The organism is Pseudomonas sp. HP_08, from assembly GCF_055284095.1.
The window spans coordinates 54,467-111,735 of the sequence record NZ_JBTOQC010000015.1 but is presented as its reverse complement, the minus strand read 5'-3'; the positions used below and the strand labels follow the sequence as shown (position 1 = coordinate 111,735).

Sequence of the window (57,269 nt, the reverse complement as noted above, 5' to 3'; positions counted from 1 at the left end):
GCTGCACTGGGAGTTCATGTACACCCGCTCGATGTTCCAGACCGAAGACATGATCGAGCAGCACAACCTGCTTGGCCGCGTCGCCCAACTGATCGATGCCGGCACGCTGAAAACCACCTTCGGCGAGCACTTCGGCAGCATCAACGCCGACAACCTGCGCCGTGCCCATGCCTTGCTGGAGAGCAACAAGGCAAAAGGCAAGATCGTTCTGGAAGGCTTTTAAGCAGCGGCTTTCTGCGCCTCGCGCCGGGCAACCTGGCGCCCGGTGTAGATCGACACCGTGACCGCCAGCGCCGCACACAGGCTGATCACCAGGGTCATCGGTGTCGCGGTGCCGTCGTGCAACACGCCCACCAGGCTCGACGCCCCGGCCGCCACGCTGAATTGCAGGCAACCAAGCAAAGCCGAGGCGCTGCCGGCGCGACGGCCCTGGCCGTTCATGGCGCACGCCGAGGCATTGGGGATGATGCAACCCAGGCTGGCCAGGCACACAAACAGCGGCACCAGCAACGGCCACAACTGTTCGGTGCGCAGCAGGCTGATGCCCAGCACGGTCAACGCCGCCGCCAGATACACCAGAATGCCGCGCGACAGCAAAAAGGCCGGCCCGAAGCGCCGCAGCAGGCGTGCATTGACCTGCGCCACCAGAATGAAGCCCGCCGCGTTCATGCCGAACAGCCAGCCGTAATGCTCGGCCGGCACGCCATACAGCTTGATGAACACAAACGGTGAGCCGGCAATGTAGGAAAACATCCCGGCCATGGCGATGCCGCCGCTCAAGGCATAGCCGATGAACACCCGATCGCCGAGCAGATTGAAGTATTGCCTGAGCGCACCGCTCAACGGTGCGCGCCGATCAACGCTCAGGCTTTCCGGCAAACCGCGCGTGACCGCGATCAGGCAAGCGCCGCTGAACAAGGTCAGGGCCAGGAAGATCGACTGCCAGCCGTAGGCATTGACCATCACCCCGCCCAGCATCGGCGCCAGAATCGGTGCCAGCCCCATGACTAGCATCAATTGCGAAAAAACCTTGGCAGAACCAATGGCATCGCATTTGTCGCTGACAATGGCCCGCGCGACCACCATGCCCGCACAGCCGCCCAGCGCCTGGACAAAGCGCGCAGCGATCAGCCACTCCAGATTCGGTGCGAATGCACAGGCCAGCGACGCCAGGGAAAACAGGGTCACGCCCACCAGCAGCGGCTTGCGCCGGCCAAAGCGGTCGGCGGCCGGGCCATAGATCAGTTGCCCGATCGACAGCCCGAGAAAGTAGGACGCCAGGGTCAACTGCACGTGTTTTTCGTCGGTGCCGAACGCAAGGGCCATGGCCGGGAAGCCCGGCAGATAGAAATCGATGGCCAGCGGGCCGAAGGCGCTCAGGGCACCGAGAATGAGAATAATGCGAGGGTTCATCGACTATCCGTAAGCAAGCTAAGCATCGCGTCAGTCTACCCGGCTTGCCGACAGATAACTGCCGAAGCAGCGAAAAATTACGACTGCCTCGCCAGGATGAAGCGGCTTTCAGGGCTGGACCTGATAGCCCTCTTCAGTGATCAACTCGATGATTCGCTGCGCCGCCAGCGTACTGTCGACCTTCACCTGCTTGCCTGGCAGATCGACTTCGACCCGCGCCTGTGGGTCTTCGCCTTGAATCACGTGGGTGACCGCGCGGACGCAATGGCCGCAGGTCATGCCTTGAACCTGGAATACGTGCATATCGATGACCTCCTTGAGTGAGATGCGCCATTCTCAACCTTGCCATCGGGGCAAGGTCAAGTTTCGCCTGCATCTGCCGGGCTGGCATTCGCGCCGTCAGTGGGCCAAGCTTGGCCATCATCGTTTTCCACAGGAGTACCCGCGATGCGTTGGTCAGCTTTGAGCCTCTTCGGCATTCTCGGTCTTCTGGCGGCAGCCCCCGGCGTCCAGGCCGAGCAGGAATACGGCGTCCTGATCATTTCCCGCGAGCGCCTTGAAGTCGGCAGTGCCTGCGAAATCGGCATCTACGTTCAGGACCAGTTGGCGGGCCGCGTGTTTCAGGAACAATCGGTGTCGTTCAACCTGCCGCCCGGTGATGTGAATGTGCGCCTGACCCGCCTGCCCGGCGCCGTCGGCGGCTGCGCGGCGGGCATGGAAGCGCAAAGCAGTACACGCATCACGATACGCGCCGGCGATATCCTCAAGTACCGCATTGCAGCCAACCTCAATGGCCTGTACCTCACGCGCGCCGGCCTGAATTATTGATTGCCTTGACCTTGCCCTTGGGTCAAGGTTGATCCTTGCAGGCATTGAGCCTTCAGGGAGTGAACACAATGCAAGAACCTATCGTCTTCGACCTGCCGATTGGCGGCATGACCTGCGCCAGTTGCGCAGGCAGGGTCGAGCGAGCCCTGGCCAAAGTGCCAGGCGTCGACAGTGTGACGGTCAACCTGGCCAACGAACGCGCGCATATCCAGGGCCGTCCCGACCTCGATCCGCAAACCCTCATCGCCGCTGTCAGCCGCGCCGGTTATGAAGCCAGCCTGTCGGCACCCGGTTCTGAAACCCGGCAGCGTGAAACCCGCGCACGCCAGAGCAACCACGAGCGCTGGACGGTGCTGCTGGCCCTGGCACTGGCCTTGCCGCTGGTGATCCCGATGCTGCTCGCCCCGCTGGGCATCCACGCCATGCTGCCGGCCTGGGTGCAGTTCGCCCTTGCGACACCGGTGCAGTTCATTCTGGGCGCGCGCTTTTATGTCGCCGCCTGGAAAGCCGTGCGCGCAGGCGCCGGCAACATGGACCTGCTGGTCGCACTCGGCACCAGCGCCGGCTATGGGCTGAGTGTCTATGCCTGGATCAGCGCGGCCCCCGGCAGCACACCGCACCTGTATTTCGAAGCCTCGGCCATGGTCATTGCCCTGGTGCTGCTGGGCAAACACCTTGAAAGCCGCGCCAAACGCCAGACCGCCAGTGCCTTGCGCGGCCTTGAGGCGCTGCGCCCGGAGCGCGCCTGGCAGGTCATCGACGGCCAGGAGCGCGAAGTGGCAATCGACGCCCTGCGCCTCGACGACGTGGTGCTGGTCCGGCCCGGCGAGCGCTTTCCGGTCGATGGCCAGGTCATCGAAGGCCAAAGCCATGCCGACGAAGCCCTGATCAGCGGCGAAAGCCTGCCGGTGCCCAAGCACACCGGCGATCACGTGGTCGGCGGCGCCATCAACGGCGAAGGCCGCCTGCTGGTACGCGCCACCGCATTGGGTGCCGAGACGGTGCTGGCGCGCATCATTCGCCTGGTCGAGGACGCCCAGGCCGGCAAGGCGCCGATCCAGCGTCTGGTGGATAAAGTCAGCCAGGTATTCGTGCCCGCCGTGCTGGTCATCGCCCTGCTGACCCTGGCCGGCTGGATGTATTACGGCGCCGGCCTTGAAGCGGCGCTGCTCAATGCCGTCGCGGTGCTGGTCATCGCCTGCCCTTGCGCACTGGGCCTGGCCACGCCGGCGGCGATCATGGCCGGTACCGGCGTGGCCGCCCGCCACGGCATCCTGATCAAGGATGCCGAAGCCCTGGAGCGCGCCCATCAGATTGAGGTGGTGGTCTTCGACAAGACCGGCACCTTGACCAGCGGCACCCCGCGCATCACCAACATGAGCGCCGCCCGGGTCAACGAAGAACAACTGCTGCAATGGGCCGGCACCTTGCAGCGCGGCAGTGAACACCCGCTGGCCAAGGCGGTGCTGGATGTGTGCGCGCAATGGCAGTTGCCGCTGCAAGTGCCCGAACACAGCCACGCCCTGCCCGGTCGCGGCATCGCCGCCACCGTACAAGGCCGGCAACTGGCGCTGGGCAATCGTCGCCTGCTGGACGAAAACAACCTGGCCATGGCCGAGCTGGCAGAGTCTGCGCAAACCTGGGAAGCCGAAGGCCGTACCATCTCCTGGCTGGTCGAACTGGCACCGCAACCGAGCGTGATCGGCCTGTTCGCCTTTGGCGACACGCTCAAGCCCGGCGCCCTCGAAGCGGTGCAACAGCTGACCCAGCGCGGTATCACCAGCCACCTGCTGACCGGCGACAACCAGGGCAGCGCGCAGGCGGTGGCCAAGGCGCTGGGCATCTTCGATGTACACGCGCAGGTGTTGCCGGCCGACAAAGCCGCGATTGTCAGCGGCCTCAAGCGCAACCGGGTGGTGGCGATGGTCGGCGACGGCCTCAACGATGCGCCGGCGCTGGCCGCCGCCGATGTCGGCATCGCCATGGGCGGCGGCACCGACGTGGCCATGCAGGCGGCCGGCATTACCCTGATGCGCGGCGACCCGCGCCTGGTGCCCGCCGCCCTGGAAATCAGCCGCAAGACCTACGCGAAAATCCGCCAGAACCTGTTCTGGGCCTTCGTCTATAACCTCATCGGTCTGCCGCTGGCAGCGCTGGGCTACCTCAATCCGGTACTGGCCGGTGCGGCCATGGCCCTGTCGAGCGTCAGCGTGGTCAGCAATGCCTTGTTGCTCAAGGCCTGGAGACCGAAAACCCCGGTGGACAACACGCCATGAATATCGGTGAAGCGGCGCAGCGCAGCGGCCTGAGCGCCAAGATGATCCGCTACTACGAGTCCATCGGCCTGCTGCAACCGGCGCACCGCAGCGACAGCGGTTACCGCCGCTACAGCGCGCAGGACCTGCACACCCTGAGCTTTATCAAGCGCTCGCGCGATCTGGGCTTTTCGCTGGAGGAAGCCGGCAAACTGCTGACCCTCTGGCAGGACCGCGGCCGCGCCAGCGCCGACGTCAAGGCGCTGGCCCAGCGACATGTAGAGGAACTGGAACGCAAGATCATCGAGATGGCCAGCCTGCGCGACACCCTGAGCGACCTGATCGATCACTGCCAGGGCGACCATCGCCCCGACTGCCCGATCCTCAAGGACTTGGCATCGGGCGCCGGTTAAAGCGGCTCGACACCCACCTGCCGCTCTCGCACCACCATCTGCTGCGCCGGCACCCGCGCGTGCCATTTCACGACGCCGCGGGCCTGCATCCGGTACTGGCTGCGAAACGCCTGGCCGTCCAGCGTGGTTTCGATCTGCAGCAGAAAATGATCGCCATTGAGCAGCAGGCCTTCGCTCAGCCGGGCGAATGCGTCGTCGTCCATCGCGCCCATGACGCTGCGCAGGTCGCTGGCGTCCTTATAGCCGCCGGGCGGGCGGCCGGTGATCAGGCGGGTGAGTTGCGCGCGCGGGATCTCGCCTTCGTACAGGGCTTCGAGCAGCGGCAAGTGATCCAGGCTCAAGGCATTGGCGTTGAGCTGCCAGCCTTCGTTCTCGGGCAAGGCGCACAGCGCTTGCGCGACGCGGGGCGTCACCTGCGCCAGCAGGTTGATTTCGCTGATATCGACCATCGGCTGGTTGGCAGCCAGGCGCGCCGGTGACTGGCGCAGATAATCGGGGTTTTCTGCGCCATGCAGGCGCGCCTGATGGTTGGCGTCCAGCCAGTCGATCAGCTTGTCGGCCAGGCGCTCGGCGGCCATATCGTCGCCCAGCAGGTGCAGCAACTGGTTGCGGGCCCGATCGGCTTGCGGGCCGATCAGGCTGTTGACGTTGAAACAGGTGTGCAGGTCGACGATGCGGATGCTCGATTGGCCGCCGGCAAACTCATAGCTCAGCGGCTGGCCGCGCAGGGCCTGCCAGAACATCGGGCTGGCGCGCCACAGCGGGTCTTGCAGCGCCTGTCCGGTGAACGCCAGCGCGGCCTTTTCCACCGCGCGCGCCTGAATGCGCTGCTGCACCAGGCGCACGCCATCGACTTGCTGGCGGCCCTGCGCCGTCAGCCACGTCAGGCCACCGGCGAGCATCGCCAGGGCCACCAGCACCATCAGTAATGCGGCCCCTCGTTGTTGACGTCGGCCCATGACCCCCACCTGTTTTTCATCCAGAGGCCGACAGTCAACACCGGTAATGTTGCAGCCGGGTAACAGGCTCATGAAAACCACGCAAAAACGTCACAGCGCCGTCACATGTGCTCGGCAAGATGCGTGTTCGTTTTTCAAATCAATGACCTGGAGTGCTTTTTCATGGGTGGTATCGGAATCTGGCAACTGCTGATCGTGCTGGTCCTGGTGTTTCTGCTGTTCGGCACCAAGCGCCTGCGTACGCTGGGCTCGGACCTGGGTGAAACCATCAAGGGCTTTCGCACCTCGATGGGCACCGACGAGCCGAAGGCCGACGATCATCTGGCGCATAAAACCGGCCTGAACGACGCCAGCCACGCCGCCCAGCCACACACCGAAAGCAAGCACTGATGTTCGAGATCGGCTTTACCGAATTGCTGCTGGTCGGCACCGTCGCTCTGCTGGTGCTGGGCCCGGAGCGCTTGCCCAAGGCTGCGGCCACCGCCGGGCGCTGGATGGGCCAGACCAAACGCGCGCTCAGCGGCATCAAGCAGCAGATGGAGCGCGAGCTGGATGCCGAACAGTTGCGCAAAGAGCTTGATCAGCAGCCACTGCTGAAACTGGAGCAGGAGCTGCGCGCCGGCATCCAGCTCGACAAGCCGGCAACTACATCCCCCGTCAGCACAGCATCGACCAGCCACGGACAAACCGCCCCATGAATGCCCTGGAACACCACGCGCCCGTCGCCGTTGTCGGCCATCTGCGGCAACTGCGCAACCGCCTGCTGCGCTGCATGCTGGCCATGGTCGTGCTGTTTGTCGGCCTGTTTCCGTTTGCCCAGCCGCTGTACACCGCCATCTCCGCACCGCTGCGCGCATTCTTGCCAGCCGGTGCGAGCATGATCGCCACCAGCGTGACGTCACCGTTCATGGCCCCCATCAAGCTGACCCTGATGCTGGCGCTGTTCGTGGCCATGCCGCTGATCCTGCATCAGGTCTGGGGCATGGTGGCTCCTGCGGTGTATCGCACTGAACGGCGCGTCGCCATCGCGCTACTGATCGCTAGCGTGACACTGTTTTACGCGGGCATGGCCTTCGCGTTCTTTCTGGTGTTCCCGATGATGTTCGGTTTCTTCGCCAGCGTGACGCCCGAGGGCGTGGAGATGATGACCGACATCGCGCTGTACCTGGACTTCATCCTGGCGCTGTTTCTGGCGTTCGGCCTGGCGTTCCAGATTCCGGTGGCGACGTTTCTGGTGGTCTGGGCCGGCATGATCGATGTGCAAACCCTGAGCAAGAGCCGCTCGTACGTGATCGTCGGCTGCTTTGTGGTCGGCATGATCCTGACCCCGCCGGATGTGTTCTCACAGACCATGCTGGCGGTGCCGATGTGGCTGCTGTTCGAGGTGGGGCTGGTCGCCAGCCGGATGGTGACCCGGCAACGACCGTAACGCGGGTTATTCGGTTTTCGCCAGCTCGCCGATCTTCTCCAGCCGCGCGCGCACGATATTGCGGCTGATGCCCAGCAGGCGGCCGGTCTGCAACTGGTTGCCGTGGCAAAAGCGGTAGGCGGTACGAAACAGCGTCTCTTCGATGTGCTCGTACAGGTCCGGGACATTCTTCTCGAACAGACCGATCAGCGCGCTTTCGAGGTTGGCCGGCGGCGCCAGCGGACGCGCTGCGGCCTGCACCGCTTCTTCCTGACGAATCCCCGACGAGCGCATGTCGACCAGGTGCAGGTCGGCCGGCTGCACTACCTCGTTGCGGCACACCAGCAAGGCATGGTGAATGGCGTTTTCCAGCTCGCGAATGTTGCCCGGCCAGCTGTGTTGCAACAGCTTGCGCTCGCTCTCGAGGCTCAGTGAGGCGCGGTTGTAGCCCAGTCGCTGGCAGTGCTCGCCGATGAAAAACTCCGCCAGCGGCAGAATGTCTCCTGGCCGCTCGCGCAACGGCGGCAGGCGGATGGTCGCCACGTGCAGGCGATAGAACAGGTCTTCACGAAAATGCCCGGCCACCACGGCATCGGCCAGGTTGACGTTGGTCGCTGCCACCAGCCGCACATTGATCGGAATCGGCGTACGTGAACCCAGGCGCACCACTTCGCGCTCTTGCAACACGCGCAGCAGCTTGACCTGCATGTTCAGCGGCAAATCGCCGATTTCATCGAGAAACAGCGTGCCGCCATTGGCCGCCTCGAACCAGCCGGCCTTGCTGTTGGTCGCGCCGGTAAACGCGCCCTTCTCGTGCCCGAACAGCTCGCTTTCAACCAGCGATTCGGCAAACGCGCCACAGTTGACCGCCACGAAAGCCTCGCGCCCGCGACGGCTCAGGTGATGGATATGCCGGGCCACCAGTTCCTTGCCCGTACCGGTTTCGCCGACGATCAAAGTGTTGGCTTCGCTGGGCGCCAAGCGCTCGATGCGGCTGAGCAGTTCCTGCGAGCGTGGGTCTTTGAACACCAGCACGGTGGCGCGCACGGACTTGGTCAGTTCTCGGGCGTGAGGATGGGTCAGCAGCGACATGGTGCATACCTGGCAGTGGAAGCGCGACGCCATCTTTACATGAAAACCAATAGTCCAATTAATTGTTAATTGGCATTTGTTTATTCCCAAAATGAATATGTAGAAATCAGACACAGTGCGTTGCTGCTCCAGCAGCAACCGGTCAGCAGCGATTGCTCTGAGGTCAGCATCGGGCTGCGTCCCAGGCAACACCTGCGCGCCTGGCCGTTTTATCCAGAGCCGCGTCGCACAAGGGCTGCAGGGCGATTTTCCTGGCATGGCATGCAACCTGCTCTGCTGCCCACAAGCCGGTGTCGTCCGGCACCCGTTCGCGAATCCGTCGCACAAGGAAAACCCGATGAAGTTGTCCACCACCCTCAAGCACTCGTTCGCGGCCCTGGCCGTGGCGATCTCGATGAATGCCCTGGCCGACGGCGTGCATGCGCCCAAGCCGGACCCGTTGCAAGGCGACGGCCGGGTCTCGGCGTTCTACACCTGGGAAGACGTGATTCCGGCCACGCCCGGCAAATTGCTGCGCAGCGAGCCGCTGGACGCGACCCTGAGCCTGCCGGGCGCGGCGTCCCAGCAACGGATTCTCTACAGCTCGCTGAGCGGCATCGACGGCAAGACGCCGATCGTGGTCTCCGGCGCGCTGTTCATTCCCAAGGGCACGCCACCGGCCGGCGGCTGGCCGGTGGTCAGCTGGGGCCATGGCACCGTGGGCGTGGCGGACATCTGCGCGCCGTCCTGGAGTGGCCGCTCGTACCGCGACGTGCAGTACCTGGCGCGCTGGCTGAGTGAAGGTTTCGCCATCGTCGCCACTGACTATCAGGGCCTGGGCGTACCCGGCGGGCATCCGCTGCTGAACGCGCGCACCGCCGCCTACGGCATTCTCGACGCCGCCCGTGCGGTGACTAAATCGGTGCCGGGCCTGGCCAACAAGGTGCTGATCGTCGGCCAGTCGCAAGGCGGCGCCGGTGCCTTTGCCGCAGGCGCCTATGCCGCCACTTACGCGCCGGACCTGGGCGTGAAAGGCAGCGTCGGCACCGGCGTGATCTACACCGTGGGCACCAGGAGTGTTGGCAATCAGGACCAGACCAAGGTCGACGCCGCGCTGACCTACGGCTTCTACACCTTGCTCGCCGCGCAGCAATACGACCCGAGCATCGACCCTAAAGACCACTACACCGACCGCGCCCTGCCGCTGTTCGAGCAGGCGCGCACCAGTTGCCTGGCCTCGTTGACCAGCGATGTGCTGGCGCTGGGCCTGACACCGGCGCAGGCGCGCAAGGACAACGACGGCGCCAAGCTCAAGCCCTGGCAGGACCAGATCGCCTACCCGACCCTCAAGCTGGCGCAACCGATCTTCATCGGCACCGGTGCCGAGGACAAGACCCCGGCCGCCGAGACCCAGCTCAAGCTGATGAAGGACGCCTGCAACGCCGGCTCCGTGGTCGAAGGCCACCTGTACAAGGGCCTGGGTCACAGCGAAACGGTGAATGCCTCGCTGAAGGACTCGATTCCGTTCGCGAAAAAAGTGATCGCCGACCAGCCGATCACACCGATCTGCGCACCCACCGCAGGCTGACCGTGGGCGCTGGCTAACGGTCGTAGGACCGACTTTAGTCGGGAAGCAGGCGACACCATTTCGCGTCGTAACCTTCGCGGCTAAAGCCGCTCCTACGGGTTCATCATTCATTTCGGGAACACCATCATGAGCATTGAATTCTTCAGCCGCCTGCCGCTGCATGGCGAAACCCAATACCTGCCGGGCGACCCGCGTAACCGTGGCGACTGGGGCCCGAGCGATGGCAACGGCGCCGTGTCGGACTTCGCGGTCGGTGACCCGTTCACCTACATCGATTACCTGGGCCAGATCGCCCGCGCCAACGAGATCAACACATTCGGCGGCGTGCTGATGGTCAACGCACCCAGCGGCGAAGAGCCGTGGACAGTGTGTTCGCTGCTGGCGCGTGAAACCCGCACGCTGAAGTTCGTCACCGCCTTCCAGCCCTACCACTACACCCCGTGGGTCGCTGTGCAGCAGTCGGCGACCTACCAGCGCGCCACCGGCAACCGTCTGGTGTGGAACATCATCAACGGCGGCTCGGACGCGCTGCAACGCCAGGTCGGCGATTTCAGCAGCCACGATGAGCGTTATGACCGCGCCACCGAATTCCTCGATGTGGTCAAAGGCTATTGGCACAACGAGAACTTCCACTATCAGGGCAAGTACTACAGCGCCGAAGGCGGTGGCCTGCGTCATCCGCTGAACAAGGCCGAGCTGCCGGTGATCTGCACCGCCGGCTCCTCGATTGCCGCACGTGAATTCGCCGCCAAACACGCCGACTACTACCTGATGCGCGCCGAACACCCCGAGCAGATCGCCGCACTGATCAGCGATGTGCGTGAGCGTGCGCTCAAGCACGGCCGCCATGACATCCGCTTCGGCCTGTCGATCGATGTCATCACCCGCGAGACCGAAGAGGCCGCCCACGCCGAGGCCAAGCGCTTCTTCGACGACGGCATCCAGCGCGGCGCCGCCAAGGCCGTGGCCGCCCACGCCGGCCTGCGCACCGCGCGCAAGCTCAGCTACGAAGAAGCGTTCGGCCAGCGCGAAGACATCAAGCAGTACGACGATTTCTTCATCTACCCCAACGTCTGGGCCGGCTTCGGCTACATCGGCGTACCGCCGGGCTGTGCGCTGGTGGGCAGCTACGACAACGTCGTGGCGCGCATTCGCGAATACAACGCGCTGGGCCTGGAGCTGTTCTTCCTCGCCGGTTACCCGCACCTGGAAGAGGCCTATCGGCTGGGCCAGCACATCCTGCCGCACTTCAAGAACGAGCGGGCGGCGCTGGTGAAAAGCTCGGCCAGCGTGGCGCCCTTGCACGCGGTCAGCAGCGCCAACTGAAGCCAGCATTTTAAGGAAGAACAGGCATGGACCATCCGATCAGCCGCCGACGTTTGCTCAACAACTCCGCCCTTCTCGGCGCGGGCCTGATGCTGGGAAGCAGTGGCTTGCTCAGCGGCTGTGACGCAGGGTCCCAGGCCAAGACCGGCACTCAAGCCGGCACTCAAGGCAACGCCCAGCCACAGTACGGCGGCCGCTTGCGCCTGGGTATTCTGGACGGCAACCAGAGCGGCAACCTCGATGCCCACAAGCCGGTCGGCAGTGGCGTGGTGCGCGGCTTTGCGCTGTACAGCAAGCTCTGGGAGTGGGATGAAAACATGCAGCCGCGCCTGGCGCTGGCCGAAGAAACCGAGGTCAGCCCGGACGCGAAGACCTGGACCCTGCGCCTGCGCCAGGACCTGGAATTCCACCACGGCAAGACCATCGATGCCGACGACCTGATCTTCTCGGTGCGCCGCCTCACCGACCCGGAACTGGCTTCGCCCTACGCGGCATTGCTGCACTGGGTCGACCGCGACAACCTGGTCAAGCTCGACAAACGCACCATCCGCCTGAGCTTTCGCGACGGGCGCAGTTACTTTCCGCTGGCCGAAACCTGGGTCAACTTTGGCGGCATCGTGCCGGTCGATTACCACCCGGTGACCAACCCGGTCGGTGCCGGCCCTTACAAGCTCAAGAGTTTTACCCCCGGCCAGCGCTCGGTGTTCACCCGCTTCGAGAACTATTTCAAGCACGGCAAACCGTACGCCGACGAGCTGGAAATCATCGATTTCAAGGACCAGATTTCACGCCTGGCCGCCCTGCGCGCCGGGCAGATCGACATGGCCAACGGCATGCCCAGCGAGCAGCTCGATGTGCTGCGCCGCGACCCGCGCATCAAGCTGGTGACTTCGGTCACCGGCAACTGGCTGTCGTTCGACATGAACACCGCCAAGCCACCGTTCGACGACCCGCGCGTGCGCCAGGCGTTTCGCTTGCTGGCCAACCGCGACAACCTGGTCAAGCGTGCGCTCAACGGTCAGGGCCGGGTCGCCAACGACCTGTACTCGCCCAGCGATCCGACCTTCGATCACAGCATCCCGGCGCGTCCGTTCGACATTGAATCGGCGCGCCGGCTGCTCAAGGAAGCGGGTCACGAACACCTCGACGTCGAACTGGTGACCACACCCGGCAGCGGTTTGTCGGCCGCCCTGGTGCTGGCCGAACAGGCGCGCGAAGCCGGGGTCACGCTGAAGGTCAAGCAGGTCGACCTGCCGACCTTTCAGGGTCCGCAGAAAACCGAATGGCCGCTGAGCACCGGCGGCAGCATCGGCGCGCCGTTTCTGGCCAGCGCCATTCATACCGACGCGCCGTTTGCCGTGTCGAACAAGACCAACTTTCAGGACCCGGAATTCGGCCGCTTGTTTCACCAGGCCATGGCCCAGCCGGACCTGGCCAAACGCACGGCGCTGGTTCACCAGTTGCAACGCATCCAGTACGAGCGCGGCGGCATGCTGATCTGGGGCTACACCGACCAGCTCGACGGCTTTACCAGCCAGGTCGGCGGCGCCGGCCCCGAACACACCCAGTTCAGCACCTGGCGCTTCGACAACCTGTGGCTGAACGCCAAAACCTGAACCCCACTGCACACCGCCCCCGTAGGAGCGCGCTTGCCCGCGACTGAGTGCGAAGCGCTCATAAAAATCTGCGAAACGCTGAAAATTTACGACTGCTAACGCAGCCGGTCGCGGGCAAGCGCGCTCCTACAGGACACGGAGAATCTCAATGTCTGCAATTGCCTTATCCCCCCGCAATGTTCTGTCGGTTGTGGTGCTCGCGCAACTGTCGTCCCTGGCCTGGGCCGACACCGAACAAAGCAGCACGCCGACCCTGAACGTGGTCACCGTCGAAGCTGAAAAAAAGGCCGATCCCGACACCGCCATCGTCCCGGTGCGCCCGCCCACCTCGGTGTATGGCGGCTTGCAGGCCAGCGTGCTGGACACCCCGCGCTCGGTCAGCCAGGTCAATGCCGAACAACTGGCCAGGGACCCGATCCGCAGCAGCGACGACCTGGTCAAATACGCACCGGGCATCACCCGTGGCGGCGGCCAGAACTCGGGGCTGGCGCCGCAGTTTCGCGGTCAGGGTTCGGAGGTCTTCCACGACGGCCAGCGCGGCTATGCCGTGCGTCACCCGGCCAACTTCAACGGCATCGAAGGCGCCGACATCGTCGCCGGTCCCTCGTCGGTGACCTACGGCTCGGTGACCGGCAGCGGCGGCTATGTGAACTACCTGAGCAAAAAACCCGACTTCGACGAACAGCGCACCCGCCTCAGCGCCGAACTGGGCGGCTGGAACCCCGGCGCGACCTCACGCGGTTCAGGCAAATACAGCGTCGACACCACCGGTCCCCTGTCCGACAGCGTGGCCTATCGCTTCAGTGTGACCCAGCAGCGCAACCAGGATTACTACGACAACGTCGACAACAACTTCAACGCTTTCTACGGCGCCTTCGCCTGGCGCGGCGACGGTGTACGGGTCAACTGGAACGCCAGCTACGACGACTATTACGACTACAACATCACCCACGGCTGGAACCGCGCCACGCAGGAACTGGTGGACCACGGCAAGTACTACGCCGGCCGCGCCACACCGATCATCCAGAACGGCAACACGCTGTGGTCGCCGGTGCTGCAATCGGGCGCCGCCAACGCGCCCGTCACCGGCTGGGTGCAGCGCCAGCGCAACGCCCAGGGCCAGTACAACGTGGTCAACAACAGCTTCCAGAGCGCATCGCCCAACACCCAGGCCAGCCCCGGCAGCGTGCGTGGCTGGGTCTATGACCCGAACCTTGCCGGCAACGGCCTGACCTCGCTGTCGTCGCAAACCAGCCAGCGCGCCGAAGACGAAAGCAGCTCGCGGCGCTTCATCACCCAGTTGCGCGCCGAATGGGACCTGACGCCGGACATCACCCTGGCCAACAGCACCTTCTATGAACGCTCCAGCGATGTCACCGATGCGGTGGGCTCGTTCAACGTGCAGTCCAAAGACAACATCTTCGACAACCGCTTCGAGTTTCGCTGGCGCAACGAGGGCGAGCTGTTCGGCATCAAGGTGGTCGACGACAGCAACAGCGGGCTGATCTACCGCCGCGAGTTCAACCAGTCGATTGCCGCCAACAACAGCTTTGGCGGCAATATCTACGCCTATGACCTGACTCAGAACCCGGCGACCAAGAACCCCGGCGACCTGCTCGGCCTGACCGGCAGCAACCCGGCCGGCGGCGAAGGCGCCTGGATCGGCCAGCCCGGCGTGGCGCAATTTTCCGACTATTACGGCTACCTGAACCTGCCGCCCATGTACCCGGCAGGCCACGGCCTGTACGCCGAGTCGGTGGCGCCCTATACCGCCGACAGCGTGTGGACCACCAAGACCCTGTTCAGCCAGCATAACCTGCGTTTCAACGACCGCGTGGGCCTGAACATCGGTGCCAGCCGCAGCTGGATCGATGCGCGCATCGAAAACCCGTTCGCCCTGCCCGGCGCCAGCCAGCGCAAGGACGGCGACAACTATCGATTGTTTTCAGTACAGGTCAGCCCGTACATCAAGCCCACCGACAACAGCACGCTGTACTACACCTTCGACCGCTCGCTGGCGGTCAACACCGGCTTCTTTTCCAACGGCATCGGCTGGGGCAGCGGCGCGGGCGCCAACCTGCTCAACCCGCTGCAGTTCAAGAGCCTCTCGGTGCTGCATGAAGTCGGCCTGAAAGTCGATGCGATTCCCGACACGCTGTTCTTCTCGCTGGCCGGCTTCAAGCAGGAACGCGACCAGGCGCCGGACAGCAATAACAACATCGCCCGACTGATCATCAAGGGCGTCGAATCGACCGTTCGCTACCAGCCCACCGACCACCTGCGCACCGGCGTCAACCTGTCGAAGCTCAAGGCCTACAACGAGTTCACCTCGCAGGCAGGCTTTGCCTCGGCAGGTTTCGTGCCCGACAACGGCACGGTGTTCGGCGACAACAACGCGCTCAACCAGCGCCCGTCGGGCAAGTTCGATGCCGTGCAGATTCCCGAGTACACCGCCTCGGGTTTTGTCGACTACCGCTTCGACAACGGCTTTGGCGCCGAGCTGTCCGGCTGGTGGACCAGCCAGTGGTACCTGAACCTCAGCAAGACCGTGCAGATCCCCGACGAATACAACCTGGACCTGGCCATTTACTACCGCCAGCCAACCTGGAGCACCACGTTGCGGGTGCTCAACCTCACCGACGAGCTGAATTTCGTCAGCGGCCTGGCCGGCTCGACCAACACTTTCCTGCAACCGATGCAGGGCCGCACCGTGCTGGCCCAGGTCGATTACCAGTTCTGATTTTTCCAAGGAGCCCAGCATGTCGATCGAATTCGTCGGGATGATTTTCCCGCGCCAATGGTCCGAAACCCACGGCCAGCGCACCGCAGGTTTTGACCTGCCGTTTATCAGCCACCACGCCCGTGCCCACGAACAGGCAGGCTTTGACCGGGTGCTGATCGCCAGCGCGCCGGGCAGTGCCGACAGCCTGCAAGTGGCCGCCTACGCCGCCTCGCAGACCGAACGGCTGGGCTTCATGATCGCCCACCGTCCGGGCCTGACCGCGCCGACCGTGGCCGCCCGCGCCTTTGCCACGCTGGACCACACCACCGGCGGCGGACGTCTGCGCCTGCATGCCATTACCGGCATCACCGCCGAGCCGCAGGAAGGCGACTTTCTGGCCGACAAGACCGAACGCTACAAGCGCGCCGACGAATACCTCGAAATCGTCCGCCGCCTGTGGACCGAAGAACAGCCGTTCGATTTCGACGGCCAGTACTTCAAGCTCCAGGGCGCGTTCTCGCCGGTCAAGCCTGTGCAACAGCCGCATATCCCGATCTCGTTTGGCGGCTCATCCGAGATCGCCTACCAGATCGCCGTCAGGCACGCCGACCTGTATGCGCTGTGGGGTGAGCCACTGAGCGGTGTGGCCGAACAGATCGCCAAACTGCGCGCCGCCGCCAGCGCAGCCGGCAAGCCCGCGCCACGGGTCAGCCTGTCGGTACGGTTGATTCTGGGCGCCACCGAAGAGCTGGCGTGGCAACGCGCCGAGCAGATCCTGGCGCAGATCAAGGCCAACCCGCAGTTCGCCGAAGGCAGCCCGTGGCGCAACCGCACCAAAGGCACCGGCAGCGAACGCCTGCTCGCCGCCGCTGCCGCCGGCGACCGCCACGACCGCGCCCTGTGGATGCCCACCGCCAGCGCAGTTGGCGCCTACGGCGACACCACCGCCCTGGTCGGCACGCCAGAAACCGTCGCCGAAGCGCTGCTCGATTATGTCGACCTTGGGGTGACGACATTCCTGAACAGAGGGTACGACCCGCTGTACGACACCGTGGATTACGGTCGCTGGATCATTCCGGCAGTGAGGGAAGAAGCGCGGCGGCGAGCGTTGCAGCGGGCGTCATAAACCGGGAACCGCTCCTACGAGCGGTGCCCCAGATATTGGCTAAGCGCTTTGCGGGTCAGATCGTTCAGGGACACATTCTGCTGACTGGCGGCAATACTGGCCGCCAGGTGCAGGTCGTGCCCTACTCTGACGTTAAAAGACCCCTTGCACGAAACCTCCGGGGTTTGTCCAAGTGATGCGCACGTCTCGAGATAATCGTTCACGGCAGCTCTGAAAGACTCTGTCAGACCGGCGACTGTTTCACCCTCGTAGCTGACCAAAGCCCGAATGAACTGAAGCTTGCCGAACAGACAATTATCCTCAGGGCTGACCTCGATAGAGCCGTAGTAACCCCGGTGCTGTAATAGCGTGTTCATAGAATCAATCTCAAGCGATAACCGAACCCCTTGAGCAAGGTCACCCATTCAGGCCAGGTGAACCCACCGTGCAGGTTCAGCAGTTTGGCATGTATGGACATACGGCCCCTTTCCAGCAACTGGATTTAGTCGCAAGAATACAGCGAGGCAAACCCGGCTTCAGATCAGGCGCTTGAACCACAGGTTGTAGGACGCCTCTGAAAATCAGGCACCGCGCCCGGCCTTACAACAGCGTCGGCGAGTTGCTCACCAGTGTGCGGGTGTATTCATCCTGCGGCTGGTCCAGCACTTGTTCCACCGTCCCTTGCTCCAGAATCCGTCCGGATTTGAGCACCACCACCCGATCGGCGATCGCTCGTACCACGCCCAAGTCGTGGGTGACGAACAGCAGGGTCAGGCCATCGCGTTGCAGGTCGCGCAGCAGGGCGAGGATCGAGGCTTGTACCGAGACGTCGAGCGCCGAGGTCACTTCGTCACAGATCAATAGCTCCGGCTCGCAGATCAGGGCGCGGGCAATCGCCACGCGCTGACGTTCGCCGCCCGACAAACTGTGCGGGTACGACTGCGCAGTGGTGGCGGGCAACGATACGCGCTTGAGCACTGCCTCGACCCGCTCACGCGCCGCTGCGCCCTTGACGCCGAAGAAGTGCGCCAGCGGCGCGCTGAGGCATTCGCCCACGGTTTGCCGCGGGTTCAGGGCGCGGTACGGGTTCTGGAAGATGTACTGAATACGGTGGCGCAAATCCGGTGTGCGCTGGCGCGCCGCCAGGCTCAGCGGCTGGCCGGCATAGCGCAATTCGCCTTGGGCGTTTTCACCCAGCCCTGCCAGCGTGCGGGCCAGGCTGGTCTTGCCCGAGCCGGACTCGCCGACCAGCGCCAGGCATTCGCCGGCCTTGATGCTCAGCGAGATATCGAACAGCACTTGCCGGTCATAGGCGACGTCGAGGTTGGCCACTTCGAGCAACTGGCGCTCATCGGCGTCGCTGATCTCGGCGGCCAGCGGTGCCTGGGTGACCAGCGCCAGCGCTTCACGGTGCGGGTGCAGGCAGGCCACGCGCTGTTGGTTATTGAGTTCATCGAGCAACGGCTCGCCCTGGCCGCAGGCGCTCGTGCTGCGCGGGCAGCGTGGGGCGAAGGCGCAGCCTTGTGGGCGATGGCCGGGCGCCGGGGCGTGGCCGGAAATCGCGTTGATTTCACGGCGCTCGGCCACATCCGGGATCGCCGCCAGCAGGCCACGGGTATACGGGTGCGCGGGATGGCTGAACAGCGCTTCGCGGCTGGCGGTCTCGACCAGCCGGCCGGCGTACATGACCATCACCCGGTCGACCAGGTCCTTGATCACCGCCAGGTCATGAGAGACATACACCGCCGCCACGCCCTGGCTTTTGCACAAGCGCCGCAGGGTCGCAAGAATGTGCGCCTGGGTGGTCACGTCCAGCGCGGTGGTCGGTTCATCGAGCACGATCAGGCGTGGGCGCAGCACAAAGGCCAGCGCCAGCAACACACGCTGTTGCTGGCCGCCCGACAGTTGATGGGCGAAGCGCTTGAGAAACAGCTCGTCATCCGGCAGCCCCACATCGCGCAGCGTGTCTTGCAGGCGCTGGCGTTGCTGGTCGCGGCTCAGGCTGGCGTCGTGGGCGGCCAGGGTTTCGCGCAGCAAGGTGCCAATGCGCAAGGCCGGGTTGAGCGCGGTGGCCGGGTCTTGCGGCACATAGCCGATCAGGCTGCCACGCGCCTGGCGCAGGGCTTCGCCGCCCAGTTGCAGCAGCGACTGGCCGGCGATGTCGACGCGCCCGGCAGCAATCCGTGCCCCGCGCCGGGCGTGAGCCAGCAGTGCGGTGGCCAGCGTGGTCTTGCCCGAGCCGGACTCGCCGACCAGGCCGACGATTTCCCCGGCCTGCAGGCTGAACGAGACATTGGCCAGCACATCGACCTGTTCGCTCAGCTCGACGCGCAAGCCCTCGACCCGCAACACCGGCGATTCACTGGGCAGGGGCACGCGAGCGGCAATCGCCGCACGTTGTTCAAGGCTCATTTCGGCGATCACGCTCATGGTTGTTTGTCCCCGATGCGGGCGGTGCTGCGGCCGATGCCTTCAGCGAGGATGTTGGTGCCGTAGGCGAAGATGCCGATCATCAGCGCCGGCACCAGCACCGGCCAGGGCTGGACCAGCAGGCCGGCCTGGTTTTCGTTGATCATCAGGCCCCAGTCGGCGGCCGGTGGTGCGACGCCGTAACCGAGAAAGCTCAGGCCCGAGAGAATGCCCACGCCCCAGGTCAGCATGTTGCCGAAGTGCACCAGCAGCGGTGTGAGAATGTTCGGCAGGATTTCCTTGAACAGGATGCGCCACGGCGAATAGCCCATCATCTGCGCGACCTCGACGAATTCCTGGCTGGCCACCGCCACGGTGCTGCCGCGTGCCAGGCGGATCACGCTGGGGATAAACGCAATCGACACGGTGAGCACGATCAGCCACGGCTGGCGGCCGAGCATCGAGACGATCAGCAGCACCAGAATCAGGTCGGGAAACGCCAGCGACACATCGGCGCCCCACATGATCGCCTGGTCCAGACGCCGCCGGGAAAAGCCCGCCGCCAGGCCCAGGCTGGTGCCGACCAGCAGTGCAATCAGGGCCGCGGCCATCGACATCCACAGCACCGACAGGCCGCCGGCCAACAGCCGCGACAGCACATCGTGGCCGAGAAAATCAAAGCCCAGCCAGGCCTGCGCCGTCGGTGCGCCGTACACCGGGCCGACCATATCGGTGGGCGCATGCGGCGCCAGCAGCGGGCCGAACACCGCCACCACGATCACCAGCACGGTAATGATCAGGCCACGTCGCACCTGGGGTTCGCGCCACAGCAGGCGCCAGCGGGCAGTCGGAGAAAAAGCGCTCATTACAGAATCCTCATCCGGCCTGGCGGGCCGGCGTGCGCCGCCACCACGGGCGGATACCACGGCGGTTGCGGTTGATCATGCGCACCTTGCGGGCGGTGCGCAGTTTCGGGGTCAGCAAGACAGTCAGCAGGTCAGCCAGCAGGTTGACCAGTACCACGCCCAGCGTGGTGACCAGCACGGCGGCCTGAATCAGTGGCAGGTCGCGCATCTGGATCGCCGAGTTCAGCGTGGTGCCGATGCCGGGATAACTGAAAATCACCTCGGCCAGCAGCGCACCGCCGATCAGCGTGCGCATCGTCAGCGCCACGCCCTGAATCGCCGGAATCAGCGCGTTGGGCAGCGTGTGCAGCCAGACAATCCGCCGCTCCGGCACACCCCGCAGGCGCGCGGCGATCACATAGTCCGACTCCAGCGCCTCGATCATCGAGGCGCGCACCATGCGCGTCAGGTACGGCAGTGCCGACAGCGACAGCGCCACGATCGGCAGCACCAGAAAACGCAGTTGTTCGAGCAGGCCCTTGTCCGGGTCGAGAATCGAAACCGCCGGCAGCCAGTCGATGTGCGGCATGGAAAACAGCAGCACCAGACCAATCGCCAGCAAAAAGCTCGGCGTGGCCTTGAGAAAGATCAGCAGCGACAGCGCCCAGCGATCAATGCGGCTGTCACGGCGCAACGCCAGGGCCACGCCCAGTGCCAGCGCCAGCGGCACGGCGGTCAGCAGCACGCCGAGGATCAGCGCCAGAGTATTGCCGAAACGGCCGAACAGAATGCTGCTGACCGCCGCGTTCGAGTCCAGCGAGGTGCCGAGGTCGCCACTCAGGGTCTTGAGCAGCCAGTGCCCGTATTGCAAGAGAATCGGCTGGTCCAAGCCCAGTTGCTGGCGCAGGGTCAGCACGCTTTCGAGCGGCGCGTCGGGGCCGAGAATCACCCGCGCCGGGTCCGAGGGCAGCGCCTGGGTGGCGATGAACACCACCAGGCTGATGACCCAGGCGGTCAGCAGGCCATAACCGAGCCGGCCGAAGAACCACGACAACCAGGCCGGGGCCTGAAAGCGGGAATGACGGTGTGCGTGTCTAGACATTGTTCAACCACAGGCTGTCGAAGCGCCACGAGGCGAAGGTGGTCTGCTCCGGGGTCAGGCCGCCGACCCTGGCCGTGGCGGCGTCGAGGATATCGGCGAAGCCCCAGATCAAAAGCGAGCCGCGCTCGTGCTGGATGCGCTGGGCTTCGTGGACCAGCACCTTGCGCTTTTCCAGGTCCGGCTGCGCCAGCGCTTCAAGAAACAGCGCATCGAAGCGCGGGTCGTGGAAGTTGCTGCGGTTGTAGATCGCGGTCGGCGCCTCGTTGTGCAGCGCGGTAGCAAGAAAGCCACGGGCCGGGGTCGAGGCCGGCGACATGACCCAGTTGTCGCGTTGCGGGCCGTTGAACACCGAGTTGTCGACCTGAGTGACCTTGATCTCGACCCCGGCTTTCTTGGCCTGCTGGGCAAACACCAGCGCCGCGTTGGCGGTGCCGCCGGGCGGCGTGGTGAATTCGACCTTGAGGTTCTCGTGGCCGGCTTCGCGCAGCAACGCCTTGGCGCGTTCCAGGTCGTAACCGCGCTGGGCGATGGCGTGGTTGAAAGTTGGGTCGTGCGGTGAATACAGGTCGTTACCGATGCGGCCAAAACCGTTGAGCGCACGCGCTACCAGTTCTTCGCGGTCAGCCAGCAGGCGGAAGGCTTCACGCACTTTCGGGTCGTCGAACGGGGCCTTGGCCACGTTGAGGTTGAAGCCGCTGAACGAGGTGGTCGGCGAGGCATACAGCTTCAGGCGCGAGTCGGCCTTGATGGTCGCGGTGTGCTCGGCAGTGACGCCGCTGGCGACATCGATCTGGCCGGCGCGCAGGGCCGCCAGACGCGACACCTGGTCCTTGAATTCGATGATTTCCAGCTCGTCGGCATACGGCTGGCCGGGTTTGTAGTAGTTCTCGAAACGGGTGTACAGCGAGCGCTGGCCGGGAATGAAGCTTTTCAGCTTGTAGGGGCCGGCGCCTACCACATTGCTGATCGGGTCGTAGTCGGTGGGCACGATGCCGCCGAAGCTGATCAGGGTTTCGTCCAGCGGGAAGAAGCTCTGGCCTTGCTTGAAGCGAATCTCGATCGTGCGGTCGTCGAGCTTGCGCAGCGCCTGACGGTCGATGGCGCCGACCAGCCCTGCGTACGGCGAAGCCAGCTTGGGATCGGTGAAACGCAGGATCGAGAACAGCATGTCCTCGGAGGTGATGGTCTTGCCGTGGTGAAATTCCAGGCCCTGTTTGAGGCGAATGGTCCAGGCGCTGGCGTCGGCATTCGGTTCGGCGAACTCGGCCAGGGCCAGGCGCGTGCTGACGTCCGGGTTCCATTCCCAGAATTTGCTGTACAGCGCCCAGCCACGAATGATCCCGCCGCCCACCGGCTTGTGCGCATCGAGGTTACCGGCCTGATCACCATCGATGATGCCGACCCGCAGACGACCGCCACGCACCGGCGTCAGTAACGCACCGGCCGCACTGGCACCGGCTTGCGCGGTGGCTTTGGCGCTGTTGTCGCAACCGCCCAGCAGGCCGCCCAATAGCAGGCCGCCACCGACCGCCAGACTGTTGCCGAGAAAGGTACGGCGGGGAAATTCGTGACTCATGCTGACTCCATCTTTTTTGCCTGGCACCACTCCCGCAGGAGCGAGCGCAGAGCTCGCGAATGCTGCGGCACAGACGCAACAGATATGCCGGTTTAACGGGCCCTTTCGCGAGCTTTACGCTCGCTCCTACGGGTTTTTTGTTTTTTCTCAGGCCGGGACCGGGGCCTCGGCGACACGCTTGGCAACGCCCAGCGACGGCACGTCGAAGCCGTGGTCCAGGTCCAGCAACGGCAGCAGCAGGTCGGCGACGCGGTGGGCTTCGTCGATCAGCGGAAAGCCGGAGAGGATGAACGCCGAGGTGCCCTGGCTTTCGTATTCGCGAATCCGCTCGGCGACCTGTTCGGCGCTGCCGACCAGATAGGTGCCGGCCGCCGGACCCAGAATGTTGAAGCCGAACAGGCTCGGGCCGACCCAGACGTTGGGGTAGATCTCCAGATCGCGGGCCTTGGGCAGTTTGCCGCTGCGCAGGGTCTCGATATTGCGCTGGATCTGCGGGTCGTCACTGTGGAAGGTTTCCAGGGTTTCGCCCGGCGGCAACTGCCGCTGCACGGCATTCAGTGCGGTTTGCAGCGAGGTGCGTTGCAGCAGTTTTTCGGCGTGCGCCCAGGCCTCCTCTTCGGTCTCGCGGACGATGATTTGCAGGCGCGTACCGAAGGTCAGCTCGCGGCCGATCTTCGCCGCTTCCGCCGCCACGCGACGGAATTTCTCGCCCAGTTTCGGCGGGGTGTTGGCAAAGCTCAGGTACACATCGAGCAACTGCACCGAATGCGCCACGCCAGGACCCGAGGTGCCGGCGCCCCACAGCGGGATGCCCGGCTTTTGCAACGGCGCATGCCAGCCGCCCAATGGATGACCAGCGGCGGCCGCCGGGCGCGGCGCGAGGTTGACGTACTTGCCGTCGTAGCCCTGGGTTTCGCCGGCATAAATGCTCTTGAACGCCTTCCAGTATTCGAGGCTGAAGTCATAACGCTCGTCGTGCGGGTAATGCACGCCCAGCGTCGCCAGGCCCGCGTCATTGCCGTTGACCACGTTGAACAGCAAGCGACCGTTGGAGAACTGATCGAAGGTCAGCGCCCACTTGGCCAACACCGCAGGCGACAGCTCGCCGGGGTGTTGCGCCACCAGAAAGCGCAGGCGCTTGGTGGCGTCGATCAGCGAGGCGGCAACCGCCAGGCTTTCGTTGGGGCTCGACCCCAGCAACGAGCCGTAGTAACCCAGGCGGTCGCTGGCCACGGCCAGTTGCTTGAGGTGTTCGAAATCGGTGTGCCAGCGCCCTTCGGGCTCCCACGGGTACGGCCCGTCGGGGGTGGTGAGGTACCAGAGAATTTTCACGGCCATGGTTGCAGTCCTTGTAATACGCGCAGTCGATCAGTCGCGGCGGTCGATGGCCGGTACCAGGTTCAGGGCAGTGGCTTGTTCGAACAGGCCGCTCATCTTCCATTGCTGGGTCAGCACGCCAGGACCGAAGGCACGCGAGCCGCCGATGGCTTCGGCGAGCAACTGGATCTGCGCGCCCTCTTCCAGCAACACGATGAATTCGGCCAGGTCGCGCAGGCCTTTCTTGCCCCACACGGTGGCGCCGCCGTTGGCTTCGAGGATCGCCGGGGTGAAGGGGTTTTTCGCAAGGCTGTCGATGATGAAGTCGACTTCCTGCTGGCGACGGTCGACGTACACCGGCAGTTCGCGCGCCAGCTGGAAGCGCTGCACCGGCACATAGTTGAACGGCAGGGTGCGCTGGGTTTGCGCCCAGGCGCCGAGGTACGGCGAGTGCACGTGAGAAATGGTGGTGACGTCGGCGTGTTGCTGGAACAGCTTGGTGTAGCGCCCCGGACCGCCGCGACCCTTGCCGTGAATCACGTTGCCGTCAAAGTCGGTGACCGTGGCGGTCAGCGGCTTGCGGTAGTTCCACGGGCCTGGGTAGTTGACCGACACCAGCAGCTCGGTGCCCGGAATGCGCTCGATAAAGCCCACCGTGCCATTAGCGGTGATGGTGTTGGTTTCGCGGAACACGGTGAACGCCTGCTCGGCTTCCAGGATCACGTTGTCGACGAAGGCGTGTTGTTCAGCGGTGAGGCTGCGTTCAGCGGTAGCAGTGGTCATGTGCAAATTCTCCGGAGTCAGGCGCGGCGCTTGGCCAACAGTTCATGGGCGGCGTTGAGAGGGGCGTGATCGACCCAGCCGGCAATGTCGAAGTCGCGTTCGAGAAAGCCGTGCAGGTGCAGGAATTTTTTCTGTACGTCGAGAAATGCCAGGCGCTGGGCCGAGAGGTCCGGCGCCAGGGTGGTGTGGAAGTCGCCGCGATAGGCTTGAGCCACACCGGCGCTGCCGGCCTTGGTTTCTTCTTCGAGAATGCGGTTGAGCGCCTCGCGGTTGCCGGCGGCCCATTCGGCGGCGCGCAGGGTTTGCGCCAGAAAGCGCACCACCACATCGAAGTGATTGTCGAGCAGGCTTTGATGCACGGTGATCGGCCGTGGCGTGCCGTTGTTGATGCGGTAGCGCGGATCGGTAATCTGGTCCAGGTCGATACCGACGACAAGGCCCAGACGCTGCGCGGCATCGGCCGCCGAGGCGCCTTTGACATACACCGCATCGACTTCGCCGCGCACCAGGTAATCCAGGCCCGACCACAGGCGTTGCAGGCCCAGTTGCGGGGTGGCGGCATCGCCTTGCGATTGCAGCGCGACCTCGACCAGCTCGACATCGTCGAAGCTCAAACCGGCCAGCGACAGCGCGCCCTTGTAGCCGTGCAGGCTCATGGCGCGGGCGATGCTGCCCGGACGGTTCTCGCCCCAGGCCGGCAAGGCCAGGCGCTTGCCTTTGAGGTCTTGCGCGCTGCGGATGCCGGAGTCGGGACGGACCAGAATGGTTTGCCACTCTTCGATCCAGGTCAGGCCGATCAGCCGGCTCGGCGCTCCGGCAGCGCGAGCCGCCAGAGCCGGGACGTTGCCGCCTTCGCGAAACAGGCCGGGCAGGTCGTGATCGTAGTGATGACGGCCCAGTTGTCTGGCTTCTTGCAGGGTCGAAACCGGCAGGCCATCGGCGGCGAATTCTTCGCCCAGCCAGCCAAGTTGGTACGCCAGCCCCGAGGCGGTCGGCACCGGGCAGCGGGTGAACCAGATTTGCTCCAGCGCGTCGGCCTGGCCGGGCGCCGTGTTGGGCAGCGTTGCAGCGTGAGTCATGGAAAGCTCCAGGTGTTCGGTCGGGGCCAGGATGGCTGGCCTATGACTGTGCTAACGCAACGCTCATGCCAAATATTCAAACCCTTGATTTATAAGGATAAAAACAAAAACGGTGCTTACAAGGCAGGGTGAATTGCTGATCTGCCAGCAACGCTGCAGCGCGACTGCTGGCAGATCAGCAATCGCTTGCCGCGGAGTGCTGCTCCAGCAACACCCCTCTTGCAGAAAACCTCACCCCCGCCCTGAAAGCCGCGAAACAGAAGGCTCGGCGCGCCGCACGGAACACTGGCGCAGAACTTGCTCAACCCCCTGCAGGACTGGCTTTAGCCGGGAACGGTTGCGCCGCCATTCGCGGCTAAAGCCGCTCCTACGGGCATTGCATTTAATAACCGGTACGACCGCAAACGGTTGCCGGGACATTCCAGAATCAGCAAGAAGGTGAAGTCATGAGTACGGCCCACAACAATCCGCCCATCGAACAATTGGCCCAGCGCCTGCACAGCGAAGCGCAGGCCATTGCTACTGCCAAAGAGGTCGCCGTGGAAATCGCCCGGCTGGCGGCGGACCCGGCCAATAACAACACCCTGCCGTGGCGTCAGGCCGAGCTGCTGTCGCAAAGCGGCCTGACCGCGATTGGCGTGCCGAAAGAGTTCGGCGGCCTGGGCGCGTCGGTGCAGACCATCGTTGAAACCGTGCGCCTGATTTCGGTGGCCGACGGCGGCGTCGGTCAGTTGTTGCAGATTCATAACGTGATGCTGCGCGGCATTTTCACCGGCTACAGCGAGGCGGTGCGCGACCGGCTGATCAGCGACGTATTGGCCGGCAAACGCTTTGGCAATGCGCTGGCGGAAGTCGGCGGCAAGAATAAGTTTGCTCTTAAAACCCGGGTCGAGCGCCGGGAAGACGGCAAGCTGGTGCTCAACGGCAGCAAGTTCTACTCCACCGGCTCTTACCTGGCCGAATGGATCTCGCTGACCGCCGCCAGCGACACCGGTGGCGCCGGCGTACTGCTCAACCGCAACACACCCGGCCTGACCCTGGTCGACGACTGGGAAGCGTTCGGCCAGAACAACTCGGTCAGCGGCACGGTGATCTTCGACAATATCGAGCTGGACGAAGACTACATTGCCCGCCGCGAAGGCCCGATGAAGCGCACCGGCCTGACCTTCCCGCAGATTCTGCACGCGGCCATCGACACCGGTATCGCCTCCGGTGCCCTGACGGCTGCCGTCGAGTACCTGAAACACAACGCCCGGCCGTGGGTGGAAAGCAACGTCGAGCGCGCCAATGAAGAGCCGCACATCATCAAGCAGATCGGCGAATACGCCGTGGCCCTGCGCGCCGCCGAGTCCTTGCTGCGCGAAGCGGCGCAGGTGTTCGACCGGCACAACCTCGACCCGGACAACAAGGAGCTGCAAGACGAACTGATTCTGTCGGTGGCCACGGCGCGGGCGCATTCGGACGGCGCGTCGCTGAAGATCTCGAGCGACATTTTCTCGTTGCTGGGCGCCAGCTCGACCTTGAGCAAATGGAACCTGGACCGCTTCTGGCGCAACGCGCGGGTGCACACCACCCACGACCCGATCCGCTGGCGCCTGCACCACGTGGGCAACTACTACCTGAACGGCATCGATCCAGGCGAATACACCGCCATCCTCAACGCCAAGCAGGCCGAAGGCGCCAGCCGCAAATCCTGAGCCAACCACCATACCTGTGGGAGGGGGCTCTGCCCGCGATGACTGAGGAACAGGCGCTGCAAATGTGCAGGTTTCAATGGCCCTGTCGCGGGCAGAGCCCCCTCCCACAATGATCGAGTTGTCTTGCCGATCGGTATGGCTCCTATGCGGCATCTGTTGCGCCATTTCCATCGAACACCTTGAGTTTTTCATGTGATCAACAAACACCCACTGCTGCGCAGCCTGGCCATCTACCGTGAAATGCCATGGCGTTTCGGGCTGACCGCTGCGTTGTTCATTTGCGTCAACATAGGCCTGGTCTGGCAGCAATGGCTGGTCGGCCATGCCATCAACGATGTCAACGCCGGGCGCGCCGTGGTGCACCTCGACGACGGCAGTTTCAACGATTCGCTGGCCTGGCACTGGCTGTGGCTGATCGTCGGTGTCGCGCTGGCGCGCGGTGTCGTGCAATACGCCGCCGGGGTGCTGGCGCTGGTGCTCAGCCAGGAACTGCTGACGCGCCTGCGCGAGCGCATTCTGGCCCAGGTGCAGAACCTGCACCTGGGCTATCACTGGCAGCACGGCATGGGCGAGATGATCACCCGTACCACGCGCGACGCCGACAAGGTTCGCGATGCGCTGATCAACTTCTGGCGGCAGGTGCTCGACACCCCGCTGGTGGTGCTGGCGGCGGTGGGCCTGCTGAGCTGGTACGACCCGCTGCTGGGCCTGGTGCCGTTGTTGCTGACGCTGGTGGGGCTGGGGATTTTCGTCTTGCAGACCGAACACCTGGTCAGCCTCGACCGCGCCGTGGGCGCCGCTTACGACCGGGTCAATCAGGACCTGAGCGAGGGCATCAGCGGCGTGCGGGTGATCAAGTCGTTTGCGCTGGAACAGCGGCGCATCGACAGCTTCGCCCATCAGGTCACCGCGTTTACCGTGCACGCGCGTCAGGCGCTGGCTTATGCCAGTTCGCGCATTCCGTTGCCGCAGGCGGTGGTCGCGCTCAGTCATGTGTGGATTCTGGTCTACGGCGCGCACCTGGTCAGCACCGGCCAGGTGAATGTCGGTGAGCTGGTCGCGGCCTTGTTGATCGTCACCACGCTGGTGTTTCGTATCGAAGGCATCGGCCGGGTGATGCAGACCTTCGCCGATGCCCGCTCCTCAGCCGAACGCATCTGGCAGTTGCTCGACGAGCAACCGGCGATCACCGGCGCCAGCGGTAGCCTGCCCGACAGCCCGCTGGGCCTGAAGCTTGAGCAGGTGGTGATCAAGGCGCCGGGCGGCGGGCGTTCAATCTTGCGCGACTGCTCGCTGACCCTGCACCCCGGCGAAATCGTCGCGCTGGTCGGCGCCACCGGCACTGGCAAGAGTTTGCTGGCCAGCCTGTTGCCGCGCCTGGTCGACGTCAATGAAGGCCGCGTGCTGGTCGGTTCCAGCGAAACCGGCTGGCAGGACGTGCGCGACCTGCAACTCGACCCGCTGCGCCAGCGGGTGCATGTGGTGCCGCAAGAGAGCTTTCTGTTTTCCGACACGCTGGCCGCCAACCTGCGCCTCGGCGCGCCGAACGCCAGCGACGACGAACTGCTGGAGGCGCTGCGCATGGCCTCGGCCGAGGATGTGCTGGAGCGCTTGCCGCAAGGCCTGCAAACCCCGCTGGGCGACAAGGGCGTGACGTTATCGGGCGGCCAGCGCCAGCGCCTGAACCTGGCCCGCGCCCTGCTCGCCCGCCCCGACATTCTGTGCCTGGACGATGCCACCAGCGCGCTGGACGCGATCAGCGAACGCCGCGTGCTGGACAACATCCGCCAGTTGCCGCACAGCCACGGGCGGGTCACGACGCTGCTGGTCATCTCCAGCAAGCTGTCGACCATTTTGCTGGCTGACCGGGTGTTGATGCTCGAAGGCGGACACATCGCCGACAGCGGCCGCCATGAAGAACTGCTGCACCGCAACCCGCATTACCGCGACCTGCTGGGGATCGAACATGGCTAAGCCATTGCGGGGCCAACAGGCCCTGAGCGACATCGAAATCGAAGAGTTGCTGGCCAAAAAAGCCCTGGACCGCAGCATGTTCAGCCGCCTGCTGCCGTTGCTGCGGCCAATCCGCACCTCGATCGCGCTGGTCATCGCCCTGGAGCTGTTGCTGGTGTTCACCGTGTTCCTGCGCCCGTGGTTCGTGCGTGAACTGCTCGATCGCGGGCTGATTCAGCAGGACGGCCAGTGGATCGCCGACATGATCCTGGTCGGCTGGCTGGGCGCAGGCCTGGCGCTCAGTTGGGTGGCGCGCTTTGCCCTGGCCGGGGTTTCGCAATACATCGCAGGCCACGCGGCCATCCGGGTGCTCAACGACTTGCGCGTGCGGGTGTTCGCCCATGTGCAGGCGCTGAGCGTCGGCTATTTCGACCGGACCAAGGCCGGGCGGATCATTTCCCGGGTCGACCGCGATGTCGACAGCCTTGAGCCGCTGGTGATCCAGGGCCCGCCGGAACTGCTCGGCGCGTTGCTGCGGTGCAGCGTGGCGGCGGTGATGCTGTGGCTGATTTCGCCGTTGTTTCTGCTCAGCCTGGCCGGTGCGGTGCCGCTGCTGTTTATCGCCACCTGGGCGTTCAAGCGCATCTCGCAGCGCAACTGGGCCACGGTGGCCGAGAACCGCAGCCGCTTTACCGCGCACCTGGTTGAAAGCGTTGGTGGTGCGCGCATGCTGCAACAGTGCGTGCGCCAGAAACCCAACCTGCGCCGTTACCGGCAACTGCTCGACGACTTCAACTGGTCGCTGATTCGCGGCAGCCTGCGCTCGGGCTGGTTCGCACCCTTCACCGCGCTGCTGGCCGCTGCGGCCATGGCCGTGCTGTTGCTGGTCGGCGCGCATGGCCTGGCGCACGGCAGCGTGACCGTCGGCCAGGTTGCCGAAAGCCTGTTCTACGTGATGCTGTTTCTGGGTCCGCTGCAAGAGCTGTCGGACCTGTTCGAGCGCTACGCCACCGGCTCTGCTTCGGCGCAGCGCATCTTCCTGCTGCTCGACACCGCGCCGCAGGTCACCGACCTGGCGCAGCCGCGCGCGCTGGGCAAGGCGCGTGGCCAGGTGACCTTCGAAGACGTGCGCTTTGCCTACAACCCCAACGCCGCACGACCGGTGATCAACCAGTTGAACCTGGTGATCGAGGCCGGCGAGGTGCTGGCGATCGTCGGCCCGTCCGGGCATGGCAAGAGCACGCTGGTGCAACTGCTGACGCGCTTCTACGACGTGCAGGGCGGCGCGGTGCGCCTCGATGGCCTGGATGTACGCGAGGTGGCCCAGCATGACTTGCGCCGTAATGTGGCGGTGGTGCTGCAAGACAACGTGCTGTTCAGCGGCAGCATCCTCGACAACCTGCGCATGGCCGCGCCGCACGCCGACGACGAGACATTGATCGCCGCGGCCCGTGAGCTGGGCGCCGACGAGGTGCTGGAACGCCTGCCGCATCAGTACCGGACCGAGGTCGGCCCGCTGGGCGCGCACCTCAGTCACGGTCAGCGGCAACTGGTTTGCCTGGTGCGTGCCTATCTGGCGGACCCAGTGGTGCTGGTACTCGATGAAGCCACCTCGGCGGTGGATGTGCATACCGAGCGGCGCATCCAGAAAGCCCTGCGCCGGCTGTGCCTGGGCCGCACGGCGATCATCATCGCCCACCGCCTGGCAACCATTCGCGATGCCGACCGCATCGCGGTGATCCGCGAAGGCCAACTGGTCGAACTCGGCCCGCACCGGCAACTGATCGAGCAGGACGGCCCGTACGCCATGCTCTATCGCACCTGGCAACGCAGCTCGGCCAGCTCGATCGATGAAATCGTCGCCACGCCGGCGGCCGAGGAATTGACCCCCGGCTGAACGCAAAAACCTTACATCGCACACGGCTGTGTGATCAGCAGCATTGCTGTCGCAGTGCTGCTCAGGAGGCAACAGGGATGAGAGACATGCACGAAATTGTTCATAAAACAGCGAAAACAATGCTTTTTTGCATATTAACCCCACCGTGGCATGGCGGTTGCTGCTGCTTGCACAAGCCGCGACGAATCGAGCGTTTCTAACCGAGAACCCCTATGAGCACTGAATTTTTCTGGCGTCTGCCATTGGGTACCGACGGCCCGCAACTGAGCACCGACAACCATAACCGCGGCAACCCGCGTCATCGTCCCGGCAATATCGCCCCCGGCCGGCTGGCCAATGGTTCGCCCGACGGTTTCGGCTATATCGACTACATCGCTCAGGTGGCCAAGGCCGCAGAATTGGTGGGCTTTGAGGGCGCGCTGCTGCCCACCGGCCCGGAACCGTGGATCGTCGCGGCGGCGCTGGCGCGCGAGACCCGGCGCATTCGTTTTCTGGTCGCCTTCCAGGCCACCTGGACCCTGCCCGCCTACGCCGCCCAGCAAGCCGCGATCCTGCAGAACCTGAGCAACGGGCGTCTGGACTGGAACATCATCACTGGCGGCAGTCCGGCCGGCCAGCGCGCCCAGGGCGACTTTCTCGAACATGACCTGCGTTACAAGCGCACCGGCGAATTTCTCGATGTGATCGACGGCCTGTGGCACAACGAGCGCTTCTCGTATGAAGGCGAAATCTATCGCCTGGAGAACGGTGGCCTGCCTCAGGGGCTGCAACACGAGCGCAAGCCGGGTGTGTATTTCTCCGGATTTTCGGATGCCGCACTGGACGTCGCGGCGCGCCACGCCGATGTCTATCTGAACTGGGCGGAGCCGGTGGACAAGCTGGCGCCGCACATCGAGCGGGTGCGCGAGCTGGCCGACCGTCAGGGGCGCAGCGTGCGTTTCGGTCTGCGTGTCGACCTGTTCGCCCGCGAGACCGAGGCGCTGGCCTGGTCCGACCTGCGCCGCCAGTTCGAACGTTTTCATACGCCCGGTGCAAAACCTGCGGCCGGCGGGCGCGGCTTATCTTCGAAGAGTGACTCGGTGGGCGGCGCGCGGCAGACGGCCTATCACCAGAACATCGACCGCTTCGAAGACCTGATCATCGGCCCGAACCTGTGGGCCGGTTTCGCCAAGGCCAAGCCCGGCCCGACGGTGGGCCTGGTCGGCAGCCACGAACAGATCGCCGAACGCCTGAGCGAATACCGCGACGCCGGCTTTTCGACCTTCATCCTGGCCGGCAACCCACACCTTGAAGAAGCCTTGCGCATCGGCCAGGAAGTCCTGCCGCTGGTGCAACAACAGCGCCCCGTTCATGCAACACCCGCCCACACAACAGGAGCCACGACATGAGCCTGCCCCTGGAGACACTCTGGTACACCCGCTGCCCGGTGCCCACCGGCCTTGGCCTGGCGGTGCAGAAAGGCTGGCTGAAAGAGGCGCTGGACCCGCTGGGCACCGCGCTGCAATCGATCCGCGAGTCCAGCGAACAAAGCGTGCGCGAGTCGCACTTCGATCACACCTTGCGCAATTCGGTGCGCCACGGCGGCAACATTCCGGCCATCTGGGCCCGCGCCCAAGGCCGCGAAACCCGCGTGATCGGCCTGTCGTGGGTCGATGAAGTGCAGTTGATCCTGACCCGTCCCGGCAGCGGCATCACCACGGTCAAAGACCTCAAGGGCCGGCGCTTCGGCCTGCCGCACTGGCGCAACGCGCAGATCGACTTCACCCGCGCCCAGGCCCTGCGCGGTCTGGAAAACGCACTCAAGCTTGAAGGCCTGGACGTGCGTGATGTCGAGCTGATCGACTATGTCCACGGTGGCACCTTCAGCGACACCCAGGCCCAGGCGGTGGACGGCACGCTGATCACCAGCCACCGCGCCGAAACCCGCAACGCCGAACTGGTCGGCCTGCTGCGCGGCGAGGTAGACGCGATCTTTCTCAAGGGCGCGCATGGCGCACAACTGGCGCATGATTTTTCGCTGGTCACGGTGATCGATACCGGCTCGCACCCCGAGCCGCTGATCCGCAGCAACAACGCCACACCGCGCACCTTGAGCGTCGACCAACACCTGCTGGACAATCATTTCGAGGTCGCCACCGGCATTCTCGATTCGGTGCTGCGCGCCGAAAGCTGGGCCCGGCAGCACCCGCAGGACACGCGACGTTTTCTCTCGTGGGAGGTCAACAGCAGCGAGTACTGGGTCACGGCCGCCTATGGCGAGGACGCGCACCTGCGCCTGGACACCGGGTTCAGCGAGCAGGCGATCGATGGCCTGCAAGACTTCACCGATTTCCTTCAGCGCTGGCAATTCATCGAGCAACGCTTCGATGTCCGCGACTGGATCGACACCCGTCCCCTGGATGCGCTGAGCCTTGCCCCTGGCACGTTGACCGGCTGATTCCTTTTAACGAACACGATCGGACTTTTATGAGCCAAGCACTCGAAACCCTCTGGTACACCCACAGCCCGGTGCCCACCGGGCTCGGCATCGCCGTACAGTCCGGCCGTCTGGCCGAGGCTTTTGCGCCTTACGGCACGAACATTCAGTCGCTGCGCGAATCCAGCGAGCGCGAGGTGCGCGAAGCCCACTACGACCATCACTTGCCCAACTCGGTCCGCCACGGCGGCAACATTCCGGCGATCTGGGCCTATTCCAGCGGCGTGCCGACGCACTTGCTGGGCCTGTCGTGGAGCGACGAGGTGCAGTTGATCCTGACCACCGTCGACAGCGGCGTGAAGACCATTCGCGACCTGAAGAACCGCCGCTTCGGCTTGCCGAAATGGGCCAACGTACAAATCGACTTCACCCGCGCCCAGGCCCTGCGCGGTCTGGAAAACGCCCTGCTGCTCGAAGGCCTGAGCGTCGCCGATGTCGAGCTGGTCGATTACCCGTATGGCGGCACCTACAGCGACGAGCGCAAGCACCATGTGTATGGATCGGAAGTCAGCCTTGATGTCGGCGTGATCCGCAAACGCAATAACGAACTGATCGGCCTGCTGCGTGGCGACATCGACGCGATCTTTCTCAAAGGCGCCCACGCCGCCCAACTGGCCAACGAATTCGGTCTGCACGTGGTGGTCGACACCGGCTCCCATCCCGACCCGCTGATCCGCTGCAACAACGGCACACCACGGGCGCTGACCGTGGACTCGCATCTGTTCGACAACCACTTCGATGCCTGCACGCGCATCGTCGATGTGGTGCTGCGCACCGAGCAGTGGGCCTGGGCGAATCCTGAAGAAACCCGCCGTTACCTGGCGCGTGAGCTGAACACCAGCGAGTACTGGGTGGCCGCCGCTTATGGCGAAGATGCACACCGCCGCTTGCGCACGACCCTGGACCGCCGCTCGATCGATGCGCTGCAGGATTTCACTGATTTCCTGTACCGCTGGAATTTCATTCCGCGGCATTTCAATGTCAATGACTGGGTGGATTTCAGCGTGCTGGAAAAGGTGATCGGCGCCACGTCGCGGCTGGCGGTGTAATCGCGATTGCACCGGATTCAACACCCCGCTGCTGCTCCAGAAGCAACCTATCAGCAGCGGGTGGCGATGCAGACGCAACGGCTAAATCCGGCTTGATCGACAGGACCGGCAAGGCGGCTCATGGACGCTTTAAAAGCCTGATCCTTTAATAAAAAATCCTTTAAATATCAATAGCTTGTAAATTAAAAAACATCGCCCTGAGCTTTTTAAGCATCTGGCATAAACCCTGCTATCTCCCCGTAGAACATCAAGCGCATCCAACTCTTAGAAGAATGCGCAGCCGCCATCACGGCGAGTCTTTCTTGCGTCTACGGGGATTTCATCATGTTGAAGATCAATCCGATCACCCAGGGCATCTGGCTGACCCTGGCCTTGAGCAGCGCCGGTACCGGTGCTGCCTGGGCCGCCGAGCCTGCCGGCACTAACGCCGACCAGGCGCCGGCCCTCAAGACCGTCACGGTCACCGCACAACGCCGCGAAGAAACCGTGCAGGAAATTCCTGCCGCGGTGTCGGTGGTCAACGGTTCGAGCATCACCGCCGACGGCGTGCGCTCGATGGGCGACATCACCACTTTCGTGCCGAACGCTGCGGCCAAGAACCCCGACGGTGACGGCCGCCCGCGCTGGTATATCCGTGGCCTGGGCACCGGCGACACCGGTGCGGCCACCGTGTACCCGGTGGGTATCTATGCCGATGACGTTTACCTGAACGCGCCGATCGCCGGCGGCGGTCCGCTGTTCGACCTGGAGCGCATTGAAATCCTGCGTGGCCCGCAAGGCACTCTGTACGGCAAGAACACCACGGCGGGCGCGGTGAATATCATCTCCAAGAAGCCCGGTTTCGACACCGACGGCTACGGCACCATCGGCTTTGGCAGCAAGAACGAACGCATTCTGAGCGGCGCGCTGGGTGGCGCGCTGGTGGATGAAAAACTCGCCGCCCGAGTGTCGCTGTATTCCGAAGAGCGCGACGGTTTCAGCAAGAACGTCACCGCCGACCAGACCTACGGCGACGTGAATAAAAAAGCCGCCCGCGTGCAGTTTCTCGCGCAGTTGAATGACAACCTCGACGCCCTGTGGAAAATCCACAGCCGCGAATACAAGGGCGATGGCAGCAACGGTTCGCTGCCGACCGGCACCTATTACAACGTTGGCTACCAGCGCCCCGAAGGCCGGCGCATCGAGCTGAACGTCAAGGAAAGCTCGCGCCTGGACCACGACGGCACCTCGCTGACCCTCAACTGGCACCTGGGCGATTACACCCTGACCTCGATCACCGCCTACGACAATATTCGCAGCAAGTCGGTGAGCGACGGCGACTACACCCGGTATGAAGTCAACGGCACCTCGCGCAGCGACAACGAATACCGCCAGTACTCGCAAGAGCTGCGCCTGGCCTCGCCGCAACAGGAACAACTGCGCTGGCTGGCCGGTGCGCATTACTTCCACGAAGACCTCGACAGTTCCGGCACGCGCAACATCGCGCCGGGCACAACACCCAACGGCACTGGCTCCAACCAGACCGGCGCCACGGTGTACCGCGACCTGAACTTCGACCACAGCACCGACAGCTATGCGCTGTTCGGTAACGTGGCGTTCGATGTGACCGACAATTTCACTGTCACCACCGGCCTGCGTTACACCCAGGAAAAGAAAGACATCGACCTGAACCTGACGCAGTTGACCCGCGCCAGTGCCGCCGGCCCGTTGATCCCGCTCGGCGCCGCCGGCAGCAACGGCAGCAGCGAACGCGACAAGACCTGGGACGCCTGGACCTACGATGTCACGCCGGAATACCGCATCAACGACAACGTGCGGGTATTCGCCCGTTATGCCCACGGCTTCCGTTCCGGCGGCTTCAACACCGGGCTGTCGACCAGCCTGGCGCAGTTGAGCACCGTCGACCCGGAAGAGCTGGACGCCTACGAACTGGGCCTGAAATCGGAGTGGCTCAAGGGCCGTCTGATCGCCAACGCCAACGTCTTCTACTACGACTATTCCGATATCCAGGTGAACCTGCTGACGGTCAACAACGGCATCCTCACCACCGCGCTGACCAACGGCGCCAAGGGCACGGTCAAGGGCGCGGAACTGGAGCTCGAAGGCCAGCCGACCGAGTACCTGCACCTGCGGGCGGCGCTGTCGTACCTGGACACCGAATACACCGACTTCAAGAACGTCAATCCAAGCACCGGCGCGGTCACCGGCGACTACAGCGGCAACAGCTTCGTGCGCTCGCCCAAATACGTGGTGTCGCTGGGCGGCGACTACACCATTCCGTTGCAGGTCGGCGGCAAGCTGGTGCTCGGCGGCGACGTGAGTTTCCGTGACAAGGAATACTTCCTGGCCGACCGCCAGAGCAGTGTCGACAAAGAGTTGAGCCAGCCGCATTACACCTTGGCCAATGCGCGCCTGACCTGGTTCAGCCCGGACGAAAAACTCAGCGTCACTGGCTTCGCCAACAACCTGACCAACCGCGAATACCAGGTGCATGGCCGCCCCAACGGCGCCGCCGGGCAGAACGTGATCGTCTACGGCGACCCGCGCACCGTCGGCATCAGCGCCACCCAGCGCTTCTAAAGCTTTTAAAAAAAGCAACGACGCGCCTGCGGTCACGGCATCGCAGGCGCCCGCCGTTTTATCTGCAAAGGACTCATCATGAATTTGCGTCTCAACCCACTGGCCGGTGCCATTGCACTGATTGCCAGCGGCCTCGCCTTGCCGGCGCTGGCTGCACAAACCCAGACACCGGCGGCCAGCGACAAGGGCGGCCAACTGGACACCGTGGTCGTGGTCGGCACCCGCCGCAGCGATATCACCGCGCTGGAAAGCGCAGCGCCTGTCGATGTCTTGTCTGGCGAGCAACTGCAAACCACCGGCGCCAGCGACCTGCAAACTGCGCTCACCGCGCTGTCGCCGTCGTTCAGTTTTCCGCAGTCGCCGCAAGGCGCGTTTGCCGGCTCCATCGCCCAGGGCGCTTCGTTGCGCGGGCTGGCCTCCGATCAGGTGCTGGTGCTGGTCAACGGCAAGCGCCGCCACAGCAGCGCCAACGTCACCCGCCAGGGCGTGGTCAACGCCCGTGGTGCGGCGGCCGTGGACTTGAGCCTGATTCCGCTGAGCGCCATCGAGCGCGTCGAGATCCTGCGTGACGGCGCCGCCGCGCAGTACGGCTCGGACGCGATTGCCGGGGTGATCAACATCGTGCTCAAGGAGCGCGACGACGGCGGCAACATCGGTTATCGCTTTGGCGGCTACAGCAAGGGCGACGGCCTGCAACGCAAGCTCAGCGGCTGGAAAGGCTTCGCCCTGCCCAACGACGGCTTCCTGACCCTGAGTTTCGATGCCGGCAGCCAGGACCCGGCCAACGACACCCGCGACGACAACCGGATCTTTTACGCAGGCTCCCCCAACATCAACACCGCGCGCGAGCAGAACAACGGCTACCGTAACTGGCGCTGGGGCTCGGGCAATGTCTCGGACCAGTACAACTTCATCGCCAACAGCGAAATCAGCCTGAGCGATTCGCTGACCGCCTACGGCTTTGCCAGCTACGGGCACAAGAACACTGATGCCGAAAGCTTCTACGATCCGCCCACCACCCTGAGCGCCAACTACGGCAGCGTGGCCCTGGCGCGTTTCCCGGACGGCCGTATCCCGATTACCCGTTACAACCTCGAAGACTACGCCGCCACCGGTGGCCTGCGTTACGAGAACGAGCAACTGGGCAAGTTCGACCTGGCGGTCAACTACGGCAACAACACCCTGGAATCGACCGACCGCAACGCGATCAACGCCAGCTACGGCGCGGCCAGCCCGTCGAAAATCTATACCGGCCAGCGCGAGATCGACCAGACCAACGTGACCCTCGACTGGGTGCGCGATTTCGACAACACGCTGTTCTACAAACCGCTGACCGTTTCTGCAGGCCTGGCGTGGCGCAAAGAGAACTACGAGCTGAGCGCAGGCCAGGCTGAGGGCTGGGCCAACGGGCCGCTGTTCAACAGTGTCGACCCGATCACCGGGCGGCGCATTCCGGGTTATTACTCGGGCATCACCCAGGTCGACGCCGCCTCGCTGGACCGCAAGGTCTTCGGCGGCTATGTCGATGTCGAAGCGCAGGTCACCGAGAAATTCCAGGCCGGCGTCGCGGTGCGCTCCGAGCACTATTCGGACTTTGGCGACACCACCAACGGCAAGCTGTCGCTGCGCTACGACTTCACCCCACAGATCGCCGCACGGGCCACCGCCAGCACCGGCTATCGCGCCCCGTCGCTGGTGCAAAGCGGCCTGTCGTCGTTCAGCGTGCAGGCGGTCGAGCAACCGGCCGGCAGCGGCAACTGGGTCGAAGTGCAGCAACGCCTGCTGCGCGCCGACAGCGCCGAAGCGCGCCTGCTGGGCGGTGCGGCACTCAAGCCTGAAGAGTCGACCAGCTTCTCGCTGGGCCTGGTCTGGCGGCCGCTGGAAAACGCCTCGGTCACGCTCGATGCCTACCGCATCGAAATCGACAACCGCATCACCCTGTCGGATCAGTTGACCAGCGCAGTGGTTGCGCCGATCTTCGCCGGCACCCAGTACAGCAACATCCAGAGCGCGGCGTTCTACACCAACGTGGCCGACACCCGCACCAACGGTATCGAGCTGACAGGTAACTACCGTCTGGACCTCAATCAATTCGGCAGCCTCAACCTGAGCGCCGGCTTCAGCCAGAACGACACCAAAATCACCGGCCTGCACGATGTCGGCAACATCAAGGGTTCGCAGATCGTGGGTCGCAATACGCAAGGCCTGATCGAGGAAGGCACACCGGAGAACAAGTTCACCCTCGGCGCCAACTGGCGCTACGGCAACTGGGGCCTGAACGTGGCGCAGCGCCGTTACGGCGAATGGAAGAACCGCAACGCGACCAACCCGGCGCTGGACCAGACCTTCAGCGCGCAATGGGTCACCGACCTGGATGTGTCGTACAGCTTTGCCAAGGGCGTGAAGCTCACCGTGGGCGCGATCAACCTGTTCGACAGCCACCCGGACAAGCTTGAAGGCGCGCAGTTGTATGGCGTGCCCAAGTACAGCATCACCTCGCCGGAAGGGGCTCAAGGCGCGTTTTACTACACGAGCGTGAGTTACGATTTCTGACCGGTCGTATAACTGACACAGCGCTCGTCGTAGGCGCTGCTTGAGCAGCGAAGGGCACAACACGGTGTGGTGCCCTTCCCGACTAAAGTCGGTCCTACAGATTTCAACGGGCTAACATGGCGGTCTATTCCCTATGCTGTGGAGCCTGCCATGCCCTTTTCCAACGATCCCCGCGCTGCCACCGCACTTACCCAACGCGGGCGCAGCGCGGCCAGCGGGCCGGGGTTGTCGGTCAACCCGCCGGTGGTGCGCATCAGCACCGTGCTGTTCGACAGCCTGGCCAGCCTGCGTGATGCCGAAGCGCAACGTGCGCAAAGCGAACGCTCGCTGACCTATGCAGCCAACGGCAATCCCACCGCCTTTGCCCTCGAAGACCTGGTCAACGAACTGGAAGGTGCGCACGGCACCTGCCTGTACCCCACCGGCCTGAATGCGGTGGCTCAGGTGTTCCAGGCGTTTCTGCGCCCCGGCCAGCATGTACTGATCACCGACGCGGTGTACGCGCCGGTACGGCGTCTGGCGCGCACGCTGCTGACGGCGTTCAATATCGAATTCGATTACTACGCCGCCGACGGCAGCAACATCGAAGCACTGATCAAACCCAACACCCGGATGATCTACGCCGAAGTGCCCGGCTCGCAGACTTTCGCCATGTGCGACCTGCCCGCCCTGGCAAAAATCTGCAAGGCCCGCGACCTGCTGCTGGCGGTGGATAACTCCTGGGCATCGGGCGTGCTGTTCAAGCCGCTGGCACTGGGCGCCGATATTTCCTTGATGGCGCTGACCAAATACGTGGCCGGGCATTCGGACGTGATGATGGGCAGCGTCAGCACCACCGAGGCGCATTTCAGCACCCTGAAAACCCTGCAGATCGCGATGGGCAGCACCGTCAGCCCCGACGATGCCTATCTGGTGTTGCGCGGCGCCCGCAGCCTGAGCGCGCGCCTGGCAATGCACGAACAGCACGCGCTGCGCATCGCGCAATGGCTACAGGCTCAACCGCAAGTGGCGAAGGTCATGCACCCGGCGCTGCCCGAACATCCGGGGCATGAGATCTGGAAGCGTGATTTTCATGGCTGCAACGGCTTGCTCAGCTTCGAATTTGCAAGCGATGAGCCGGGCACCACCGACCGCTTTGTCAGCGCCTTGCAGTTGTTTGGCATCGGTTATTCATGGGGCGGCTATGAAAGCCTGGTGAGCGAGGTCGGCGTGTTTACCGAAGGCCGCGCACGGCAGGTGCTGCGCCTGCAAGTCGGACTGGAAAACCCGGATGACTTGCTGGCTGATTTGCAGGCGGGATTTGCCGCGATCGAGAAGCCATAACGGCCCTACGGCTCCAGACGCCTGGCGATGTAGGCCAGCACGCGCACCGAGTCCAGCAGCGTTTGCCGGTATTGATACTCGAAGAACGCCTCCAGCTCGGCTTCGCTTTTGCAATCGGGCTGGACCGGGCCGCGGGCGAAAAGGCAAGGGCCATATTCGCCCCAGCCCTTGGCCGCCTCTTCAGGGTCACGGGCGGGCCAGACCCAGTAGTTTTGCCATGTGTTTTCGTGCGTTTCAGTGCCGGACGGTCTTTGCCCGATCGCGCGCAGGGTCGACTCGGCAGCGTTGTTGAGCAACGCGTGCAAATAAGCGGGATCGGTCGCGGTATCAGCGTTCAATTGATGACACTCAGCCAGGCTCAGGCTGAAGGTGGCCAGGCTTTCGCTACGCCTGAAACTGTCGAAGGCATCCGCAGCGCCTGCCACATGGAAGATCGGCACGACATGGGCCGGCACGCTCATGTCCTGGATGTAGTGCAGGACCCGGCCGGCCTGCTCATACACCTCGGTGATGTCTGGATGCTTTTGCCTGAGCAGTTGCTCCAGCGCCTCGACGCGCAGGGCGAAGATGGCGTCGATGTTGCGGTCGATGAACCCGAGCGGTTGCAGCTTGCCGTCACGGTTGTAAAAGTGCCAGTGGGTGAGCCGCTGCCAGCCGGTCAGCGCACTGGTGTCCTCGGCATCGGTACCGGCGGCCAATGCCGCACCGGCTTCGGGAAGCAGACTGGCGCAGCTGCTCCAGGCCTCGACCGCTTGCCGGGTGTAGTCACGGTGCAGATCGGGATCGAAGGCCTGAGCAGCGTCCATGAGCATGAACAGCAGGCACGCCACGCCAGCCTTGGGCATAAAACGCTTGAACGAACCTTCAGACATGCAGACAACCTCCTTGGCAAGGCTTGCACTATTACACTAATGACCGGGCATTTGCCCCGATGGCGCGGCTCTGCTAGTGTCGCCCGGTTCAATCTCTACCGGAATTGCCCTAATGGCCCGCAAGAAAGCTGCACTGGATTTCGAACAGTCACTCGCCGATCTGCAAACTCTGGTAGAGCGTCTGGAAAACGGTGAATTGTCACTGGAAGACTCGTTGACGGCCTTCGAGCAAGGCGTACGCCTGACCCGCGACTGCCAGAGCGCCCTGGCCCAGGCCGAGCAAAAGGTCCAGGTATTGCTCGAGCGCGACGGTGAACTGGCCGAGGTACCTTTCGAAGCGGACCAGCCCGAATGATCGCGACCTATCAAGCCCTTTGCCAACGCCGTGTCGACACGGCGCTGGAGCCGCTGTTTCAAGCACCTGCCCCGGAACTGGACCGCGTGTATGCGGCCATGCGCTACAGCGTGATGAACGGCGGCAAGCGGGTGCGTCCGCTGCTGGCCTACGCCGCCTGCGAAGCCTTGGGCGGTACGGCCGAAGATGCCAATGGCGCGGCCTGCGCGGTGGAGTTGATCCACGCCTACTCGCTGGTTCACGACGATCTGCCGGCCATGGACGACGACGATTTGCGCCGTGGCCAGCCGACCACGCACAAAGCCTTCGACGAAGCCTGTGCAATTCTTGCCGGTGACGGCCTGCAAAGCCTGGCATTCACTGCGCTTACCGATTCACGCCTGAACACTCGCGATGCCGAAACCCGCTTGCAGATGGTCCAGACCCTGGCCCACGCCGCAGGCCCTGCCGGCATGGTCGGCGGTCAGGCCATCGACCTGGGTTCGGTGGGCCTCAAGCTGGATCAGGCGGCGCTGGAAAACATGCACCGGCACAAGACCGGCGCGCTGATCGAAGCCAGCGTGCGCCTCGGCGCACTGGCCAGCGGTCGTAGTGATGCCGTGCAACTGCAGGCCTTGCAGGTTTACGCCCGCGCTGTCGGCCTGGCGTTTCAGGTGCAGGATGACATTCTCGATGTCGAAAGCGACACCGCAACCCTGGGCAAACGCCAGGGCGCCGACATTGCCCGCGACAAACCGACCTACCCTGCCTTGCTCGGGCTGGAAGCGGCCAAGGCCTATGCCCTGCAATTGCGTGACCAGGCCCTTGAAGCCCTGCGGCCATTCGACGCAGCCGCCGAGCCTTTGCGGCTGCTGGCGCGCTATATCGTCGAGCGGCGCAACTGATTCAAGCCATATGTCGCGACGGGGCGAATCATTACAGATTTGCCGCGTCGAAGCTTTCAGACCCGACAGGGTGCCTTTAAAAACGTAGGCGAGGCAGCCAGCGCAAGGCAAAAACAGGCGAGAAAGCGGAGTTTACGGGTTGTAAATGAGCATTTTGAGCCTGTTTTTAACGCAGCGATGGCAACGCAGGTAGTTTTTAGAGGCGCCCGAAATTCCACCACGACGCACTTCATGGGCAGCCTGCAACGCATAGGGTAAACTGCCGCGTCCTCTACCTATAACGATCCGCCTGATGCCCAAGACGTTCAAAGAGATCCCCCGCGAGCGCCCCGTCACGTCGTTGCTCGATCGTGCCGATACACCCGACGCATTGCGCCGCCTGGGTGAAGCCGAGCTGGAAACCCTGGCCGATGAACTGCGCCTTGAACTGCTTTACAGCGTAGGCCAGACCGGCGGCCACTTCGGCGCAGGCCTGGGCGTCATCGAGCTGACCATTGCCCTGCATTACGTGTTCGACACCCCCGATGACCGCCTGGTCTGGGATGTCGGCCATCAGGCCTATCCGCACAAGATCCTGACCGGTCGCCGCCAGCGCATGCTCAGCCTGCGCCAGAAGGACGGCATCGCCGCCTTTCCGCGCCGCAGCGAGAGCGAGTACGACACCTTTGGCGTCGGCCACTCCAGCACCTCGATCAGCGCCGCACTGGGCATGGCACTTGCCGCCCGCCAGCAAGGTATCGAGCGCAAGTCCATCGCCGTGATCGGTGACGGCGCGCTGACCGCCGGCATGGCCTTCGAGGCGCTGAACCACGCGCCGGAAGTCAACGCCGACATGCTGGTGATCCTCAACGACAACGATATGTCGATCTCGCGCAATGTCGGTGGCCTGTCCAACTACCTGGCCAAGATTCTTTCCAGCCGCACCTACACCAGCATGCGCGAAGGCAGCAAGAAAGTGCTGTCGCGCCTGCCCGGCGCCTGGGAAATTGCCCGGCGCACCGAGGAATATGCCAAGGGCATGCTGGTGCCCGGCACGCTGTTCGAAGAACTGGGCTGGAACTACATCGGCCCTATCGACGGCCATGACCTGCCGACCCTGATCGCCACGCTGCGCAACATGCGCGACCTCAAGGGTCCGCAGTTCCTGCATGTGGTGACCAAGAAAGGCAAAGGCTTTGCACCCGCTGAAGTCGACCCGATCGGTTACCACGCGATCACCAAGCTCGACCCGCTCGACGCGCCGGCCGCTGCGCCGAAAAAAGTCGCCGGGCCCAAGTATTCCGGCGTATTCGGCCAGTGGATCTGCGACATGGCCGCCCAGGATTCCCGCCTGATCGGCATCACTCCGGCCATGAAGGAAGGCTCGGACCTGGTGGCGTTCAGCGAGCGCTTCGCGTCGCGCTACTTCGATGTGGCCATTGCCGAGCAGCATGCAGTGACCCTGGCGGCCGGCATGGCTTGCGAAGGCAGCAAGCCGGTGGTGGCGATCTACTCGACCTTCCTGCAACGCGGCTATGACCAACTGGTGCATGACGTTGCCGTGCAAAACCTCGACGTCCTGTTCGCCATCGACCGCGCAGGCTTGGTCGGCGAAGACGGCCCGACTCACGCCGGCAGCTTCGATTTGTCTTACCTGCGCTGCATCCCCGGCATGCTGATCATGACGCCGAGCGATGAAAACGAACTGCGCAAGATGCTCAGTACCGGCTACCTGCACACCGGCCCCGCGGCCGTGCGCTACCCGCGCGGCAACGGCCCGAACGCAACGATCGAGGCCAGCCTGGAACCGATCGAGATCGGCAAGGGCGTGATTCGCCGCCAAGGTCAGGGCGTGGCCATTCTGGTGTTCGGCGTGCAACTGACCGAAGCGCTGCAGGTCGGCGAAACGCTGGATGCCACGGTGATCGACATGCGCTTTGTCAAACCGCTGGACGAAGCGCTGGTGCGTGAAGCCGCAGCCGGCCACGAGTTGCTGGTCACGCTCGAAGAAAACTCGATCATGGGCGGCGCAGGTTCAGCCGTCAGCGAGTTTCTGGCCAAGGCCAATATCCTCAAGTCGGTCCTGCACCTGGGACTGCCGGATGTCTATGTCGAACACGCCAAGCCGGCACAGATGCTGGCCGAATGCGGGCTGGATGTGGCAGGGATCGAGGCAGCGATTCGGGAGCGGTTGGCGGTGATGAGCCAATCCTGAAGCTGATCGGTTAGAAGCCAGAAGCCCCGGTTCGCAAGAGCCGGGGCTTTTTTCGTCTTGCTGCGCAAACTATTGCCCACGCGGCTGTGGATAACCCTGTGGGCGTTCTGCCCTGCCCCTTACCACACAAAGCCTTCGGGCAAGTGCGCAACAGCTTGCATAGCCCTGGCAAGTTGTTGCGCGCTTTTGCCTTGTAAATCGCTCAAAAAATGAGCAACTCTTCCTGGATAAAATTCAAGACATTGATTAATAAAGGAAATTAACCAGAGGCACGGTTCTTGTTATCCCCAGACTCATTGTCTGGCGATGGTGTGCGCCCCAAGCCTGTCGTGGCAGACATCATCACAAGGAAATCGTCTATGGCCGACAAGCTCGGAACAGAACGGCAGCGCCGCGCGACAGCATTCGAAAAGACCCCGGCCACCGGCACCAGCCTGTGTCCGTTCAAGGGACCGCAGATTGCAATCGTGCCGATGCGCTATGCACTGGATCGCTCGCGCTACGATCCCAACCCTACGGTCTTGAAGCCGCTGCTCAAATCCGCTGGCTGGGCACGATTGCCAGAACTGAAAAGCCGCCGCTATACCTTGCGTCAGCTGTACGACGGCTATGTCTACGTGTTCGACGAAACCGCCGGCACCCTGCATGAATATGCCTTCAGTGCCACGGATGCCAGCCTGCGACGTATCGTCTGGACCAAAGCACACCTGCGCCAGGACCAACGCGCAGGGGCTGGCGACGCTTTGCCCTACCTGCTTTATCCGCGTAACCACACCCTGCACATTGCCTACTCGCCGTTGCAGTGGACCTGGCGAATCTGCGAACACCTGCGCTCGCACAGCGATAACCGGGCCCTGCGGATGAAACGTCTGGATCTTGCCAGCTACTGCATCACCATGAACGAGCCGGGCACTTTGCCGCTGAGCGAAATTGCCAAGGCTGTGGCCGATATCGACCCCGACAAGGTGAAGCAAGACCAGCGCTTTTGCGACTCGGCCATCCCCAACACCAAATCGCCGTTCACTCCACCATCGGGCAAAGCCGGCTGGGTGCCTGTGGGCGCCGATGTCTACTGGCTGGGCAGTGTGCCGGACAAGGACAGTGCGCTGCTGATTGCCTTGGATGACCCGCTGGCCATCCTCAATGACCTGGGCATGCAACTGGCGGGTGATCGGGCGGCGTATCAGACCTGGCAAGACAAACACGAACACCGCTTTCAGATGGCCACCGTGGTGACGCATTTGTGCGGTATGCCCGATATGCCTGAAACCAGCCTGCCGGTTTCCGTGTGCGGCGATCCGGTCAGGACCCAGGCGTATCTGCTGGAACTGGAGGCGTATCTGGAACAGTACGAACTCGAAGAGCGGATCCAGACCGAGAACGCCACGGTCACGCCGGAGACCTTTTTCATGTCGCGGACCAAAAGCGATGAAATGCGCCAGGCCCTTTCCGAGCGCTATTGCGTGGCGCCCACGGCAAAAGACATCGAATCCTGGCTGCAACGCAGCAAATGGCGCCGCGAAGCCGATCTTCAGGGCAGCCGCATCTACCTGCAGCAACAGCAACCGATGCACAAGCGCTTGCTGCAACAGATCAAGGACACCCTGGCCGACTTCGAACGCTGGGCCGAGCACATGGGCAACGACCCCGAAGCGCTGTTCATCGATAACGCCAATCCTGACTCCTTGTATTACCTGATGTCGACGCTGGAAAACCTCCTGGCCTTCTACCCTCAGGACCTGCATGGCAGCGACTGGCTGCTCGAGCAGGAAAACACCACCGCCAGCCTGTTTGGCAGCGTGCGTTACGGCTTTTCACCGGGCCTGAAAGAAGCCTTGCATAACGAGGCCGACAAACTGCTCAACGGCCTTAACGACATGACCAACCTGGGCACACGTATAGGCGAGCTGAATGCCGTGCTCAACCATCCGGGATTTGCCGATGCGCCGTGGATGAAAGCACTGAAACAACCGGTGCAGGACAGCTTCAAGGCGCTGCGCGAACTGGCCAGCGGCATCGGCAAGCAGACCACCGAAGGCCTGCTGATGGCTTTTCTGCCGGTGGATAGCCGTCTGGCCAAAGGCAAGCAACAGAACCTGCCGGCATTGTTGCGTAATTTTTTGATCGGTCAGGTCCTGAGCAACTCTCCGGGCAAGCCGGCTGTCGATGCGGATATCGGCCGCAAGGTTCAGGCATGGACAGATAAATGGGTCGAGATGGACGGGCAGCTCAAGCAGCTGAAACACAAATGGGCCTACCCGGAACGCTCCAGCGTTCGACGCAGCCGCACCCGTGAACTGCAAAGCCTGGACTTGCGCCTGCGCGCCCATGAAGCCAGCCAGCCCGCGCTGCTGGACTACCAGAACAATCAATATGCCCGCCTGCTGCAAGAGGATATCCGCGCGTTTATCCAGTCCGGCAAACACACGCTAAAAGACTGGCAAAAGCACATAAAAGCCTGGAGCAAACATCTGGGTATTCATGGGTCCAGCATCAGTTGGGGCGTGATCATTCTCAACTTTATCAATACCGCTTTTATGTGGCGCGATGTCAGCCGTGATGGAACCTTGACTCCCAAGGATATGGTCAAGGTCGGGTATAGCCTGGCGTGGAGCCTTAATCTGTTAACAGCGCTGTATGTCGAGACGCCGTGGTCAATTGTGAGGGATGCAAAGCCGGCTGTTATTCGCGGAAGGGATATATCCATACTTGATCGTTCAGCGGCTTATTGGAAAGCACGGGGCAATCCGTTGTGGGCTGAAGCAGTTCACAACTTTAGAGTAAGACTGTTCGGGACTGGGCTATTCGCCTTAGCCGCTGCGGGGCTGGAGTATTGGGATCTTCGGGATGATCAGAAACAGGCTAAAACAGAAGAAGAAAAATCACTCATTGCGGTGAAAATTTTTTCTGTAATTTCCATGGGTGGAGGTGGCTCTCTACAAATAATAGCGATTTCCAGCAAGTACATTGCGTCTATAGTAATGGGGCCTTGGTTTGCCGTCTGCATGATGATAGCCGGCGGCGTCTACCTTTTTATGACCGCACTTATTAATTACCTGAAGCAAGACAGTATAGGTTCATGGCTACGGAAATGCTGCTGGTCTCACACCCCAAAATATCGTTACCCCGAAACACTGGAGGGGCAGCTTGAAGAAAAGCAGGCCTTTCTGGCAATCAAGCTCAGCCCTCAGATACTGGTGAAAAGCACCGTGCACTACAAAGAAATGCATATCGGTAAAGGCGATTATATTTCGGTTGCTGAAAAGAACGGTGCCTGGGTACAGATTCGTTTCCCTAGTAGGCTACGCGATCATTTCATATCGTTTGATGCGATCATCAGCAAAAGAACTTACGGACTGCTATGGGCAGAAAAGATGGCATTCCCGATCAAGGAAGATTTCCTTGAAAGAGGCACATATAAACATCCGGTGCAATGGGGTAAAATAAATAATCAAAAGCCGCCGCCGCAGCACATCGTGTCCTTCGGAACAGACTTAGATGAAGACGACGATGTAATCTGGCAAACCTGGGTGCCTGTACAGCCGAATGCCGATTTTCTGGAATTACAGATATGGTACCCGGACAGCATCCTGCAAACCTCGTCTCAAGACATCGGCTACCTGTATCAAGTTGCACTGAGCCGAGAAGGTAATAGCGCCATCAATGGCGCAGAGAATACCGAATTACAAGTTCGAAATGACAACCGAGAAGGTGCCTGGGAGATATTTCTGACTTCATAAATCTAATATCCCCCAAACCCAAGAGACATTAAAACCCGATGAACCCCGAAGACTTAATCAAAAGAAACAAACAAACTAGCGAAGCGCCCTTATTAATGAGCTGGTCATTAAAAACATTGAACCACTCTCCCAGAGACAGATTAATCGTCCCTGCCGCCTGCCTGGCCCTTCCGATTCTAAATCTCGTATTTATACTATTGGCGTTTTTCATGGGCGACAAAGAGGACCAATCCGAGGCGCTGGGACTCTTTCCAGGCACATGCCTCATTGGATGGGCATTTATTTCGATGGCTCGCCAAAAAACCCTCTTCAACTACCGGGTTTACCCTGACCATGTAGAAGCCGATGACTGCCTCTACTACCCCGCCTACACCGAAGACCTGTTCAAGGGCATCGTTATTGTCTTCGTCTTGGCCACGATTTTCCTGGGTATCTTTGTCGGCTCGGTACTACTGGCCTTCTTCGGCCCGGTGTTCATTCTATTGGGTACAGGCGGGGCCTTGATGTCCTGGCAGCGCCCGTTGCCCAGGCATCATCCAGGCTTGCCCTGGGATGAATTCAACTTCGTCACGGTGGATCGTAAATACCGCATCATCGTCCAGCATTGTGAGGATGTGAATCAGGGCTTCGATGTCCGCTTTCCGGACGACGAACTTTTCGAACAGTACTTGGCGTTCTTGCCTACCGTGCTGCGGCCTACCGTGAAGTACACAGAAAAGGTCTGGCCGGGAGACTACGAATAACCGGTCAAACCGTCGGCGGTACCGGCACCAGCCGTGGAATGCGATACAGCATCAGCATCCCCAGACTCACCAGCGCCAGCAGCACCACCGGCACGGCATGCAGACTGAACAGCACACCCACCGCCGCAAACCAGGCCGGCAGGCTGGCGGCGAGGAAGGCGGTGCGACGTACGGCGGCGAGTTTCAGCCAGGCGGCGGGTTCTTCGGGGGTGTCGAGGGCATTGCGGGTCAGTTCGAGGGCGCGCTTGAAGGCGCTGTACAGCTTGAGGCTGATGAACAGCGAGCCGATACCGACCACAAACAGCAGCAGCGCGACGATGCCGGGTTCGGCGGCGGTGAAGAATACGCAGGCCACCAGCAGTGGCGCCAGGGTCAGGCCCAGTTGGCGCCACCAGGCCAGTTCGAGGCGCTGGTAGACCTGGCCGCGGGTCACGCCGGGTCGACCTCGCTCTGGTGCTCGTTACCCATCATGTGCCCGAGCTTGCCGGCCTTGGTGGCCAGGTAGAGTTTGTTGTGCGGGTTATGGCCGGTGTGCAGCGGCACGCGCTCGGCGACCTTGATGCCCATGTCGGTCAAGGCCTTGACCTTGCGCGGGTTGTTGGTCATCAGGCGCAGCGACTCGACGCCCAGATGCTGGAGCATCGGCAGGCAGATGGCGTAGTCGCGCTGGTCGGCGGCAAAGCCCAGTCGCTCGTTGGCCTCGACGGTGTCGGCGCCGCCATCCTGCAATTCATAGGCGCGGATCTTGTTCATCAGGCCGATGCCACGCCCTTCCTGACGCAGGTACAGCAGCATGCCACGGCCCTCGGTGGCGATGGCGCGCAGGGCGGCCTCAAGCTGGGAGCCGCAGTCGCAGCGCTGGCTGAACAGGGCATCGCCGGTCAGGCACTCGGAATGCACGCGGCCCAGGACCGGCGCGCCATCGGCGATGTCGCCCAGGCTCAGGACAACGTGCTCGCGCCCGGTGGCCGACTCAAGAAAGCCATGCATGGTGAACTGCGCAAAAGGCGTGGGCAGCTTGGAAGCGGCGACAAAAACGACGGGCACCGTGTGCTCCTAGATGTGAAAACTGACAAGACCGGCATTGTAACAGCAGGCCCGAAAGACGCTTATGCCGAATTTTCGTACATCAATATCAGAAAGTTAGATCAGATCAACGATCCACACCAGCCCTTGCAACGACAGCCAGGCCGCAATAGCCGCTAATACATCGTCGAGCATGATGCCGAAACCGCCGTGCACATGCCGGTCGACCCAACGGATGGGCCAGGGTTTGAGGATGTCGAAGAAGCGAAACAGTACAAAACCGGCCAGCAACCATAGCCAGCCTTCGGGGGCCAGCCACAGGGTGATCCAGATGCCGACCATTTCGTCCCAGACGATGCCTTCGTGATCGTGCACGCCCAGGTCATCGGCGACCTTGCCGCACAGCCAGCAGCCGAACAGCGTGGTGATGGCCAGCATCAGCCAGTAGCCCCAGTCGGGCAGCATTTGCCACAGCGGCATGAACGGCAGGGCAATCAGCGAGCCCCAGGTGCCAGGCGCCTTGGGCATCGTGCCGGTGCCAAAGCCGAAGGCCATGAAATGCCAGGGATTGGTCCACACCGAGGGCGGGACATACTCGGCTGAAACTTTGTCGGGGTTGTTATTCACTCAGACGCTCGAAAATGTTGATAGCCGCGCACTGCCGGGGTGATGTCCTGGCCAGCGGCATCGATCAGTGCCACGCCCTCGCCTGCCACCACATGGCCGATAACCTGTACCGGCCAACCGGCCGCCTGCAAGGCGCTCAGGTGTTCGGCCGGCAGGGTGAAGGCCAGCACATAGTCGTCGCCACCGCTGAGCGCCGCCTGTTGCGCGGCCTCCGGGCCCAGAAAGCCCAGCAGCGCGGCGGACAACGGCAAGCGTTCACGCTCGACCAGCAAGCGCACGCCGGAGGCTTTGGCGATATGCCCGCAGTCGGCCAGCAAGCCGTCGGAGATATCCAGCGCCGCCGTGGCCTTGCCGCGCAATGCCTGCCCCAGCTCCAACTGCGGTTGCGGCGCCCAGTAACGCGCCAGCAGCGGTTCGGCCAGCGCAGGCTCGGCGCAACGCTGGCCCAGCACCAATGGCAACGCACCCGCCGCGTCGCCCAGCGCGCCGCCGACACACAGCAGGTCGCCGGCGTTGGCGCCGCCACGGGTCAGCGCAGCACCTGTGGGCACGGCGCCGAATACGGTCAGGGTCAGGCTCAAGGGGCCACGAGTGGTGTCGCCGCCGATCAGCCGCAGGTTGCAGCCTTCGGCCATGCGGTTCAGGCCTTGGGCAAAGGCTTGCAGCCAGTCGGCATTGAAGTCGGCAACGGTCAGGGCAAGCGTGAAGCCGATCGGGCGGGCGCCCATCGCGGCTAAATCGCTGGCCGACACGCCGAGGGCGCGCTGACCGAGCAGACAAGGGTCGCAGACCGTAGGGAAATGCACGCCGGCAACCAGGGTGTCGGTGGACACCGCCAGTTGCTCGCCGGGCTTCAGGGTAAGCAGCGCGCAGTCGTCACCTATGCCCAGCGCGACGGATTCGCCGGCCCGCGCACAAGGCGCGGCGGCGAAGTAGTGACGGATCAGCTCGAACTCACCCATGTGGCACAGCGCAAATCAGCGCTTGTAAGCCTGCACTTCAGCGGCGCGCAGGGTGGGCGCCAGCTTGTCGAGGACGCCGTTGACGAACTTGTGGCCGTCGGTGGAACCGTAGACCTTGGCCAGCTCGATGCCTTCGTTGATCACAACGCGGTAAGGCACATCGATGCGCTTGAGCAGCTCGAAGGTGGACAGGCGCAGGACCGCCAGTTCGACCGGGTCGAGTTCATCGATGGTCAGGTCCAGGCAGGGCTTGAGCACGGCGTCGATCTCGGTCTTGTGGGTTGCCACACCGTGCAGCAGCTCACGGAAATAGCCGCCGTCGACATTGCTGAAATCGTTGTCGACGCGAAACTGCGCTTCGATTTCATTCAGCGAATGGTTTGCCATGTGCCACTGGTACAGCGCCTGGGTTGCCATCTGCCGCGCTTCGCGACGCTTGGCGCTCTTGCTTTTGGCGACATCGGGCGACTTGGGTTCGCGCGGGTTGAACTGATCGGTATCGTCGGAAATCACTTGGCCTCCAACTGCGACAGCAGGCTGACCATTTCCAGCGCCGAGAGGGCAGCTTCCGCGCCCTTGTTGCCAGCCTTGGTGCCGGAACGCTCGATGGCTTGCTCGATGGTGTCGACGGTCAGCACGCCGAAGGCGACTGGCAGACCGAATTCCATCGAAACCTGGGACAGACCCTTGACGCATTCGCCGGCCACGTATTCAAAGTGCGGGGTACCGCCACGAATCACCGCGCCCAGGGCAACGATGGCCGCGAACTCACCGCGCTGGGCGACTTTTTGCACGACCAGCGGGATTTCGAAGGCACCCGGCGCACGGATGATGGTGATGTCGCTTTCGCTCACACCGTGGCGAACCAGCGCATCGATGGCACCGCTTACCAGGCTTTCGACGACGAAGCTGTTAAAGCGGCCCACTACCAGGGCGTAGCGGCCTTTCGGGGCGATAAAGGTACCTTCGATGGTCTTCAGGGTCATTCGGCTGGGTCTCGTATTAAAGAGCAAGCCCGCCCAGATGGCGGACTTTGAAAATGGTCAGGTCATGAACGCCGGCAAGCGACGCGAAACGGGCAAAAACGTGAGCTTTTGCCAGGTCCGCGCAGCGGCTGTCATTCAGAAGGCACGTATTCTACAACTTCCAGATCGAAACCGGATATCGCATTGAACTTCATTGGCGAACTCATCAGGCGCATCTTGCGCACGCCCAGGTCGCGCAGAATCTGCGAGCCGGCCCCTACAGTGCTGTAGGTGCTCGGCATTTTGACCGGTTGCTGCCCGGTGGCTTCACGAATGTGCGCCAGCAGCACGTCGCCATCCAGCGGGTGGCCGAGCAGCAGCACGACACCGCTGCCGGCCTCGGCCACAGCGGTCATGGCGGCCCGCAGGCTCCAGCGGCCGGGCTGTTTGACCAGCATCAGGTCGCGCAGCGGGTCCATGTTGTGAACACGCACCAGGGTCGCTTCTTCGGCGCAGATCTTGCCCAGGGTCAGGGCCAGGTGCACATCGCCTTCGACCGAATCACGGTAGGTCACCAAGTTGAAATGCCCCAGTTCGCTGTCCAGCGGCTGCTCGGAAATCCGCTGAACGGTACGTTCGTGGGTCATCCGGTAGTGAATCAGGTCGGCGATGGTACCGATCTTGATGTTGTGTTCCAGGGCAAAGGTTTCAAGTTCCGCACGGCGCGACATGGTGCCGTCGTCGTTCATCACTTCGCAGATCACGCCGCTCGGCTCGAAGCCGGCCATGCGCGCCAGATCGCAGGCCGCTTCAGTGTGGCCTGCGCGGGCAAGCGTGCCGCCGGCCTGGGCCATCAGCGGGAAAATGTGGCCGGGGCTGACGATGTCTTCAGCCTTGGCTTCTCTGGCCGCCGCCGCTTGCACGGTGCGCGCACGGTCGGCGGCGGAAATGCCGGTGGTCACGCCTTCGGCCGCTTCGATCGAGACGGTGAACTTGGTGCCGAAGCCTGAGCCATTGCGTGGCGCCATCAGCGGCAGCTTGAGCAGCTCGCAACGCTCGCGGGTCATGGGCATGCAGATCAGGCCGCGCGCATAGCGGGCCATGAAGTTGATGTGCTCGGCCTTGACGCATTCGGCGGCCATGATCAGGTCGCCTTCGTTCTCGCGGTCTTCGTCATCCATGAGGATGACCATTTTGCCCTGACGAATGTCTTCGATCAGTTCTTCAATCGTGTTGAGCGCCACGCGGCACCCCCTTAATTCAGGACTTCAGGTAGCCGTTGGCGGCCAGAAAGCTTTCAGTGATGCCGCCCTGGCCAGGCTCTGCGGCCTTGTCGCCCAGCAGCAGGCGCTCAAGGTAACGGGCCAGCAGGTCGACTTCGAGGTTGACCTTACGGCCCGGGCGGTAGTCGGCCATGATGGTTTCGGCCAGCGTGTGCGGGACGATGGTCAGTTCGAACTCGGCGCCATGCACGGCGTTGACGGTCAGGCTGGTGCCGTCGACGGTGATCGAGCCCTTGTGGGCGATGTACTTGGCCAGCTCTTTGGGCGCACGCACGCGGAACTGGATGGCGCGGGCGTTTTCTTCGCGAGAGACGATTTCACCCACGCCGTCGACGTGGCCGCTGACCAGATGCCCGCCCAGGCGCGAGCTTGGGGTCAGGGCTTTTTCGAGGTTGACGCGGCTGCCGGTCTTGAGGTCGACGAACGCCGTGACATCCAGGGTCTCGCGGCTGACATCGGCCCAGAAACCGTCGCCGGGCAGTTCGACGGCGGTCAGGCACACGCCGTTGACCGCGATGCTGTCGCCGAGTTTGACATCGCCCAGGTCGAGCTTGCCGGTTTCGACGTAGACGCGCACGTCACCGCCTTTTGGGGTCAGGGCACGGATGCTGCCGATGGATTCGATGATGCCGGTAAACATGGAGGTCCTCCGCAGGAACGGGCTGCACGTCGAGGTGCGTTCGGGCAAAGCCGGAAATTATACGCTGCGTCTCGGCGCCGGGTGAGCGATGACGCGCCAGTCTTTACCGACGGCGCGGATATCTGTGATGTTCAGTTCCAGCGCCTCGCTCATCTGCACCAGCGGCAGGTCGAGCAACGGCCTGGCCGAGGAGCCGAGAAACTTGCCGGCAATGAAAATCTGGAATTCGTCGACCAGGCTTGCCTGCGCGAAGGCGCCAGCCAGCCGGGCACCGGCTTCGACCAGCACCTCGTTGGCGCCACGCGCACCCAGCTCGGTAAGCAGGCGTTGCAGGTCGACCTGGCCGGCGGCACCGGGCAGGTTCAGCAGCTCATGGCCTTGCTCGCGATAGGTATTTTCTGCGTCCTGGCTGGCACAAGCGGCCACCAGTGCGGGACCGGCCTGAAAGAAGCTGGCGCTCAGCGGCACACGCAGGCGGCCGTCGATCAATACCCGTAACGGCGGACGCGCCGCGGCCAGGGCGGTGACATCGGCGGCAAGGCCCAACTCGTCGGGGCGTACGGTCAGCCGCGCATTGTCGATCAAGACGGTGTCGGCGCCGGTCAGCACCACGCTCGATTGCGCCCGCAAACGCTGCACGGCGGCGCGGGCGTCGGGACCGGTGATCCACTGGCTTTCGCCGCTGGCCATGGCGGTGCGTCCGTCGAGGCTCATCGCCAGTTTGACCCGCACATACGGCAGGCCGGTTTCCATGCGTTTGATAAAGCCTTTATTCAGCGCCCGCGCTTCTGATTCCAGCACGCCGCTGCTCACGGCGATGCCGGCATCCTGCAAACGTTGCAGGCCACGGCCGGCGACTTGCGGGTTGGGGTCCTGCATGGCGGCCACTACCCGGCCGACGGCGGCATTGACCAGGGCGTCGGCACACGGCGGAGTACGGCCATGGTGGCTGCAAGGTTCAAGGGTCACATAGGCGGTGGCGCCACGGGCCAGCTCGCCGGCCTGACGCAGGGCATGCACTTCGGCATGCGGCTCGCCGGCGCGCACGTGCCAGCCTTCGCCGACGATCTGGCCGTCACGAACGATGACGCAGCCAACGCGCGGGTTGGGATGGGTGGAATACAGGCCCTGGCGCGCCAGTTCCAGCGCACGCGCCATGTAGTGGGCGTCGAGAATCGCTTGCTCGGCGCTCATTCCTTGCCTGGCTCACGAGCCAGTCGCTCGATTTCTTCGCGAAATTCGTTGAGGTCCTGGAAGCGCCGGTACACCGAGGCAAAACGGATATAGGCGACTTCATCGAGCTTTTGCAGCTCGCCCATGACCAGTTCACCGACCACCAGCGACTTGACCTCGCGCTCACCGGTCGCACGCAGTTTGTGCTTGATGTGCGCCAGCGCCGCTTCCAGGCGCTCGACGCTGACCGGGCGTTTTTCCAGGGCACGCTGCATGCCGGCACGCAGTTTGTCTTCGTCGAATGGCTGGCGCCGGCCGTCCTGTTTGATCAGGCGTGGCAGGACCAGTTCGGCGGTTTCGAAGGTGGTGAAGCGCTCGCCGCAGGCCAGGCACTCGCGGCGGCGACGGACCTGCTCGCCTTCGGCAACCAGGCGCGAATCGATGACCTTGGTGTCATTGGCG

The 57,269-nt window shown here is 63.3% G+C and carries 49 protein-coding genes (2 of these 49 running past the window's edge); 26 read left to right on the top strand and 23 right to left on the bottom strand.

Going from position 1 to position 57,269, the window contains the following annotated elements; all coding sequences use genetic code 11:
- A protein-coding gene (locus ACYAS9_RS15860) for a zinc-binding alcohol dehydrogenase family protein (protein ID WP_463569222.1) crosses the window boundary here: on the top strand, positions 1 to 223 show its 3' end. It extends 788 nt beyond the left edge of the window; 223 of the gene's 1,011 nt are visible here — the last part of the coding sequence; its start codon lies off the left edge, out of view; its stop codon occupies positions 221 to 223.
- Here ACYAS9_RS15860 and ACYAS9_RS15855 read toward each other — a convergent pair.
- Both ACYAS9_RS15855 and ACYAS9_RS15850 read right to left on the bottom strand, forming a co-directional pair.
- Positions 220 to 1,413 carry a Bcr/CflA family multidrug efflux MFS transporter gene (locus ACYAS9_RS15855; RefSeq protein WP_463569221.1) on the bottom strand — a complete coding sequence of 398 codons (1,194 nt, stop codon included), beginning with the start codon at positions 1,411 to 1,413 and terminating at the stop codon, positions 220 to 222. The two genes, ACYAS9_RS15860 and ACYAS9_RS15855, sit on opposite strands and share 4 nt — an antisense overlap.
- A 108-nt stretch (positions 1,414 to 1,521) precedes the next feature.
- Entirely contained in the window at positions 1,522 to 1,716 is a 195-nt protein-coding gene (locus ACYAS9_RS15850) for a heavy-metal-associated domain-containing protein (protein WP_463569220.1), read from the bottom strand.
- 144 nt (positions 1,717 to 1,860) lie between these two features.
- Here ACYAS9_RS15850 and ACYAS9_RS15845 point away from each other — a divergent pair, with 144 nt between their 5' ends.
- From ACYAS9_RS15845 to cueR, 3 genes are all read left to right on the top strand, one after another.
- Entirely contained in the window at positions 1,861 to 2,241 is a 381-nt protein-coding gene (locus ACYAS9_RS15845) for a hypothetical protein (protein WP_463569219.1), read from the top strand.
- A 68-nt stretch (positions 2,242 to 2,309) separates the two neighbouring features.
- The gene (locus tag ACYAS9_RS15840; protein WP_463569218.1) at positions 2,310 to 4,517 is read left to right on the top strand and encodes a heavy metal translocating P-type ATPase; all 2,208 of its coding nucleotides are present in this window, start codon (positions 2,310 to 2,312) and stop codon (positions 4,515 to 4,517) included.
- Positions 4,514 to 4,909 carry a Cu(I)-responsive transcriptional regulator gene (cueR, locus tag ACYAS9_RS15835; protein WP_463569217.1) on the top strand — a complete coding sequence of 132 codons (396 nt, stop codon included), beginning with the start codon at positions 4,514 to 4,516 and terminating at the stop codon, positions 4,907 to 4,909. The genes ACYAS9_RS15840 and cueR overlap by 4 nt, the downstream gene beginning before the upstream one ends.
- On the opposite strand, the gene gspK is transcribed toward cueR, so the two are convergent.
- Positions 4,906 to 5,868 (bottom strand): type II secretion system minor pseudopilin GspK, encoded by a 963-nt coding sequence (gene gspK / locus ACYAS9_RS15830; protein ID WP_463569216.1) that lies wholly within the window; start codon positions 5,866 to 5,868, stop codon positions 4,906 to 4,908. The two genes, cueR and gspK, sit on opposite strands and share 4 nt — an antisense overlap.
- Before the next feature lie 162 nt (positions 5,869 to 6,030).
- On the opposite strand from gspK, the gene tatA reads away from it, so the two are divergent.
- From tatA to tatC, 3 genes are read left to right on the top strand one after another with little or no spacing between them, the layout of a single operon-like run.
- Positions 6,031 to 6,258, top strand: coding sequence for a twin-arginine translocase TatA/TatE family subunit (gene tatA, locus ACYAS9_RS15825; RefSeq protein ID WP_463569215.1), 228 nt, complete (start codon positions 6,031 to 6,033; stop codon positions 6,256 to 6,258).
- A complete protein-coding gene (tatB, locus tag ACYAS9_RS15820) occupies positions 6,258 to 6,566 on the top strand; it encodes a Sec-independent protein translocase protein TatB (protein WP_463569214.1) in 309 nt (102 codons plus the stop codon). The genes tatA and tatB overlap by 1 nt, the downstream gene beginning before the upstream one ends.
- A complete protein-coding gene (gene tatC, locus ACYAS9_RS15815) occupies positions 6,563 to 7,297 on the top strand; it encodes a twin-arginine translocase subunit TatC (RefSeq protein WP_463569213.1) in 735 nt (244 codons plus the stop codon). The genes tatB and tatC overlap by 4 nt, the downstream gene beginning before the upstream one ends.
- Before the next feature lie 6 nt (positions 7,298 to 7,303).
- Here the strand turns inward: tatC and ACYAS9_RS15810 are convergent, their stop codons facing one another.
- Positions 7,304 to 8,368: a sigma-54 interaction domain-containing protein gene (locus ACYAS9_RS15810; RefSeq protein WP_463569212.1), complete on the bottom strand. Its 1,065-nt coding sequence runs from the start codon at positions 8,366 to 8,368 to the stop codon at positions 7,304 to 7,306.
- A gap of 337 nt (positions 8,369 to 8,705) precedes the next feature.
- Here ACYAS9_RS15810 and ACYAS9_RS15805 point away from each other — a divergent pair, with 337 nt between their 5' ends.
- The 5 genes from ACYAS9_RS15805 to ACYAS9_RS15785 all read left to right on the top strand — a co-directional run bounded on the left by ACYAS9_RS15805 (position 8,706) and on the right by ACYAS9_RS15785 (position 16,725).
- Positions 8,706 to 9,935, top strand: coding sequence for a lipase family protein (locus ACYAS9_RS15805; protein WP_463569211.1), 1,230 nt, complete (start codon positions 8,706 to 8,708; stop codon positions 9,933 to 9,935).
- Positions 9,936 to 10,061: 126 nt separating this feature from the next.
- Positions 10,062 to 11,261, top strand: coding sequence for an LLM class flavin-dependent oxidoreductase (locus ACYAS9_RS15800; protein ID WP_463569210.1), 1,200 nt, complete (start codon positions 10,062 to 10,064; stop codon positions 11,259 to 11,261).
- Positions 11,262 to 11,287: 26 nt separating this feature from the next.
- Complete coding sequence (locus tag ACYAS9_RS15795; RefSeq protein WP_463569209.1) at positions 11,288 to 12,877, top strand: ABC transporter substrate-binding protein; 1,590 nt, start codon at positions 11,288 to 11,290, stop codon at positions 12,875 to 12,877.
- Positions 12,878 to 13,025: 148 nt separating this feature from the next.
- On the top strand, positions 13,026 to 15,617 hold the full coding sequence (locus ACYAS9_RS15790; protein WP_463569208.1) for a TonB-dependent receptor: 2,592 nt from the start codon (positions 13,026 to 13,028) through the stop codon (positions 15,615 to 15,617).
- A 19-nt stretch (positions 15,618 to 15,636) separates the two neighbouring features.
- The gene (locus ACYAS9_RS15785; RefSeq protein WP_463569207.1) at positions 15,637 to 16,725 is read left to right on the top strand and encodes an LLM class flavin-dependent oxidoreductase; all 1,089 of its coding nucleotides are present in this window, start codon (positions 15,637 to 15,639) and stop codon (positions 16,723 to 16,725) included.
- 14 nt (positions 16,726 to 16,739) lie between these two features.
- On the opposite strand, the gene ACYAS9_RS15780 is transcribed toward ACYAS9_RS15785, so the two are convergent.
- The 8 genes from ACYAS9_RS15780 to ACYAS9_RS15745 form a co-directional block, all read right to left on the bottom strand.
- On the bottom strand, positions 16,740 to 17,081 hold the full coding sequence (locus ACYAS9_RS15780; protein WP_463569206.1) for a type II toxin-antitoxin system HicB family antitoxin: 342 nt from the start codon (positions 17,079 to 17,081) through the stop codon (positions 16,740 to 16,742).
- A gap of 223 nt (positions 17,082 to 17,304) precedes the next feature.
- Positions 17,305 to 19,116, bottom strand: a complete 1,812-nt coding sequence (locus ACYAS9_RS15775) for a dipeptide ABC transporter ATP-binding protein (protein WP_463569232.1) — start codon at positions 19,114 to 19,116, stop codon at positions 17,305 to 17,307.
- Between the two features lie 14 nt (positions 19,117 to 19,130).
- Positions 19,131 to 19,979, bottom strand: coding sequence for an ABC transporter permease (locus tag ACYAS9_RS15770; protein WP_463569205.1), 849 nt, complete (start codon positions 19,977 to 19,979; stop codon positions 19,131 to 19,133).
- A 10-nt stretch (positions 19,980 to 19,989) separates the two neighbouring features.
- A complete protein-coding gene (locus ACYAS9_RS15765) occupies positions 19,990 to 21,060 on the bottom strand; it encodes an ABC transporter permease (RefSeq protein WP_459748113.1) in 1,071 nt (356 codons plus the stop codon).
- The gene (locus ACYAS9_RS15760; protein WP_463569204.1) at positions 21,053 to 22,636 is read right to left on the bottom strand and encodes an ABC transporter substrate-binding protein; all 1,584 of its coding nucleotides are present in this window, start codon (positions 22,634 to 22,636) and stop codon (positions 21,053 to 21,055) included. Before ACYAS9_RS15760 ends, ACYAS9_RS15765 begins: the two co-directional genes overlap by 8 nt.
- 147 nt (positions 22,637 to 22,783) lie before the next feature.
- The gene (locus ACYAS9_RS15755; protein ID WP_463569203.1) at positions 22,784 to 23,974 is read right to left on the bottom strand and encodes an LLM class flavin-dependent oxidoreductase; all 1,191 of its coding nucleotides are present in this window, start codon (positions 23,972 to 23,974) and stop codon (positions 22,784 to 22,786) included.
- Positions 23,975 to 24,004: 30 nt separating this feature from the next.
- Positions 24,005 to 24,736: a class II aldolase/adducin family protein gene (locus ACYAS9_RS15750; protein ID WP_463569202.1), complete on the bottom strand. Its 732-nt coding sequence runs from the start codon at positions 24,734 to 24,736 to the stop codon at positions 24,005 to 24,007.
- Between the two features lie 17 nt (positions 24,737 to 24,753).
- Positions 24,754 to 25,815, bottom strand: a complete 1,062-nt coding sequence (locus ACYAS9_RS15745) for an ABC transporter substrate-binding protein (protein ID WP_463569201.1) — start codon at positions 25,813 to 25,815, stop codon at positions 24,754 to 24,756.
- 446 nt (positions 25,816 to 26,261) lie between these two features.
- On the opposite strand from ACYAS9_RS15745, the gene ACYAS9_RS15740 reads away from it, so the two are divergent.
- From ACYAS9_RS15740 to metC, 9 genes are all read left to right on the top strand, one after another.
- Positions 26,262 to 27,512, top strand: coding sequence for an acyl-CoA dehydrogenase family protein (locus tag ACYAS9_RS15740; RefSeq protein WP_463569200.1), 1,251 nt, complete (start codon positions 26,262 to 26,264; stop codon positions 27,510 to 27,512).
- Between the two features lie 192 nt (positions 27,513 to 27,704).
- Positions 27,705 to 29,486 (top strand): ABC transporter ATP-binding protein, encoded by a 1,782-nt coding sequence (locus tag ACYAS9_RS15735; protein WP_463569199.1) that lies wholly within the window; start codon positions 27,705 to 27,707, stop codon positions 29,484 to 29,486.
- Positions 29,479 to 31,362: an ABC transporter ATP-binding protein gene (locus ACYAS9_RS15730; protein ID WP_463569198.1), complete on the top strand. Its 1,884-nt coding sequence runs from the start codon at positions 29,479 to 29,481 to the stop codon at positions 31,360 to 31,362. Before ACYAS9_RS15735 ends, ACYAS9_RS15730 begins: the two co-directional genes overlap by 8 nt.
- 212 nt (positions 31,363 to 31,574) lie before the next feature.
- Positions 31,575 to 32,750, top strand: a complete 1,176-nt coding sequence (locus ACYAS9_RS15725; RefSeq protein ID WP_463569197.1) for an LLM class flavin-dependent oxidoreductase — start codon at positions 31,575 to 31,577, stop codon at positions 32,748 to 32,750.
- Positions 32,747 to 33,799, top strand: a complete 1,053-nt coding sequence (locus ACYAS9_RS15720; RefSeq protein WP_463569196.1) for an ABC transporter substrate-binding protein — start codon at positions 32,747 to 32,749, stop codon at positions 33,797 to 33,799. Before ACYAS9_RS15725 ends, ACYAS9_RS15720 begins: the two co-directional genes overlap by 4 nt.
- Positions 33,800 to 33,828: 29 nt before the next feature.
- Positions 33,829 to 34,887, top strand: coding sequence for an ABC transporter substrate-binding protein (locus ACYAS9_RS15715; RefSeq protein ID WP_463569195.1), 1,059 nt, complete (start codon positions 33,829 to 33,831; stop codon positions 34,885 to 34,887).
- Positions 34,888 to 35,211: 324 nt separating this feature from the next.
- Complete coding sequence (locus ACYAS9_RS15710) at positions 35,212 to 37,467, top strand: TonB-dependent receptor (protein WP_463569194.1); 2,256 nt, start codon at positions 35,212 to 35,214, stop codon at positions 37,465 to 37,467.
- A 78-nt stretch (positions 37,468 to 37,545) separates the two neighbouring features.
- A complete protein-coding gene (locus ACYAS9_RS15705; RefSeq protein ID WP_463569193.1) occupies positions 37,546 to 40,020 on the top strand; it encodes a TonB-dependent receptor plug domain-containing protein in 2,475 nt (824 codons plus the stop codon).
- Positions 40,021 to 40,170: 150 nt separating this feature from the next.
- Entirely contained in the window at positions 40,171 to 41,343 is a 1,173-nt protein-coding gene (metC, locus tag ACYAS9_RS15700) for a cystathionine beta-lyase (protein ID WP_463569192.1), read from the top strand.
- Positions 41,344 to 41,348: 5 nt separating this feature from the next.
- Here metC and ACYAS9_RS15695 read toward each other — a convergent pair whose 3' ends face one another.
- A complete protein-coding gene (locus ACYAS9_RS15695) occupies positions 41,349 to 42,215 on the bottom strand; it encodes a phospholipase C/P1 nuclease family protein (RefSeq protein ID WP_463569191.1) in 867 nt (288 codons plus the stop codon).
- A gap of 112 nt (positions 42,216 to 42,327) precedes the next feature.
- Here ACYAS9_RS15695 and ACYAS9_RS15690 point away from each other — a divergent pair, with 112 nt between their 5' ends.
- The 5 genes from ACYAS9_RS15690 (at position 42,328) to ACYAS9_RS15670 (ending at position 50,131) form a co-directional block, all read left to right on the top strand.
- On the top strand, positions 42,328 to 42,570 hold the full coding sequence (locus ACYAS9_RS15690) for an exodeoxyribonuclease VII small subunit (protein ID WP_463569190.1): 243 nt from the start codon (positions 42,328 to 42,330) through the stop codon (positions 42,568 to 42,570).
- Positions 42,567 to 43,454 carry a polyprenyl synthetase family protein gene (locus ACYAS9_RS15685; protein ID WP_463569189.1) on the top strand — a complete coding sequence of 296 codons (888 nt, stop codon included), beginning with the start codon at positions 42,567 to 42,569 and terminating at the stop codon, positions 43,452 to 43,454. Before ACYAS9_RS15690 ends, ACYAS9_RS15685 begins: the two co-directional genes overlap by 4 nt.
- Positions 43,455 to 43,746: 292 nt before the next feature.
- The gene (gene dxs / locus ACYAS9_RS15680) at positions 43,747 to 45,648 is read left to right on the top strand and encodes a 1-deoxy-D-xylulose-5-phosphate synthase (RefSeq protein WP_463569188.1); all 1,902 of its coding nucleotides are present in this window, start codon (positions 43,747 to 43,749) and stop codon (positions 45,646 to 45,648) included.
- A gap of 359 nt (positions 45,649 to 46,007) precedes the next feature.
- The gene (locus tag ACYAS9_RS15675; protein ID WP_463569187.1) at positions 46,008 to 49,388 is read left to right on the top strand and encodes a toxin VasX; all 3,381 of its coding nucleotides are present in this window, start codon (positions 46,008 to 46,010) and stop codon (positions 49,386 to 49,388) included.
- Positions 49,389 to 49,426: 38 nt separating this feature from the next.
- Positions 49,427 to 50,131: a hypothetical protein gene (locus tag ACYAS9_RS15670; protein WP_463569186.1), complete on the top strand. Its 705-nt coding sequence runs from the start codon at positions 49,427 to 49,429 to the stop codon at positions 50,129 to 50,131.
- A 4-nt stretch (positions 50,132 to 50,135) separates the two neighbouring features.
- Here the strand turns inward: ACYAS9_RS15670 and ACYAS9_RS15665 are convergent, their stop codons facing one another.
- From ACYAS9_RS15665 to nrdR, 10 genes are all read right to left on the bottom strand, one after another.
- Positions 50,136 to 50,564 (bottom strand): MFS transporter, encoded by a 429-nt coding sequence (locus ACYAS9_RS15665; protein WP_463569185.1) that lies wholly within the window; start codon positions 50,562 to 50,564, stop codon positions 50,136 to 50,138.
- Positions 50,561 to 51,178 (bottom strand): GTP cyclohydrolase II, encoded by a 618-nt coding sequence (gene ribA, locus ACYAS9_RS15660; protein WP_463569184.1) that lies wholly within the window; start codon positions 51,176 to 51,178, stop codon positions 50,561 to 50,563. The genes ACYAS9_RS15665 and ribA overlap by 4 nt, the downstream gene beginning before the upstream one ends.
- A 96-nt stretch (positions 51,179 to 51,274) precedes the next feature.
- Complete coding sequence (locus tag ACYAS9_RS15655; RefSeq protein ID WP_463569183.1) at positions 51,275 to 51,784, bottom strand: phosphatidylglycerophosphatase A family protein; 510 nt, start codon at positions 51,782 to 51,784, stop codon at positions 51,275 to 51,277.
- Positions 51,781 to 52,746 (bottom strand): thiamine-phosphate kinase, encoded by a 966-nt coding sequence (thiL, locus tag ACYAS9_RS15650; protein ID WP_463569182.1) that lies wholly within the window; start codon positions 52,744 to 52,746, stop codon positions 51,781 to 51,783. Before thiL ends, ACYAS9_RS15655 begins: the two co-directional genes overlap by 4 nt.
- Before the next feature lie 15 nt (positions 52,747 to 52,761).
- Entirely contained in the window at positions 52,762 to 53,259 is a 498-nt protein-coding gene (gene nusB, locus ACYAS9_RS15645) for a transcription antitermination factor NusB (protein ID WP_463569181.1), read from the bottom strand.
- Positions 53,256 to 53,732, bottom strand: coding sequence for a 6,7-dimethyl-8-ribityllumazine synthase (ribH, locus tag ACYAS9_RS15640; protein ID WP_463569180.1), 477 nt, complete (start codon positions 53,730 to 53,732; stop codon positions 53,256 to 53,258). Before ribH ends, nusB begins: the two co-directional genes overlap by 4 nt.
- A gap of 131 nt (positions 53,733 to 53,863) precedes the next feature.
- Positions 53,864 to 54,955: a bifunctional 3,4-dihydroxy-2-butanone-4-phosphate synthase/GTP cyclohydrolase II gene (gene ribBA / locus ACYAS9_RS15635; RefSeq protein ID WP_463569179.1), complete on the bottom strand. Its 1,092-nt coding sequence runs from the start codon at positions 54,953 to 54,955 to the stop codon at positions 53,864 to 53,866.
- Between the two features lie 16 nt (positions 54,956 to 54,971).
- Positions 54,972 to 55,634, bottom strand: coding sequence for a riboflavin synthase (locus ACYAS9_RS15630; RefSeq protein WP_463569178.1), 663 nt, complete (start codon positions 55,632 to 55,634; stop codon positions 54,972 to 54,974).
- Positions 55,635 to 55,691: 57 nt separating this feature from the next.
- Positions 55,692 to 56,828 (bottom strand): bifunctional diaminohydroxyphosphoribosylaminopyrimidine deaminase/5-amino-6-(5-phosphoribosylamino)uracil reductase RibD, encoded by a 1,137-nt coding sequence (gene ribD / locus ACYAS9_RS15625; protein WP_463569177.1) that lies wholly within the window; start codon positions 56,826 to 56,828, stop codon positions 55,692 to 55,694.
- On the bottom strand, positions 56,825 to 57,269 hold the 3' portion of the coding sequence (gene nrdR, locus ACYAS9_RS15620) for a transcriptional regulator NrdR (RefSeq protein ID WP_463569231.1). Its footprint extends 20 nt past the window's final position; the window shows 445 of its 465 coding nt (coding positions 21-465); its start codon lies off the right edge, out of view — the gene reads right to left on this strand; it ends in the stop codon at positions 56,825 to 56,827. The genes ribD and nrdR overlap by 4 nt, the downstream gene beginning before the upstream one ends.

What these genes read in the sequence shown, in the direction of transcription:
- cueR (WP_463569217.1), top strand. Translation starts at nt 4,514, where the DNA reads ATGAATATCGGTGAAGCGGCGCAGCGCAGCGGCCTGAGCGCCAAGATG.
- ACYAS9_RS15725 (WP_463569197.1), top strand. Translation starts at nt 31,575, where the DNA reads ATGAGCACTGAATTTTTCTGGCGTCTGCCATTGGGTACCGACGGCCCG.
- ACYAS9_RS15850 (WP_463569220.1), bottom strand. Translation starts at nt 1,716, where the DNA reads ATGCACGTATTCCAGGTTCAAGGCATGACCTGCGGCCATTGCGTCCGC.
- ribH (WP_463569180.1), bottom strand. Translation starts at nt 53,732, where the DNA reads ATGACCCTGAAGACCATCGAAGGTACCTTTATCGCCCCGAAAGGCCGC.
- tatA (WP_463569215.1), top strand. Translation starts at nt 6,031, where the DNA reads ATGGGTGGTATCGGAATCTGGCAACTGCTGATCGTGCTGGTCCTGGTG.
- ACYAS9_RS15685 (WP_463569189.1), top strand. Translation starts at nt 42,567, where the DNA reads ATGATCGCGACCTATCAAGCCCTTTGCCAACGCCGTGTCGACACGGCG.
- gspK (WP_463569216.1), bottom strand. Translation starts at nt 5,868, where the DNA reads ATGGGCCGACGTCAACAACGAGGGGCCGCATTACTGATGGTGCTGGTG.
- ACYAS9_RS15775 (WP_463569232.1), bottom strand. Translation starts at nt 19,116, where the DNA reads ATGAGCCTTGAACAACGTGCGGCGATTGCCGCTCGCGTGCCCCTGCCC.
- ACYAS9_RS15765 (WP_459748113.1), bottom strand. Translation starts at nt 21,060, where the DNA reads ATGTCTAGACACGCACACCGTCATTCCCGCTTTCAGGCCCCGGCCTGG.
- ACYAS9_RS15785 (WP_463569207.1), top strand. Translation starts at nt 15,637, where the DNA reads ATGTCGATCGAATTCGTCGGGATGATTTTCCCGCGCCAATGGTCCGAA.
- metC (WP_463569192.1), top strand. Translation starts at nt 40,171, where the DNA reads ATGCCCTTTTCCAACGATCCCCGCGCTGCCACCGCACTTACCCAACGC.
- ACYAS9_RS15670 (WP_463569186.1), top strand. Translation starts at nt 49,427, where the DNA reads ATGAACCCCGAAGACTTAATCAAAAGAAACAAACAAACTAGCGAAGCG.
- ACYAS9_RS15745 (WP_463569201.1), bottom strand. Translation starts at nt 25,815, where the DNA reads ATGACTCACGCTGCAACGCTGCCCAACACGGCGCCCGGCCAGGCCGAC.
- ACYAS9_RS15715 (WP_463569195.1), top strand. Translation starts at nt 33,829, where the DNA reads ATGAGCCAAGCACTCGAAACCCTCTGGTACACCCACAGCCCGGTGCCC.
- ACYAS9_RS15740 (WP_463569200.1), top strand. Translation starts at nt 26,262, where the DNA reads ATGAGTACGGCCCACAACAATCCGCCCATCGAACAATTGGCCCAGCGC.
- ACYAS9_RS15790 (WP_463569208.1), top strand. Translation starts at nt 13,026, where the DNA reads ATGTCTGCAATTGCCTTATCCCCCCGCAATGTTCTGTCGGTTGTGGTG.
- ACYAS9_RS15800 (WP_463569210.1), top strand. Translation starts at nt 10,062, where the DNA reads ATGAGCATTGAATTCTTCAGCCGCCTGCCGCTGCATGGCGAAACCCAA.
- ACYAS9_RS15810 (WP_463569212.1), bottom strand. Translation starts at nt 8,368, where the DNA reads ATGTCGCTGCTGACCCATCCTCACGCCCGAGAACTGACCAAGTCCGTG.
- ACYAS9_RS15705 (WP_463569193.1), top strand. Translation starts at nt 37,546, where the DNA reads ATGAATTTGCGTCTCAACCCACTGGCCGGTGCCATTGCACTGATTGCC.
- ACYAS9_RS15795 (WP_463569209.1), top strand. Translation starts at nt 11,288, where the DNA reads ATGGACCATCCGATCAGCCGCCGACGTTTGCTCAACAACTCCGCCCTT.
- ACYAS9_RS15760 (WP_463569204.1), bottom strand. Translation starts at nt 22,636, where the DNA reads ATGAGTCACGAATTTCCCCGCCGTACCTTTCTCGGCAACAGTCTGGCG.
- ACYAS9_RS15750 (WP_463569202.1), bottom strand. Translation starts at nt 24,736, where the DNA reads ATGACCACTGCTACCGCTGAACGCAGCCTCACCGCTGAACAACACGCC.
- ACYAS9_RS15675 (WP_463569187.1), top strand. Translation starts at nt 46,008, where the DNA reads ATGGCCGACAAGCTCGGAACAGAACGGCAGCGCCGCGCGACAGCATTC.
- ACYAS9_RS15730 (WP_463569198.1), top strand. Translation starts at nt 29,479, where the DNA reads ATGGCTAAGCCATTGCGGGGCCAACAGGCCCTGAGCGACATCGAAATC.
- ACYAS9_RS15770 (WP_463569205.1), bottom strand. Translation starts at nt 19,979, where the DNA reads ATGAGCGCTTTTTCTCCGACTGCCCGCTGGCGCCTGCTGTGGCGCGAA.
- thiL (WP_463569182.1), bottom strand. Translation starts at nt 52,746, where the DNA reads ATGGGTGAGTTCGAGCTGATCCGTCACTACTTCGCCGCCGCGCCTTGT.
- ACYAS9_RS15720 (WP_463569196.1), top strand. Translation starts at nt 32,747, where the DNA reads ATGAGCCTGCCCCTGGAGACACTCTGGTACACCCGCTGCCCGGTGCCC.
- ACYAS9_RS15755 (WP_463569203.1), bottom strand. Translation starts at nt 23,974, where the DNA reads ATGGCCGTGAAAATTCTCTGGTACCTCACCACCCCCGACGGGCCGTAC.
- tatB (WP_463569214.1), top strand. Translation starts at nt 6,258, where the DNA reads ATGTTCGAGATCGGCTTTACCGAATTGCTGCTGGTCGGCACCGTCGCT.
- tatC (WP_463569213.1), top strand. Translation starts at nt 6,563, where the DNA reads ATGAATGCCCTGGAACACCACGCGCCCGTCGCCGTTGTCGGCCATCTG.
- ACYAS9_RS15855 (WP_463569221.1), bottom strand. Translation starts at nt 1,413, where the DNA reads ATGAACCCTCGCATTATTCTCATTCTCGGTGCCCTGAGCGCCTTCGGC.
- dxs (WP_463569188.1), top strand. Translation starts at nt 43,747, where the DNA reads ATGCCCAAGACGTTCAAAGAGATCCCCCGCGAGCGCCCCGTCACGTCG.
- ACYAS9_RS15845 (WP_463569219.1), top strand. Translation starts at nt 1,861, where the DNA reads ATGCGTTGGTCAGCTTTGAGCCTCTTCGGCATTCTCGGTCTTCTGGCG.
- ACYAS9_RS15695 (WP_463569191.1), bottom strand. Translation starts at nt 42,215, where the DNA reads ATGTCTGAAGGTTCGTTCAAGCGTTTTATGCCCAAGGCTGGCGTGGCG.
- ACYAS9_RS15690 (WP_463569190.1), top strand. Translation starts at nt 42,328, where the DNA reads ATGGCCCGCAAGAAAGCTGCACTGGATTTCGAACAGTCACTCGCCGAT.
- ACYAS9_RS15840 (WP_463569218.1), top strand. Translation starts at nt 2,310, where the DNA reads ATGCAAGAACCTATCGTCTTCGACCTGCCGATTGGCGGCATGACCTGC.
- ACYAS9_RS15780 (WP_463569206.1), bottom strand. Translation starts at nt 17,081, where the DNA reads ATGAACACGCTATTACAGCACCGGGGTTACTACGGCTCTATCGAGGTC.
- ACYAS9_RS15805 (WP_463569211.1), top strand. Translation starts at nt 8,706, where the DNA reads ATGAAGTTGTCCACCACCCTCAAGCACTCGTTCGCGGCCCTGGCCGTG.
- ribD (WP_463569177.1), bottom strand. Translation starts at nt 56,828, where the DNA reads ATGAGCGCCGAGCAAGCGATTCTCGACGCCCACTACATGGCGCGTGCG.
- ACYAS9_RS15710 (WP_463569194.1), top strand. Translation starts at nt 35,212, where the DNA reads ATGTTGAAGATCAATCCGATCACCCAGGGCATCTGGCTGACCCTGGCC.
- ACYAS9_RS15630 (WP_463569178.1), bottom strand. Translation starts at nt 55,634, where the DNA reads ATGTTTACCGGCATCATCGAATCCATCGGCAGCATCCGTGCCCTGACC.